Genomic DNA, 48,891 nt, shown 5'->3' on the forward strand with positions numbered 1-48,891 from the left:
TATTGTGGAACAGGCATCTTGCCTGTTGCTAAAAAAATTGAGTTATTGTGGAACAGGCATCTTGCCTGTTGCTAAAAGTGTAGAGTTATTGTGGAACAGGCATCTTGCCTGTTGCTAAAAATGTTGAGTTATTGTGGAACAGGCATCTTGCCTGTTGCTAAAAATCTTGTTAACAAAAGAAATAATTCAAATAAAAGCGATCCGAAATCACCAAAATATAGTAAAATAGTAGATTGTGATTAATCTAAGGATATCAACAGATTATGGCTAAGAAGAGCATGGTCGAGCGCGAGAAAAAGCGCCAGAGACTCGTAGACAAGTACGCCGACAAGCGGGAAGACCTGAAAGACCAGTTTGACCAAGCTAACAATCAGATGGACAAAATGGCGATTCACCGCCAACTACAACAGCTACCCCGCAGCAGTTCGCGGACTCGCTTGCGGAACCGCTGCTGGGCAACTGGACGGCCCAGAGGTTACTATCGTGACTTCGGACTGTCTCGCAACATGATGCGAGAAATGGCTCACGAAGGTCTTTTGCCCGGTGTTGTGAAGTCTAGCTGGTAGCACGAGAAAGAAGGAAGTTCGGCAACGGATTCTGTAACGGATGTAACGGATGTAACGGATGTAACGGATGTAACGGATGTAACGGATGTAACGGATGTAACGGATGTAACGGATGTCAGGAAGAAGGAAGAAGGAAGAAAAAAACTCACAATTAATCGGCAGGATTAGGTTTGGGGTTGATTTTTGTTTCAGACTTATGAGTTAAATTTTCCTCCTTCTTGCTTCACTGGCCACAGCATTTATCGATGCCGAGACTTTCGAGTAACAAGTCGCTGACGGCATTGGCGATCGCAAATTCGCCGTAGAAGCTTTTAGAAAAATCATAGGCCTGCATTTCGGTGACGATCGCAATTACGAGGCTGCCCACGTCATTTTCGCCTTCCATGCGCTGGCGGACATAGATTTGGGCAGCTCTTTTAGCTATTTGCTGGTTGGCTGCTTCTGGGATAAACTCGGAGTCTAGCCATGCCAGCAGCGTTTGTTGGAGCCATTGGCCTTCTTGTTCGGGGTTTTTGGCGGGCGGTAAGGTAATAGGTTCAATGGTTTCAGACATGATTATTCCTAATTGCTAATGTTGACTTTGAAAAGTTAACTGAGAAATGACAACTGATAAATATATGCAATATGATATACCGACAATTATACAAGGATATGCCCAAGGCTACTTCTTGATGGCAAATGACGGCGAGGAAAGTTTGGGGTGGTATTCCAGCCGGCAGCGGGCGCTGATTCCCCTGGATGAAAGATTTACCTATCCGAAATCCCTGCGTCGCCAAATCAATCAAAATCGATTTTCCGTGGCTGTGAACCGCGATTTTGGGGCGGTGGTTGAGGGTTGTGCCGATCGCGAAACGACTTGGATTTCTAAGGAGCTCAAGAAGATTTACTGGGGTTTGTATGAGGCCGGTTGGGCTTACAGCTTCGAGACTTGGTGCGGGGACGAGTTGGCGGGCGGTATTCTCGGATTGTCGATCGGCGGTGCGTTTATTGGGGAGTCGATGTTTTACCGAATTCCCGAGGGTTCTAAGGTGGCGATGGTGAAGTTGGTGGAGAGATTGCGCGATCGATCTTATCTGCTATTCGACGCTCAAATGAACAATCCGCACTTGGAAAGATTCGGAGCTTATACTGTTAAGGAAAAACTGTACAACACTCTTTTGCAAGCAGCTTTGAAGCGCCGCTGCTCGCTATTTTAACAAACACTAAAGTCCTGACTACAAACGGATTATTGAGATTGTTTGAATTAGCCAATTTTTGAACAACGAAACTGCCACAGTTCAAGAAATAGTATAATTAAGCTTAGATCCTTCTCGGAGACAACCACTATGCAAGTCACAACCGCAGAAATCATTTATCCTTCCAGCGACGGTCAACCAATGGCAGAAAGCACCATTCAATACGAATTAATTGTCAAAATTAAAGAAGGTTGCGAATCGCTGTTTAAGAATGACCCAAACGTTTTTGTAGCAGCCGATTTACTCTGGTATCCCGTTGAGGGCCGACCCGATATTTCTCAAGCACCTGATACGATGGTGGTATTTGGCAGACCAAAGGGCGATCGGCCTTCTTACATACAATATCGAGAGGAAAATATTGCTCCTCAAGTCGCCTTTGAAATTCGCTCCCACAACGACAGCCAAACTAAAATGAATAAAAAATTGGCATTTTACCAGCGTCATGGAGTTGAGGAATATTACCTTTACGATCCAGAAACAAATGAGTTGCAAGGTTGGCAAAGAATTGAGGGAAATCTAGAAGTAATTGAGCCGATGGAGGGATGGATCAGTCCGAGATTGGGTGTGCGGCTTGAGTTGGGAGAAGAAGGTTTAGAAATCTATCGACCTGATGGAGAAAAGTTTCTTTCCTATGGGGAATTAGAAGAACAGCGGGGATTATATCGCCAGCGTTTACAACAAGAATCTCAAAGAGCCGAACAAGAATCTCAAAGAGCCGAACGTTTAGCCGCCAAACTGCGGGAACTGAACATCGATCCAGATAGCATTTAAGCCGGAATAAATGCTAAGAAACCCGATTTCTCAAACAAATCGGGTTTCTGAGGATTGCGGTTATTTATTCTTTGAGTCCAGGACTAATCAAGACAAAAGAAACCGGGTTTTTTGCGGTTTTGCAGACGGTAACGCGTCTTCTCAGGTAAAAACCCGGTTTCTGACCACCCGTGCGTAAGTCTTATTCTTTTCAGGGCGAACCGGGATATTTGGTCGATCGCCCCCCAGCTAAAATTACATATACTACAATATATAATACAGAGATTAGAGCCAAAATCCTTGGAGCTCAGAAAAATCAGAATCGAAGCCCCTTGAATGTGTAAAAATACTGAAGCAAACATTACTAAACCCTGCACGGAGCAATTGTTGTGGATTCCAGATATAACCCCCAATCCATAGAAGAAAAATGGCAGCAGACATGGGCTGAGCAAAACTTAGACCAGATGCCAGAAGATACCCAAAAGCCTAAATTTTATGCCTTATCCATGTTCCCCTACCCGTCGGGAAACCTGCACATGGGCCACGTCCGCAACTACACAATCATCGATGTAATTGCCAGACTCAAGCGAATGCAAGGCTATCGGGTACTCAATCCGATGGGATGGGACGCTTTTGGTTTGCCCGCAGAAAATGCCGCCATCGAGCGCGGAATTCCCCCGGCAAAATGGACGTATGAAAATATTGCCCAAATGAAAGGCTTATTTCGCCGTCTCGGCATTTCCTTTGATTGGACAAAAGAAGTTACAACTTGTTCTCCTGATTATTATCGGTGGACTCAATGGATTTTCTTGCAATTTTTAGAAGCAGGATTAGCATATCAAAAAGAAGCGGCAGTTAATTGGGACCCGATCGACCAAACAGTCTTAGCAAACGAACAAGTAGATAACGAAGGTCGTTCCTGGCGTTCCGGTGCCAAAGTCGAGCGCAAATTATTGCGGCAGTGGTTCCTCAAAATTACCGATTACGCCGAACAGTTATTAAACGACTTAGACAAATTGCCAGATTGGCCAGAAAGAGTCAAATTAATGCAAGCCAACTGGATCGGCAAATCAGTCGGCGCTTACTTAGAATTTCCGATTGTCGGAATGGATGAAAAAATCGCCGTTTTCACCACTCGCCCCGACACAGTTTACGGCGTCAGTTACCTTGTTTTAGCGCCGGAACATCCACTAACTCAGCGCGTGACAACGGAAGACAGAAAAGCCGCCGTAGAAACCTTCATCAAAGAAGTCGCCGCCCAAAGCGAGATCGATCGTACAGCCGAAGACAAACCAAAGCGCGGCATCCCCACAGGCGGCAAAGCAATCAACCCTTTCAACGGCGAAGAAATTCCCATTTGGATTGCAGATTATGTGCTGTACGAATACGGCACCGGCGCAGTTATGGGAGTACCCGCCCACGACACGCGAGATTTCAAATTTGCCAATCAATATCAACTGCCAATTAAAGTAGTAATTGTCGATGATGATGAAGTTCCGCTGACGGAAGCTTACACCGAACCAGGAATTATGATTAATTCCGAAAGCTTCAACGGCATGGATTCAATTAAAGGCAAAGCAGCAATAATTAAATATGCCGAAGATGCAGGTTGCGGCAAAGCGCGAGTGCAATACCGCTTGAGAGATTGGTTGATTTCTAGACAGCGTTATTGGGGCGCTCCGATTCCCGTAATTCACTGTCCCACCTGCGGAACAGTTCCCGTACCCGCATCGGATTTGCCCGTATTGTTGCCGGAAAATGTACAATTTACTGGCAAAGGTTCGCCCTTGGCAAAGATGGAAGAATGGGTAAACGTTCCTTGTCCGAGTTGCGGCACTCCGGCGAAGCGAGAAACAGATACGATGGATACTTTTATCGATTCTTCGTGGTATTTCTTGCGCTATCCCGATGCTCAAAATCAAGAGCAAGTCTTCGATTCGGCGAAGACAAATGATTGGATGCCCGTAGACCAATATGTCGGCGGCATCGAACACGCAATCTTGCACTTGCTGTATTCGCGGTTCTTTACCAAGGTTTTGCGCGATCGGGGTTTGATCGATTGTGACGAACCATTTAAACGCCTGTTAACTCAGGGCATGGTGCAAGCAATGGCCTATAAAAACCCTGTTACTGGCAAATACGTTCCCCCAGCAGATATAGACCCCGCCAATCCCAAAGATCCTCAAACTGGCGAAGCTTTGGAAGTCTTCTACGAGAAGATGTCCAAATCAAAATACAATGGCGTTGACCCCTTGGAAGTTATGGGCAAATATGGGGTAGATACGGCGCGGATGTTTATTTTATTCAAAGCGCCGCCAGAGAAGGATTTGGAGTGGGACGATGCCGATGTGGAAGGGCAATTTCGCTTTTTAAATCGCGTTTGGCGCGTGGTGACAGAGTTTGGTTCACCCCCCCCTGCCCCCCCTTGCCAAGGGGGGGAGAAAGAGGTGTTAAGTAAACCTGAGAAGGATTTGCGGCGGGCGATTCACACTGCAATTAAGGAAGTTAGCGACGATTTGGAGGGTGATTATCAGTTCAATACTGCTGTTTCGGAAATGATGAAACTCAGCAATGCTTTGAATGATGCTAAATGTAAAGAGTCGCCAATTTATGCAGAAGGAATTAACACTTTGATTCGCTTGTTAGCGCCTTTTGCGCCACATATTGCTGATGAATTGTGGCACAATACTGGTAACAGTGAATCGGTGCATACGCAAACTTGGCCGAGTGTGGATGCTTCTGCCTTAATTACCGATGAAATTACGCTGGTAATTCAAGTTATGGGCAAGACTCGCGGCACAATTCAAGTGCCTTCTGGTGCGGATAAAGCTGCTTTGGAAAAGTTTGCTCGCGAGTCGGAATTAGCCAAGCGTCACCTGGAAGGTAAGGAGATTAAAAAGGTAATTGTGGTGCCTGGAAAGTTGGTTAATTTCGTGGTAGCTTGAGTGTAAAAGTCGCTACCTGTAGGCAACGTATCGTTTCTACACAAACACAACCTCATCCCCTTTAAACACTATCGGGCAACTATTATTTACTGTAAGAGTAGACAAGTTGCCCTTTTTTTACTAGCTTTAAGGGAATTTTAGGATTGTTTAGCGGCTCGTTTTTTAGCCTTACCTTTTCTTCCCATTCTTTAAATTTAGGTTCCAGCATTTCAGGTGTAAGTTTATAAATCTCTTTGAGAGTTATGCCTTCATACAGTCCAATATACCAAGCTTCTACTCTGCGATATTTGTCAAGTATAATTTCATTCAAATGATGGTGAGTATTGACCCCACCGCTTCTATTAAGAGCAATATTTATTGTTTTAAGTTCGTATTCTTTTCCTTCAGCATCAATAGCATCGTTTCCTTCACGTCCCGGTGATATCCGCAGCCCTAAAAGGATTAATAACTGTAAAGTCTTTCCCCCGTTATCTTGAAAAATATCCGCAATACCATATTCACTAGCCAGATTTTGCAATTCTTGGATGCTTTTCATAGCATTTTCTAGCCGTTTAGCATCTGAAATGCGTTCTGCTTCCGTGGTAACAGCCTCTTCAACAGGCTCTACAACTGACGGAGAAACTGGTTCAGCTATCAGGGTGTTAATGAGAGCTGTACTCTCGCCGCTTTGGCTAAAACTGATTAAATAAGTAGCGGGTACATCGAGCGCTTCAGCTAGAGCGAAAATAACTTCAAAGGATGGCGATCTTTCACCGCGTTCCAATAAGCTGATATAGTCAGTAGTCTTGTCTATGAGTTCTGCTAACTCGTCCTGTGTCATCCTTTTTTCTCTGCGTAACTGACTTACGTTGGCCGCAAATTGTTGTCTGGCTTCTTTGTAATTCATACCCCTCACAATTCATAAAAACGAACGGAAAGTTCGCTTTTTGAATGGTACGAAGAATTTATACACAAAACAACGTACTGAAAGTACGGATTTAGTAAGACTGACAGTACGGATTTTGATATAATGACAGTAGGCTGTGTCTGTTGTACCTTAAACTAATATAAATTAAGCATGAGTAACATTTTGCCGGCCCCAATTTACACCACCCAATACGGTCAATCTTATTTGGGAGATTCTCTTCATCTCCTGAATAGTCTTGCTAGCAATTCTGTAGATTTGGTGATTACATCCCCTCCTTTTGCATTGCAACGCCAAAAGAGTTATGGAAATGAAGATCAAGATTTATATGTTGATTGGCTGCTGGGCTTTGCTCCTGAAATTAAAAGAGTTCTTAAGGATACTGGAAGTTTTGTTATAGACCTTGGAGGTGCTTATCAAAAAGGCATACCTGTACGCTCGCTGTATAATTACCGCGTACTTATTAGATTATGTGACGAATATGAATTTAAACTGGCTCAAGAGTTTTTCTGGTTTAATCCTTCAAAACTTCCATCTCCTATAGAGTGGGTGAATAAAAAGAAAATCAGGGCTAAAGATTCTGTGAATACTGTTTGGTGGCTTTCCAAAACGAATCAGCCTCAAGCGAATATTACTAAAGTCAAAGTAGAGTATTCTGAGAGAATGAAAAAACTTTTAAAAAATGCTGATGAATTTTACACGCCCAAAGAACGTCCTTCCGGTCACAATATTAGCGATCGATTTGCCAAAGATAATGGAGGTGCTATTCCATCTAATTTGCTAGAGATTTCTAATTCTGAAAGTAATTCTCAATACTTGCGTTGGTGCAAAGAGTTTAATGTTAAGGCGCATCCGGCACGTTTCCCCCAAAAATTACCGTCATTTTTTATAAATTTTCTTACTGAACCGGGAGACTTGGTAGTAGATATTTTTTCGGGTTCTAATACTACGGGTTATGCAGCAGAACAATTATCAAGAAACTGGATAAGCTTTGAAAAAGAAAAACAATATGTTGCTGCATCAATATTTAGATTTTTGCCTCAAGATTTTTTTTGGCAAGCGGATACAATATACAACCAATTGTTAACTGAGGAAGCATCAGGATTGATTTTACCTCAAAATAGGCTACTTTTTGAAGTTAATAATTATTCGTTTTAATGGGGCTAAATAGTCGAATTTTTATTTGAGTTACCACAATGATAGAAATACAAAATAGATACAGACATTGTTTGAAGTTGCTATTTTCAATAGGGAAAATTTGGGCGATCGCCTACATTGCTTCCTGTATACTCTTGTTTTTTCTGCAAACTCGTTTCATCTTTCAGCCAACAGCTACAATCGCCAAAACACCGGATGCTTTTAACATCCCTTACCAAGAAGTTTGGTTGCCAGTTAAGGGTCGATCGCGCAAAATTGAAAAACTTCACGGTTGGTGGCTGCCCGCCGCCAATCGAAAATCATTAGGAACTTTATTGTACCTGCACGGCAGGGGTTTGAACATCGGTGCGAATATTACTCAATCTTACCGCTTTCGGCAATTGGGTTTTTCTGTATTGCTGATTGATTACCGGGGTTACGGCCGCAGTCAAGGCAGTTTTCCGAAGGAATCACAAGTATATGAAGATGCTGAAGTTGCTTATAATTATTTAGTTAAGCAGCGGCAATTGTTGCCTAGCCAAATTTTATTTTATGGTCATTCAATGGGAGGTGCTGTTGCTATTGAGTTAGCAATCAGGCATCCAGAAGCTGCTGGTTTGATTGTCCACAATTCGTTTACTTCTATGCTGGATATGGTGGAAAATAATGCTTATATGCGATTTTTTCCGGTGCGGTTGTTGCTGACGCAAAGGTTTGATTCTCTTGCTAAGGTTAAATCACTGCGAATGCCGATTTTGTTTGTTCACGGGATTGACGATCGTTTTGTTCCTGCTACTATGAGCAAAAAGTTATATGCTAGTTCTCCTGAATATAAAAAAATTTTGCTAGTTCCTAATGCTAGGCACAATAATGGAGATGCTTTTTTTAATAATCCCGAATATCGCCAAACTATTGTGGATTTTGCCGCAAAAGTAATCGATCGAAAAAAACTATGACTTACGCACTCCGCCTTCATAACCGGGTTTTTCACCGCATCTGCTGGTTACAACAAAGTTTTTTCGTAAAAAACCCGGTTTCTGAGCACCTATGGGTAAGTCCTATTTAATTGTTAGTTTCAAAAAGCAATTGCACGATCGCTCCGCATTCCAATTTTAATACAGATTGAGCGCTGCCGCCATTAACGGCAATTTCTACCCAACCGTCAGAACCAGTTATGGCAATTAAATCGCCCGGTTCGGTGTCGCTGTAGGTTTTACCGCTGGGGATGCGAATTGCATCAGAACTATTGCTAATTGTCAATGACCAATTGTTACCTATAATGCAATTATTGGGGATATTAGTAATTAGGTTGCCAAAGCGATCGACATATTGAACACAGCCTGCTGCACCTGTGGCTGTAACCGCACAATTTGGTATCTCTAACTGCACTAAACTTGCAGGGTCGATCGCCCGTCCCAACTCTTCCAATGCCACCCCGTTCGCCAAGTGAGCGCCCGCAGCAGCGAAAATATCGCGACCGTGAAAAGTGCTGCTGGGTTGAGGTGTGCGCCAGTATTTGGGGTTGGTGAGTTCGACAGATGCGATCGCACTTTCCCGACTCAACACCCCGTTAAACAACCCGTTATCCGGCCCGACAAGAAAGCAATTAGCACATTTAATCGCAACCGGGCGTCTCTTGCTTCCCACCCCCGGATCGACGACAGCAATATGTACGGTTTCCGGGGGAAAATAAGCAAAAGCAGTCATCAAACAAAACCTCGCGGCCGCAATATTTTGAGATGGTATTTGGTGAGTAATGTCAATGACTTTTAACTGCGGGTTAATTTGGGCGATCGCACCTTTCATCACTCCCACATAAACATCGCTTAATCCAAAATCCGTCAGCAGAGTTATAATTCTATTTTTAGACATATATCCACAGGTAAAAATATGGTATCACAATGGGAAAACTTTCTGCACAACTTGGGAGAATGGCACGGTTCCTTCACTCAGCTATCAACGCGAGGAGAGGTACTTCAAGATACTCCTAGCATTATTTCTCTCGAAGGCTTCAATGACAACAAAAATGTGCGATTGAAACTCCGTCGGTTTTCCCCAAATCCTAGCGGTGTCGGCGAACCGGAAGTGAGCGAACTTGTTCGAGAATATCAAAGTTTGGGACGAGATATCCTATTTTTTGAGAATGGAGCTTTTTGTCAGGGAACTATTCAACTAGCGCCTTATTCTGAGTGCGGTGCCGAGTTTGGTTTTATCTACAATTATCGCCGGTTGCGCTTCCCTCTGACATACAATACCGACGGCAATTTATCAAAACTTATCTTAATTCGGGAAAAGCAGCTTGATAAAAATGTCCCCGAACGTCCGCCTTTAACAGTTGACGATTTGCTGGGAGAGTGGGAGGGCGAGGCCGTGACAATGTATCCTGATTCGCGTTCTCCCGATACCTATTCTACCAATTTACAATTGCATTTGGAAAGTAGCGATCGCCTACAGCAGAAAATTACTTTTGGCAGTAATGCTAGTGTTATCACTTCTAGCGCCACCATAGACGGTTCAGTTCTGCACTTTAACGAAGGTACTTCGCCCGTGCAAGTTGTGCTGCTTCCTGACGGCGGTTCTTGCACTTTACCTGTCAAGATTGAATCCAGAAAACCTATATTTTTCGAGGCTGGTTGGTTGGTAGAACCTGACTTGCGGTTTCGGATGATTCGCAGTTACAACGATCGGGGTGAATGGGTAAGTTTGACTTTAATTAAAGAACGAAAAATTAGTCATTAGTAATTTAGTCATTAGTCATTAGTCATTAGTTAGTAGGGGCGGGTTTTACCCTAAATATTTATAGGTAACTCAGGAAATAGATAAACCCGCCCTTTGGATTTGATGCTCTTCCAGTCCACTTTACGGCGGAGGAAAGTTTATGTAGCAGCTAATTTTATTTGCGGGATTTTGTTTCCTGGGTTTGCGATTGAATCACCGCACTCCAATCATCATTGTTAACAGCCGCTTCCAAATCCTTAGCCTGTTCGCCAGCACTTTTGGCGGCTGTTTCTAACTCTTTGGTAAGAGTGGAATCTGCCATTGCTTTCCGCAATTTCAGCTTCTTTTCCTCATAAGCTTTTTGTTCTTCGGCAGACATTGCCGATCGCGCTGCTTGACCTACCGTAGCCGCCCACATTTCGCTTTCAGCACCGTTTCCAGGTGGAATGCTGCCAATTTCTGCTATCCAAGCATCCCGCAAACTTTCCATTTCTTCCCGCTTGGGGAATTTGAAAGTTTGCACCCGCAGGAAAGCGCAATTTTCGACGCCATTTTGGGCGATGTGACCGTTGATTGAAAGCAGGATATTTCGCGAATAACCGATAAACTGAGTATTGCGGGAAGTGTCCATTACAGCATACACGCCGGCGACTTTCGCGTTAGTTGCCAAATCGCGCCACGTATCGATCGACATTACTTGCGTGCCGTCATTTTCTAATTCAGAAATAGCAGCCGCTGCGCTGTGTTCTGAGTCGGAACTGTATAAAAAGTTGTGCAGTCCTTCATGGGCGACAGGTACGTTTTGATGTTCAATTGCTACGTCTCGATCGGCATTCACTTGATTAGCTTCCATTAAATTCAATTCCTCAAAAAATGTCAACTTTACTCATTAAATCCCGCTTTCAGGGGCGGGCAAGATGCCCAACCCCTACTCCCCACAATAAAGTTCTCGTGGAACAGGCATCTTGCCTGTTCTATTGTTTTTTTTGCCCTTATATAGCAATCCTAAATGAGATGTAGGGGTAGTGCTACCCCTACTCCCCGTGCCTACCCCAGCATCATGGGGGCAACCGGGCGTGGGTTTTGCCCCTACAAGAATTACACAAATGATGCGAGGATTGCTATATACTTAACTTACGGAAATTTGTTGCAATTCCTCGTCAGTCAATTTAACTTCGAGCGCCTGCACAGAGTCCTCAATACTCGATACTTTGCTCGCACCGGGAATCGGAACTACGCAGGGCGATTGAGCCATCAACCAAGCTAATACTATACAGTAAACTGAAACGTTTTTTTCTGCGGCTAATTTTGCGATCGCGGGCATCTCTTGCAAGCTGGTGACGCGGCGGCTTCCTCCCAAAGGACTCCAGGGAAAAAATGTCAGTTTTTCGGTTTCGCAATATTCCAGAACCCCGTCTGATTCCGGCTGTCTGTGCCACGGATTGTACTGATTCTGCACGGAGACAACTTCTACTGTATCGCGGGCACGTTTGATCTGCTCTACAGAAAAGTTGGACACTCCAATAAATCGAATCATTCCTGCTTCTACTGCTTCTTTTGCAGGTGCTAGGGCTGCTTCGATGGTATAAGCAGGATCGGGCGAGTGGTACTGCCAAAGGTCGATCGGTTCCTTGCCGCCCAATGCTTCAAAACTTTCGCGAATTGTCTGGCGCAAATGGTGGGGATTGCCGTTGCGCGTCCATGCACCTTGAGGCCGCATTAAGCCGCCTTTAGTGGCGACAGTAACGGCCCGAGTATCTCCGGTGTACTGTTCCAAAGCTTTGGCAATCAGGTGTTCATTGTGGTGTTTGTCGGATTCATCTTGGCAGTAGGAATCTGCGGTGTCAATTAGGGTGACACCCAAATCGAGGGCGCGGTGGATTACTGCAATTGATTGATCTTCGGGCGGCCGGCCGCTTAAGGACATTGGCATACCTCCAAGACCGATCGCGCTGATAGTAAAATTACTGTTACCCAGTTTTTTTCTTTTCATTGGTTTCCCTTCCTTTGCGTGGTTTATTTCCAGTTTACATTTCAAGGATAAGTTGAAATCTTACATTTATTTAACTATCTAAGTAAATAGACCAAAATATTTTTTAGATAAGCTGTTTTGCCTTGAAAATGTATATTTCACTTCCCTATTCCGCACCTGTCAAATCCTCTCCCTCTCAAACATAATAGACAATCTCGATCCGCAGCAGCCAACCCTACCTACTTAACTAGCTGGAAGCGCTGGTGTAAAAGCGGAGTGCAAATTGCCAGAAGTAGCGGGAGAAAAATAACAGCCCGATCGCCAATATTCCCGCCCCTGCGATCCAAACGATTTCACCTCTCCCCAGCATGGCTTCTGCAGGCACAGTCGTCAAGAAGGCAACGGGAACTACGAAAGTGAAGAAAAATCGATAAGCTGCAGGATAAGCGGCCATTGGAAATCTACCCGCTTCTAACAATCCTTTGAGGACTTCGGTAACATTGTAAATTTTGACAAACCAAATGCTGGTGGCCCCTAACATAAACCATATACTGTAAAGAGTAATAGTTCCGAATAACAGCGGTATTGCTGTTAAAAAATAGTTGCCGATTGCTACTCCCAATTTGTTGGCAGCATACAGCAGCAATACGGTGCCGAAGATTAAATCTGGGATTCCCCAAGGCGAAACTGTGTTTGCAGACAGCCAAAATTGGGAACTGATGGGTTTGAGGAGTACGAAATCGAGAGTACCTTGCTGGACTCGATCGACAATACGGCTGAGATTAGGTGCTAGAAACGTTGACGAAAACCCCTGCAAAATCGTGAAAATACCGAGTACAACTAAGGCCTCTTCCCATGAATAGCCCGAAAACGTGTAGCCGGTACGGTAGAACAAAAACAGCCCAAACAAGCTGCCCGTAAGATTTCCGAGGCTGCTGATGGCCGCCAGGACAAAGTTGATTCGGTATTCTAGTTCCGCTGCGATCGCCGCACCCCAGAACATTTTCAGTACGTGCAAATATCGTCCCATGTTTATAGCCATTTTTTGCCGTGTAAATACTTAAATTCCCCTATTGTAAAGCTTGTGTAAAGTTAACTGCTGTACTGGGTGTTCATTTCACTATAACAATAAATTATTGATACCGCTTACCTAAGTAGTTTTACTGTTAAATAGTATTAAGTTATTTAACAAAATTCAAATAAAAATTACAATTCTTAATTTAAGTCAATCTTAAGGCAATATATTTTGGCAAATATTAAGCATGGTTCATGTTTGGAGACAAAACTCCGCTTAATTGATTGAAAATACTAATATGTTACAAGTCTTAATATTATAAATATTTGACAAACATCTAGCCAAACCCAAACGGAACACTTAGGATGGGGCATACGTACTCAAAAGGAATACGTAATCAGAAATACGTATTCCTACGTACCAAATATGGCTCGAGAAATTGACTTAAGTAACAACACGTAAGGAAAAAAAGACATGGATGCTTTAACGTTATCGAGACTGGGCGTCAAGCACACCAAGAGTGCAGTAGCCGAATCGCTGCGGATCAATACAGGATACGACGTGACAAGCCCAGTCACTTTTTACGGGATTGTCAACGAGCACTGCAATGTTAAATGCCGCCAGTGCGAGTATTGGCGACTCAAAGAATATAAAGACGAAATGACGATCGAAGAATGGCAAAATGCCCTCTTGAGCGTCAAAGAATTTGTGGGCGAATTTTCAATCAACTTTAGCGGTGGCGAACCTTATATTAAAAAAGGTTTTCTCGACTTGCTGGCCTTTGCGAATAAAAATGGCATTCACGCCGGCGTCACCACCAACGGCTATTGCATGACCAGGGAAAACGCAGCCAAAACTGTAGCGGCGCGTCCTTTTAATGTGAATATGTCCGTTGACGGGCCGAATGCAGAACTGCACGATTATTTGCGGGGTCAACCGGGATTATTCGACAGACTTTCTAAAGGAATCGGTTATCTGCGCGAAGAACAAGAAAAACAGAACGTCTTGTTTCCGATCAACGTCAAACCGACAATTAACCGACTGAATTTCCGCCACCTCCCGGAAATAGTCACCTGGGCTCAGGGAATTGGGGCGACGACGGTCAACTTCCAACCAGTCAACCGCTGGACGCCAGAAACATACGAGGAATTGTGGATTGAAAAAGAAGACATGGAGGAATTTTCCCAAGTAATCGAGCGGCTAATTGAAATGAAGAAGAACGGTGCTCCGATTATGAACAGCGATGAAGTGTTGCGATTGATGATTCCTCACTTTGCCGAAGAAAAAGCTCCTGATTCAACTCGTCCTTGTCGCGTTGGACTCCGCAATTACTGGATTGATACGCGCGGCGATGTGAAATTGTGCGATGAGTTTCCGGTAATTGGTAATGTGAAAGACGCCAGCGCCCGCGAGATTTGGTACGGCCAAAAAGCTCAGGAAGTCCGCCGCGATACTTTGAATTGCGGCAAGCTTTGTCTGATTACTTGTGTTTCGCAAAAAACGATTTTGGACAAGGTGAAAATGGGGATGAAGTTATTAAAGAATTGAGGTTTGAGCCGTGTTAATATTGCTTGTGTTTATGGTGGCCGGGTTTTATCAGAAACCCGGTTTTTTGTTTAGTTGTCTTCGTTCTTGCTGTCGATTTCCATTTGTTCTCGATCGCGATCTTTGTGCTCTTTTTCCTTTTGTTTGTATAAGTCTATTTGTTCTCGATCGCGCTGACGTTCCCTCTGTTCCTGTTCCCGTTTCAATTCCACCTGTGCGATTGCCACCATCCCGCAAATTGTGGATGTTGTCTGCTGGAACAAATCTTGATTAGGAATCAGGTAGTTTAAGAATTTTTCAATATCCCTTTCCATGCCAAAAGAGCGATCGACCTTCCCAGACACAATAGCGAGCGCATTGCTTTTACTCAATCAGTATTGAAAACATCCTGCAAGTTACGATAACCACTAATAACGCGCAAAATCTCAATACCATCACCAACTATTTGATAAAAAATGATGTATCCATCACTGGCACACCACGTAAACTGGGAGAAAATTGTGAATACGATCGCCCCAAATATGGAAACTGTGCAATCTGCTGACATTTTTTACCAAATCCTTCCACAAAGCGCTCTCCTGCATCCACGCTTTGCGCCAAAAAGTAATCGGAAATTTCGGATAAATTTCGACTCGCTTCGAGCGTAATAAGCAAGCGATTCATGCTCTTAATTCTCTGGCTTTTTTCACTTTATCTCTAAGTTGAGCTAATACATCGTCTGGATTGAGCAACTCACCCCGTTGTGCTTGTTCTCGTGCTATATCGATTTTCTTCCCAGTTTCTTGTACCCACGCTAAATAGTTTGGGCTGTTGCCGTCATCGGATAAAGTAACATCATCGATTAATAACAGCAAGGCTGTGTTAATTGCTTCTTCAAGGGAGGGATATTGACCGTGCTTTACTAAAGCTTCAAGGACTTGGGTTTGCTCTTGGCTCAAGGTGATTTGCATTGTTACCTCGGATGGGGGCAAGGGTTGGACAATACTTCTACTGTATCGTATTTTATTACAAAAGTACGCGCGTGCGAAGCTATCCCGTAGGGAATCGCTCTTGACTGTGGCAGATAGAAAAAGGCGATCGCCTGCGCGTTGAGAAAAAGAGATAAAGTGCGATCGACCTTTCCATATCAAAAAGAGCGATCGACCTTTCCCTGCCAAAAAGGGAGCTCGCTCTAGTTGTCGAGTAGACATGGTTTGGGATAAACTAATATTGTCTCCTTGGCTGGGCTATAATAGTCCTCGTATCATTCTTTAAAGAACCTTTCTGCCAGCAGTTGCACGATTTTACGGAATAATCATCAAAATTTTCTTTGGGGCTCACCCACCTCCTCATTTTCACGCAGTTTACGGTGAGTAAAACGCTTTGATCGGTATTGAGTATGCGAGAAATTATAGAAGGAGATTTACCGAATCGGGCCCAAAAGCTGGTAATAGAATGGGCTACGTTGTACCAGAAAGAACTGCTGGATATGTGGAATAGCCAAGAATTTAGTAAACTTCCACCATTAAAATAACTCCGATATGTTTATGAAACCTCAACGCATTGTTTCTGCTAAAGCTATTGACGATCGCACATTGATGGTTAAGTTTACCAATCTAGAATTTAAAAAATACGACATCTCTAAGTTATTAGATAATCCGATGTTTACGACCTTAAGTAATCCTGTGTTTTTCCGAAATTTTACAGTTGAACCTGGTGGTTATGCACTGGATTGGAATGATGAGATAGATATCAGTGAATATGAACTTTGGCAGAATGGAATTAGTGGCACAGAGGAGGAAATTGAGCGATATATTGAATCTATTCATCATGTTGCTCGCTGAGAAAGAAGACCCGATTCTTCTGAGCGATCGACCTTCCTATCCCAAAAGAGCGATCGACAATTTTATTGTAGATTTTTATTGTGCGGCTTTACAGTTAGTAATTGAGATTGATGGGGAGAGTCATTTTACGGAACAAGGGAAACTATATGATGCAGAAAGAACCGGGATTTTACAGGGGTATGGATTGAAGGTTGTCACGTTTACGAATGTTGAGGTGTTGCAGAGTTTTGAGGGGGTTTGTGGGGAGTTGTTGGGTTTGATTGAGGGTGATTTTTGAGGCTAGATCCCCCCTAACCCCCCTTAAGAAGGGGGGGACATGAGGGGAGGGGAGTTGAATGGGTGGCTGGATGCGATCGAGGCTATCGGATAAAATATTAGGCAACATAATTTAATTGTACTATGGAAAAGTTGACTCAATATAGATCGCTCGCGCGATTCGTAAAAAAAGCGATCGACCTTTCCATGCCAAAAGAGCGATCGACCTTTCCATACCAAAAAGAGCGATCGGCCTTCCCATTCCACTCATAGCGATCGCCCTCCCCATCCCTAACATTTAAAATTACGCTATTTGATCGGGGTCAGATTTTTGTTGGTGTTCATCAATATATATTGGTTGTTCAGCAATATATATTGCTATCCCCATTAGCGTCGCATACGCTTGGATTTGTCCAAGAGCTACCCTCCCTAAAAGTTGTCCAACAACCATTACTCCACGCACCATAATCACACCAGCAAGTATCATCCAATATGGCAAATCTTCTGTTGTCTGAGGAGCTAGTATGGGTTCTTGAGCCGGGACTGGTTTATATATTGTATTCGGGATGCCAGCATAGCGACCTTCAATTTCGTAATATGGTGTACCCTCAATACTTATGGCATCATCAGAATAACTCAACGGTGTTTCTAGTGTCACAGAGAATTTACCAGATGTTGGAGATGTTATTTCAGTTGGTAATTTAAACTCAATTAAAGCACCCGAAGTGTCAGTTACAGTAAAAACACCAGTGATTTTATCAGAATGAATTTCTATCCCTGCTCCCCCAGCAGAAACAGAAGAGTACATTTTTTCAAACTCTAATCCTCTGCCAGCCCTCTCTGCTTTCTGAATATTCTCAGCGGCTAACTGAATATTTCCTTGATTTTCTATCTTAAGTTTAGCTTTAAAGGTAAACTTATCAAAAGAAAGAAGAAGATTTCCACCTAATGCTGGAATAATTTTGATTACCCCTAAAGGTGCCGGAGCTAGAGTTAAGAAGTCACTTTCTATTCTCAACGGCAATGGCATTTTGTCAGGCAGATTGTCTTCAGTGTTAATGGGGCCACGACTACCACCATCATAGGCCTGCTTAAATTTTCCCAGAACGGAAAGGGTGTAATTAGCAATACTGGGATATTGAACACCATTGGTATATTGTGGGCTTGTGTTATTGTAAAGATTGGGATTTCCTGAATACCAATCTGATGCCACACGACGCACTGCAATATCAACATTACCCCCACTAGCAGCTATAGCTTGCTGATAATATTGATTCAGCTTGTAAGCAACAATTTTTAGCTGAAGGTCTGGACTATTCAAGAATTGATTAGCAGTAATCGGATACCCTAGCGCTTCACGACTCCAAGAAGGAATATTTTCTGGCATCACTTGAGCAATTCCCAAAGCCCCAGAATCAGAGTTAACGGCTGCGTAGTTGTAGCCACTCTCTTGTCCAAAAATAGCTATCTGTAAAGCCTTAACAATTGAGCCTGTTTTTGCCATATTAGGTGATACAGGTGGTGGATACAAAGGAGAACCATCTGGTTTATAAGCATTAGTCGTACCATTTTTCCAAGTGATATAACCACCCGCAAAATCTTGCCGCTTTCCTCCATTCCAATCATATTCCATCCCTTTTGGCGAACCCAACTTGCCACTCAAACTACCATACTTGTTCAAGTAAGCATCTTTAATTCCCCACCAAACAGGGTAAGTTCCATAACTACTGCTGACAATCAAAGCATTTTGGAATGCCTGATAGTTAACTCCATTGGATTGATTAGTTACAGCAGAAGTAGGATTTCCAAGAGATTCTCGATACTTAGCAAAAACTTTATATAAATCCCCACTAACTTTGAATTCATTAATCGTTTCCTCTGAAACTGGGTTAATCACCAAATTGTAATTAGTCATCATCCCCGGAGTAGGAATGACAGTCAGATAATAAGACTTACCAGGTTGCAAATGAGCAGCCGCGTAATTTTCGCCACTATTTTTATTAGCATTCAAGAAAATCACATCTTTCCCAGACTCATCCTGAAGCCTCATGTTAGCCGCTAACATATTCGCTTCCCCATCACCCGCCGGCGGTTTCAGCGCCAGATGCACTAGCCCATAATCGCCCACTTGGAACTTATAAACATCACTACTATCCCCCTTATCAGCCCCCACAAAATCCGACAACTGATAATCACTTAATGGAGCAATATCCGTCAACATACCGAGGTCACGAGTTTGGCTCCAATCTTCACCAGCTTGGTCAAGATTCATCACCAAATCATACTTAGCCGCTTGAGTCGATGAATTTGGCAAATACACCCGCACTAAATAATTGCCCGGTTGTACATTGGCATAACCTTTGTACTCCGCTTCTGTCCCAGATTGATTGGAACCATCCACCGGAAAAATCAGGGTACTATTCACAATTCCACCGCCATTATCCCGCAGTAATTCCACATTCGCATCGGCACTCAAATTCTTCAGCGATAAGTGCAACTCCTCAGCAGGTGCGTCAATATTCAAGCGGTAGTAAGCTTCCCGATTTTTGCCGGCAATAATGCGGTCTTTATACTCGTGGCGACCCGTGTAAGTCCCTAACTCCTCTGCCATTTGCATAGTCAGAGTGTAGTTAGTATTAGTATTATTAGCAGGAATCACCCGCAGATAATAACTTCCCGGCTGGAGTTTTTTCGCTCCTACCTTGCCAGAAAGCGAATCGAGACTGACGACATTGCCGTTAGTATCTAATAACTCAACATTCGCATCAGCACCCGCCTCTAACTCAGATAAACTGAAATGCAACAGGCTCGGATGCTCCACAGAAAAGCTATAGTAATCCCCTAAACCATCGCCCTTATTCCCCACAAAATCGCGGAACTGGCGGCGACCTTTAATTGCTCCTAATGGTCGGGCGGTTCCTAAATTTTCCTGTGCTGAATCAAGGTTGAGCGTGAGCCCGTAATTGAGATTATCTTTAGCAGGTTTTACCCGCACATAATAAGTAGTGCCATTTAAGTGAGATAATCCCGGTTGACCGTTAGGTTGCCAAACTTGAGACAAAGGCACGCGCTTCATCTGATCATCTAAAATCTCAATTGTCGCATCCGTCAACGGAATATCAACCCCATTAGACCTAAGAGCAAACAGCAACTCATGGGGATAGGAATCGCCCAAATTTTCCAGGGTAAACTTATAGTAATCCTGGCGCTTGGAGAAACCAACATACTGACCGTATTCTTGGCGACCGTATTGCATCCCCAAATCGTGCAGCCGCACCTCCACAGGTGTCACATTAGTAGCAGATGAATTGCCAGACCCTGTTTTATAAGCAACTGCGTGGATACCATTCCAGACCACATAACCGCCATCAAAATACTGAATCGCGGCTACCCGACTATTTAATAAAGTATTCCAATCAATTTGAACACCATTGAGAGGATTACCCAACCAAGATTTATTCTGAATGTAAGCCAGAGTGATCGCTTGTCGAGCATTCTCTTCCGCCTCTAGTCTGCGGCGTTGTGCGGCTTCTGCGGCCGCTTTTGCTGATGCTTCGGCTGCCGCTTTTGCCGTTGCTTCGGCTGCCGCTTTTGCTGCCGCTTCTGCTTGCTGTTTTTTCAATAAGTCAGCTTTCGCCTGTTCTTCCGCAATCTTCTGCCAATCCACAGGTTGCGGTTCAACGGGAACGGTTACTTGCGGCCCACCAGGATTCGTAAATACTGGAGTAGGTCTAGGTAGCCAAATCCTATCATCCACTACAGAAGTATTGTTATCTTCGTTAAAATTCAATATCAGTTTATAGGGATCAATTTCATAGCGCGAACCCTTATCAACTTGCAAGTGATACTTACCAGGGTATAAAGTAACACTCCTGTAACTACTATTAAAATCTGGTTGATTTACAGCGATACGATTGCCATAATCATCCCACAAAGATACTTGAGCTTCTCGGAATTCATTATCAAAGAGATCCTTCAAGGATAACTGTACCAATTTTTTGCTCGTCACCGTGAAATCAAAACGATCCATTCGATTAGAATTATTCAGCCAACCGTAATAGTATCGCCGTCCCGAAGGATTCTGGACTTGATGCACCTGTACCGCCCGTTCTTCCGGCGTTACTTGTCCTTCCTTACTCCAAGTTGTGAGATTCAAGAAATCTTCAGGATTATAAACTTCCGGCGTTGTCTGCTTCGCCTTCTCCACCGCCGCCAACACATTCAACAACCCAAAACCCGTCTCATCATCCCACCCGGGCGCGCCCAAATCCTTCGCCGTCTTCTCCAAAATCTCAATCACTTGACGGTAACTCAAATCGGGATTTGCGGCCCACACCAACGAAGCCGCCCCCGTTACCTTCGCCGTCGCCACCGAAGTCCCCGCCATCGTCCCTACACCCTCTCCCACCGTTGACCATTCTGGGTTCTCAGGAGTCCCACCTTCCGCCAAAATATCCAAACCTCGGCCATAACTCGAATAAGCAGCCCGATTCTTCCCGTCAGCCGCCCCCACCGTCAAAATATTGTTAAATTCCTGCGAAGCTTGACCCAAAACCGACATCACACCGCCATCGTTACCCGCCGCCGTTACCAGCAAAACTCCATTTTGCCGCGCATATTCTAACGCCTTACGTTCTGCTGGAGTCAACTCATAGCGCGTCGTCACACTCCCGTCAGCATTCTTCTGAGTCAAATCCAAACTGAGATTGGCGATCGCATTTTTCTGTCCAGAAGCCTTCGCAGCATCCACAAACTCTACCAAAGAATCAGCCCATCTCCCAGAATCGATCGCCCTTCCCACCCATTTCGGCGCTGTCTTATTAATCGCATCAATAATCCCCAACATAAAAGTACCGTGCTCGCTACCTTCCCCAGGATTCAGCAACGGATTGTCATCCCCGCCCACATAATCGCGGCCCTTCTTAATATTCGCGTAATTCAAATAAGGACTATCGGCACTCACACCAGTATCAATCGACCCCAACAACGGCTGAGAAGCCAAAGGAAAATTTAGCAATTGACGGATTGCATTCGGATTGTTAGGATTCGGCGAATGCGGATCGACAGGAATTAAAGCAATCGGCAAAGTCTCAAACGCACCGCCCGGATTGTAAGGAGTTTGAGTGGCAATCCCATCATGGTACAGACCCAGCGGGTCAAAATCAATCAGCGGCGGTAAATTGTTAGTTGGAGCTCCAAAAGGGTCGATCGGGCAAACACCGCTATCAGCCAAGAAATTAGGTAAATCTAAATCAGACAGCGACAAAGAACCCAATAACTGATGCAAGTAGTCAAACTCGTGCAGCCAACCCCCAACCCCCACACTCGGAGTCACAATTGTTTCTAATCTAAAACTTTTCGGTCGTTTCCGACTCTTTGTTTTACTTGAATTCCCAAAATCTTGAGCCTCTTTGCGTTTTTTGCCACCAAAATTTAGCCAGCCCATAACTTTTGCACCCTGATTAATATGAATTCGATCGCAAGAACTTAATTAAATGCCTTCAGACATTCAACCAAAATCCTTTGTTGACAAGGATTTTTCAATAATCGTCAAAATTTTCTGTTTATTTGAGAATTTACGCAAACTTAACAAATTTTCTGTATAGGCGATCGCTTTACATCTGCCGCGCTTTGCTAACGGTCAGGCGGGCGATCGCGCCAATACTTTGTTAATGCGTAATTTATATGATTTTTTGCTTCTTCACACGGTTATCATACACCCAAGTTCTATGTGCGATCGTAAAGTTTGTGTAAACTTTTTTCTGGCAACTTAATTATGACTTACGCCTTGCAAAGGGATAGCAATTCCCGCCTCAACCAGAAACATCCGCTACACCCTCCTTTCCCACGCAATGACAGGTGGAAAATGCGTAATTCCTAAAATAGTTAGAATTTACACTTGCTTTTTTTCTGCTTTCTGATAATATGAACACAAAGGTGAAATTTGGATTAAAGTCTAAAGCCCAAACAAATATCACTAAAGCTTCTTCACAAAATACTTCAATACTTCCCTGCTTCCTTAAAACAGGGGCAAATTTCGCCTTGAAACTTTCCGTTTCCAGAAAAACTTAGGGCGGCTCGAAAATCTCAAAAACCCAGCGGAGAAAACATACAAACACAATTGGGCGATCGATTCTAAACAACTCAATAAAAACACCCACTTTAAGTTAAAACTCTTGTCCCCCCCTTCTTAAGGGGGGCTAGGGGGGATCGAGTTTCGGCCTAAAATGCGTAATTCCTAAATTAGTTAAAACTCTTGTCCCCCCCTTAAGAAGGGGGGCTAGGGGGGATCGAGTTTCGGCCTAAAACCCACTGTCTCTCTGCTTGATCCGAAAGTCTAGATCCCCCTAAATCCCCCTTAAGAAGGGGGACTTTGAGTTGATTCTCTTGTCCCCCCCTTATTAAGGGGGGCTAGGGGGGATCAGAATCTCCGCCTAAAAACGAGTAACTCCTATTCAATTAAATCGAAACTTTGTCAGCCAAAGTGACAATCTACCATGCAACTCAAATCAGCGGTGCAGTGGATACCTCATCCCGACGGTCATTGGATACTTCGCAATCCCGAAGACATTACCTGTATTCAAGTAGACGACTTGGACAAACAGGTAATTTTACAATTAAGCCAACAGCCAATAACTAATATTCTCGCTGAATACAACCTCGATTTAGAAGACGTGCAAAATCTCTTGAGAGACTTAGCACAAGCAGGAATGCTAGAAGGAACCAAGCCACCGAAAGCCAAATTTAACCTGCTATCCTTCACCATTCCCCTAGTCAATCCCGATATTTGGCTATCGCGGCACATCGACAAATTCCGCTGGATTTGGACGTGGGAATTTGGCTTTTTTCTGTGCGCTTTCATCTCTTCCTCTGTAGCAGTGTGGTTGGCTTCCTCTGCCGAAATCGCAGCCTCACATCAGCAGTTGTGGATAGCCGGAAAAAATGAGACTATTTTCCAATTTGTCTTGCTGACAATGCTGGTAATAGCTTTGCACGAACTAGGTCATGCTTTCACGCTCAAACACTACGGCGGCATAGTTAAAGAAATTGGATTCTTGTTTATGTGTTTCATCCCTGGATGTTACACAGATACAACCGACCAATACAGTTTAGTCCGGCGGAAACACCGGGTTTTAGTAGTAGCAGCCGGAGTATTAATCCAAGTAACAATTTGGGCATTTGCTGTTTGGATGTGGCTGTTTTCTCAGTCAAATTCGGTTTGGCATCAAATTAGTTATTTGTTGATGGTGGCAGCCTTGCTGACAGTTGCAATTAATTTGAATCCGTTGAATAGATTTGACGGTTATTATTTGTTAGTAGCTGGAACTGGCATTAACAACCTGCGACAAAGGTCGTTTGATTTTTATGTGGACTTGTTGCGGCGGGAGGAGATTGAGGAAGCAGCGGAAACGCAATGGGTTTTGGCGGCTTACGCGCCTTTGAGTATACTTTATACTGTTTGGGTTTTGAGTTATCTAGCGTCATTGCTGGGTAATTTGGTTTTGCGGCTTTGGAGTTTTTAACCGCAGATTAATCACAGGCGGGACGCCCGTGCCACGATTAACCTAACGGGCGAGACGCCCGTGCCACAAAATGCAACTTTATTATTGTAGGAGTTTATCGAAATGAATGTTTTTCAAAAGTTGGGAATTGTTAGCGGAAGTTTGAGTTTTGCAGTTGTCAGTCAATGTTTTTCTGCACAAGCGGCTACTCTTACTCAAACTTACACTGTGAATTTGGGTTCGCAGCCGTTAAATAGCAGCACGAATGTAGTTTTGCCCAAGTTTAATTCGCTTTTGGGAACGCTATTAAGGGCTTATGTTACGGTTAAGTCTACTGTTAATAATAATGTGAGCATTACTCCTTTGACGGGAGATTTTATGGGGACGGCGGCGACTAATGCAAGTATTGCTGTGAATATTCCGCTGTTGAAAGTTGACCCTAATTTGACTTTGAGTGTTTTGGCGAGTCCGCCGGAAACGAAGATTGCTAGTGGCGGTACGGGAAGTGTTAGCGGTTCGGCTTCTGGTACTGTGTCGAAGAGTTATGATTTGCCGCAGTTTTTAAGTGCTTTAACTGGCTGCGATGGTGATACTTTTACTGCTGGCGTGGCGACAACTGGTTTGACTCAAATTCTGGGGAGTCCGGCTAGAGGTAGTTTTGGGGGTAAGGTTGTGGCTAACACTACAGTTAGTGCAATTTATGAGTATGAACCTATTGCTGATGCTTCTGTACCGGAACCGATGACTGCTGTTGGTACATTTGTGGCTGCTGGAATGGGTTTGTGGTGGAAGAAAAGGGTTTCAAAAAGGGGGTAATATTTAGCTGGTTCCTAGGCAGAGCTCATTGCTGACAACTTAAGACTGAAACCTACATAATAAATGTCGCTTTTAGTTGAGGCTAGATCCCCCTAAATCCCCCTTAAAAAGGGTAGTAGGGGTTGACTTTGATAAGAATCTTGTCCCACCCCCTACTCCCCTTATTAAGGGGGGTTAGGGGGGATCGAGACTTCGCTACAACCAGAGAAACGGTCGGTTTAATGTTAAGTTGTTACCAATGAGCACAGCCTGGGAACGAGTAACTTTACGTTAAAGCGATCGATAAACGCGATAGTTAATTTCAGGGAAAATATTATCAATCTCCTCAACTTTCTCCAACCAACCCGAATCAACTTTCCCTTCTTTCACTTCATCGTAAAGCTTGTGAAAGCGCATTAAGTGCGATCGAGTCCGCCGCACTGCATAGGGTACCATCGTCCCTGTACGCATGATAAACGCCCAGTCAGATGATTGAGCTAGCAGCACTTCCCGCGCCGCCTGATTCAAAGCACGATATTGCAATTCATCTTCCGGTTCCATACTTCCCAACTCAATCATCCGTTCCGCAGCCTTGTGCAAATGCGGGTAAATCCAAGCATTCGTCTCATTCAACCAATATTCGTGGAAACCCCGGAAACCCCAGCTAGACTGAGACGGGCGGCACACTTGCTGAGTCCGATTTCCCCGCAAATAATCGGCTAAGTGGGTCATATCGTAGGTATTTTGGTCGTACCAACTCTTGCGGAACAGGTAATCTAAGAACCAAGGCCCTTCGTACCACCAGTGACCGAAAAGTTCGGCGTCGTAAGGCGAAACAATAATCGGCGGACGCTGCATAATGCCGTTGAGGTGTTCGACTTGGCGTTCGCGGTTAAAAGCAAAGTTGCTGGCGTGTTCGGCTGCTTTTTCCCTTGCCCAGTAAGGATCGTACAACTGTTTATCGCCTAAACCTAATCCGCGACCGGTGATTTTGTGATATTTAATCCCGGTATTTTTCCGCTGGCCGTTGGGCATGATGTAGGGCTTAATGTAATCGTAGTCAGCTTCCCAGCCCAAATCTTTGTAGAATTCCCGGTATTCGGCTGCCCCTGGATAGCCGACTTCGGAAGACCAAACCTGCTGCGAGGATTCGTGATCCCGGCCGAAGGCTGCTACTCCGCTTTCGGTGAAAATTGGGGCGTAGCTGCCGTAGCGGGGACGCGGGCGGGCGTAGAGGATGCCGTGACCGTCTGTGAGAAAGTAGCGGAGGCCGGCGTCGGCTAACATCCGCTCTAAGCCTTCATAGTAGGCGCATTCGGGCAGCCAAATGCCTTTTGGTCGGCGGCCGAAGTTTGCTTCGTAGTTGTCGCAAGCTACTTGAATTTGTGCCCAAACTGCTTCGGGGTACATTTTCATCAGCGGTAGGTAGCCGTGGGTGGCACCGCAGGTGATGATTTCGAGGTTGTTGGTATCTTGGTGTTCTTTGAAGGCTTTGACTAAATCTCGATCGTACTTTTCCCAAAAGTTGCGAACTTGAGAGAAATGGGCGGCGTAATGTTCTGCCAAATAGCGGAGGTGGCCGTTGCCGCTGTTGTGTTCGATTTCGAGATCGGCTAATTCTTCGAGTTTAGCCAAGTGGTCGTCGAAACGGTCTTGCAGCAAGGGGTCGCGCAGCATGGCAACCAAGGGCGGCGTCATGCTCATGGTAATTTTAAAGTCGATGCCGTCGCGCTTGAGCCCTTCAAAGACTTGCAGCAGGGGAATGTAGGTTTCCGCGATCGCCTCAAACAGCCATTCTTCTTCTAAAACGTAGTCGCTTTCCGGGTGGCGGACAAAAGGCAAGTGGGCGTGGAGAACGAGGGCGAGGTAGCCAATAGTCATAAAAAAAGTTCGGTAAGTGGGAAACGAGCGAGACTTTAGTCCTGAGAGGGAAACGACTCGGCGGTTTCAACCGCCTTGAATCCCCTTGCGGGGAGAGGGGTATGGTTGCCCCTCAAGGAGATATGGTTGTCTCCGACCTATTTCTAGGTAATGTTCGCTTTGCCAATGTTGTAAGGGCTTGTTAGGCTTGCAGCACTGTCGAGAGTGACTTTAAGACTGTTTAACTACAAGCGACATAGCAGAAAACTAGCGTCGCATTCAAGGAGTGTCGTGACCCTAACAACGTAGTCAGTGAAGACTTAGGCGGGTCAGTACAGCTTGTTTCGATTAATCTTACAAGCGAGCGTGGCTTTAGCCCGCTCGTTACTGACAGTGATTTGGATGCCGTAGTTATTAACTGACGCCATTTAGGGACAGCTTTAAAATATTTTAAGATTTTATGCTGAAACGGGACTCACAAAATGGCGTGTTTTTTTAATGGCCTTTCTCTAACAAACTAAATGTCAGCAAATTCTGATTTTCTGCTTGCTGTCGGATTAGGGCTGCTGCTGTTTGAGAGTCTACTGCCTTTGAGAAAAAGAATCCCTGGGCGTACTCGCATTTTAACCCTTTTAGTATAGATAGTTGCGAGGCTTCTTCGACTCCTTCGGCTACTACATCCATGCCTAAATTGTGGGACAAAGTAACAATCGACCGCACAATTTCTGTCGGGTCAATGCCTCCTTTACTGAAATCGAACTCACCTCCCATCCTGCTAACAAAAGAGCGGTCTATTTTTAAGGTATTGGTGGGGAAGCGGTGCAGGTAGGAGAGCGAGGAATAGCCGGTGCCGAAGTCGTCAATGCACAAGTGTATGTTTCTGGTTCTGAGCTGCACCAGCATTGCTGTTACTGATTCGGAATTTTCTATGAGTACGCTTTCGGTAATTTCTAGTTTTAAACTGCTGCCGTCGAGGTTAGTTTCTTCAAGAACTTGGTCGATGTATTCGATTAAATCTGGCTGAGAAAACTGTTTGACAGAAATGTTGACGCTAACGCTTAAGGGGGGGTTGCTGGGAAATAGCTGCTGCCACTGGCGGATTTGGTGGCAAGCTGTGCGGAGTACCCAGCGGCCGAGGGGTACGATCAAGCCGGTTTCTTCGGCAATGGTGATGAATTCACCGGGGGAAACTAAGCCGCGTTCTGGATGCTGCCAGCGCACTAGGGCCTCAAAACCGGTAATTGTGTTATTGGCGATCGACACGATCGGCTGGTAGTGAATAATAAACTGTGGCGCTGCGGATAAGGGAGGTAAGGCTGATTCGGGGAATGGGGGAAAGTCTTCTTCTCTGGCCGGCTCTCTAATTGATTCGATCGCCCGCCGCAGGTCGTTTTCGAGCTGCAACAGCCGCAAAGCGTGGGCGTGCATGGAACTGTTGAAAACTTCGTGTCGGGCTCTGCCGAGTTCTTTGGCGCGGTACATTGCTGTGTCGGCGTCGCGCAGCAGGGTTGTCGGTTCCACGTATTCGCCAGAACTCAAAGCTATGCCGATGCTGGCGGTGATAAATACTTCGTGTCCGTCTAGAAGGAGAGGGGAGGTGATTTTCTTTTGCAGGCGGTTGACAATGGTGGTAGCTTCATTGATGCCCTCGATGTCTTCTAGCAACAGCACAAACTCGTCTCCTCCGAGGCGGGCCACTGTATCTCCGGGCCTCAGACAAGCTTCCAGACGCCGCGCGATCGATACTAGCAGTTGATCGCCGATGGCGTGGCCGAGGGAATCGTTGACTACTTTAAATCTATCTAAATCGAGAAACAGCACGGCAAACGAGTAGTCTTTGCGCCGTTTTGCCAGCCTCAGAGCGTGTTCGAGCCGATCGGTAAATAGCGATCGGTTGGGCAATCCGGTGAGGGCGTCGTGAAAAGCATCGTGCAGCAGTTGTTCTTCGGCGAGTTTGCGCTGAGTGATGTCGTGACAGTTAATCACGATTCCCTTGACTGCCGGATCGTACAGCAAGTTGGTGGCTACAGCTTCTACATAACACCAGGAACCGTTGCGGTGTCGGACTCGGTACTCAACTGGGCACTGGCTTCTTTTGGGGTTTTCAATGGCTTTGTGGAGGGTTTCGGCGATCGTGGCGCAGTCGTCGGGGTGAACTATTTCTAAGGCGCTGCGGCCGATCGCCTGGTGGGGCGCGTATCCTAAAATTCGCTTGACGGAAGGGCTGATGTAGCGGAAGATTCCTTGGGCGTCGAGAATGATCGTGATGTCTGTGGCGTTTTCAATCAGCGAGCGAAATCGCTGTTCGCTTTGGCGCAGGGCTGATTCTGCTTGTTTGCGATCGCTGATGTCGAGGGCTACTCCGTCTATAATTACGTCGCCGTTTTCGTTTTTGGAAAATTTAGCGCTGTCTTGCACCCACTTGACTTCCCCCGATCTCAGAACGATGCGGTACTGGCGATCGCACGGCAAAAGAGTCGCTCTCGATGCTGCTACGCGTCTGTCACACGAGCTTTTGTCCTCTGGATGGATGATTTCGGTCAAGAGTTCCGGGTGCGAAATCACTTCTTCTGCCCCGAACCCAGTAACTTCGCGCACGCCCGGACTGATGTAGGGCATGGACATTGTGCCATCTGGATGCAGCACGGTGCGGTAGACTGAGCCGGGAATGTTGGCTGCCATTGTGGCTAGCTGCTGCTGGATGCCGCAGACTGCTGCTTCGGCGCGCTTGCGTTCTGCAAGTTCATTTTGGGCTTGTTGGTAGAGTTCGGCTTGGTGGATCGCGATCGCGCACTGATCGGCTATGGCTTTGACTAGCGATAGTTCTTCTGTAGTCCAAGAGCGGGCGCGATCGCACTGGTAGAGGCAAATTCCTCCCAAAAATGATTGCTGGTAGAGTAGCGGTGCGATCGCGATCGAGTGAAACCCTAAAAATTCCGCTGATGCTTGCAGTTCCGGGCCCAGAGTCGATAACTCGGCGAGGGCTATCGCTTCTCCGCGGGCGAGGGAGAAGCGATAGTGTTGGGCAAAGTCGCAATTTAGACCGATCGCCCGTTCTCTGCCGGCTGCCTTTAAGCTCATGTAGCGAATCCCGATCCTGCCTTCAGCATCTGGCTGCAATATCGCGCAGCCGCTGATTTCGAGAGCTTCGTGCAGTTGATCTGCGGTGGTTTGCAGCACTTCGTCGAGTACAAGGGTGAAGCGCATGGCTTGGAGGATGCGGTTGACGATCGCTTCACGAGTCGCTTGCCGCTGAATTTTGGCGATCGCTTCTTGTTGCTGGCGCCGCATTTTGTATTCTTGGAGCGAGCGTTCTAAGACTGTTGGCAACCTAAACAGCCGCCCTTTTAAGACGTAATCGGTCATTCCGGCTTTGATGCACTCAACTGCCGCTTCTTCTCCCAAACTTCCCGTTACTAAAATCAAGGGTATGTCTTGCCCTAATTCCTGCATTAATTTCAACACTTCTAAACCGTTGAATCCGGGGAGGCGGTAATCTGAGAGTACAGCATCGTACTTGCAATTCTCCAGCAGTTTTCTGCACTCTGCTGCTGTTTCTGCGGTGTCGCACTTAAAATTTACCCCTCCCGACTCTAAGGCGAGCACTATTAATTCCATATCTTCTGCCATGTCTTCGATAATCAACAATTTTAATGTTGATTCCGCAACCATTTTTAGTAGATAGTTAGTCTGATTTATATCTAACATAAGGTATTGGGGATGTTTTCAATTGGTTATTCGTGTTGTTGCTAGTAATTTTTTAGAGTGAGTTGGGTTGTTAATTTTATCTCGATATTTTTAGCAAAATCAATTATATACTCTACTCTCAAAACCTTTATTTAGCACCGACCGTCGAGGGCTGACCGAACCGATTGGGGATCATCCCAATTTTTAAAACAGCCTTTTTTAGGAGTACGAGCATCTGGCACAGCCAAGCCTAGATATTTCGCTTCCATCCCTGAGAGTGCACACTCCTGTCACACCAAAATTCTCATGTTCTCACGGATTGTGACTTATTTAAGTGTATAAGAGTTTTAAATTCTAAATTTAAAACTCTTATACACTTAACTTACGAATCTCTACTACCGTTTGAGATTGTTTGCCCTAGTTTAAAGTAAAAGGTGGCTCCTTGACTAGGTAGGCTTTCGGCCCAAACCGTGCCGCCGTGGCGGTGAATAATCCGCTGGACGATCGCCAAACCGATGCCGGTACCTTCAAATTCTCTCTGGGAGTGCAGCCTCTGAAAGGCTCCAAACAGGCGATCGGCATATTCCATCGGAAAACCCACCCCGTTATCCTTGACAAAAATCGTCCCATCCGGTAAACCCTCAATAACTATTGTAGCCGGAGTGCGTCCGCGGCTGAACTTGACGGCGTTGCTAATTAAGTTGCTGAACACCTGTTGCAGCAACGTTGGATCTCCCATTACTGTCGGCAAATCTCCGACGGCAAATTCAACGCTGTGGGGAGTTTGGGGCGGATCTGCGACAGTTGGTGGTTTAGTCAATTTAATCGCATTTTGTACCAAACGGCTCAGATCGATCGGAATTTGCCTCAACTCGGTGCGAGTCACCCGCGACAGGGCGAGCAAACCGTCAATCAACAGGCTCATCTTTTGGCTGCTGTCTTCAATTATTTCCATATAGTGAACTATTTTGGAATCGCTCAAAGCCTCAGTTAATTCTAGTCGCTGTTTCAACGCTTCTACAAAACCTGAAATGTGTCGCAAAGGTGCGCGCAAGTCGTGGGAAACTGAGTAAGAAAAAGATTCTAATTCTTGATTGGCAGCTTCTAATTGCTCTGTCCGTTCTGACAAAGCTTGTTTTGTCTCTACCAACTCAGTGATATCGCGAGAAGTGCCAATTAAAGCATAAACCTCGCCCTCGATATTTCTCAGGGGAATTTTAAAAGTATCGTAGTAAGTAGTGTCGCCCGATATCACAAATTTATCCTGCAAGTGCATAGTTTCCCCTGTTTCAAACACCTGGGAATTTTCCCTACAGAATTTGGCGGCTATTTCTGGGGAAAAACATTCAAAAATAGTTTTTCCCTGCATCTCCTTCCTGCTATTTAATCCAGCAGTGTGGGCCACAGATTGGTTGACAAAAGACAGGCACATCTTCTCGCGCTCTACCACAAAAATGTGATCGGGCAAAGCATCAAAAAAAGTTTCTAATTCTGCGGTACGCTGCGCGACTTGAGCTTCTAAAGTTTCGTTGAGTTCTTTAAGTTCAGCTTCTACTCGTTTGCGTTCGGTAATATCTTGACCAATGCTGATACACCTGCCGTCCGAAAGACGAACATTGGCCCAAGAAGTGTCGATAATTCGCCCGTCTCTAACTTTTGTTTTGAAGTCGCTCCAGTTCGGATTTGCTGCTTCAATTTCATCCCAAACATATTGACGGTCTTCTGGCTGCAGATAAAATTCGGCCAAGATATCCCGGTTTGTGATTTCTGCCAAACTCCAGCCTAGCACTTCTTCCCAGTGGCGGTTTACCCAGTTTATTTGACTGTTTTTGTCCAAGAATGCGAGCATGACTGGCACGTTGTCGAATATAGTTTGCAGCAGTTCTTTTTGCTGTTTTAATGATTCTTCGGCTTGTTTGCGATCGCTGATGTCGAGTACGGAACCGATAAATTGTAAAATTTGTCCGTCTGGGGTTCTTTTGAAAATTTTAGAGCGATCGTGCACCCAGCGCCATTCCCCATTTTTGTGTTTGATTCTGTAGTCTCTGTCATCGGTTTCATAGGGATTCCTGCTGTGTTTGAGTCGCTCCATACCTGTAATTAGCTTTAACATATCATCGGGATGAACTAAGTTGGCTAAAGCGTCTTTACCCAAATCTTGCAATTCTTGGGGAGTGTATCCCAGCATGGCTGTGACCGATTCATTTGCATAAATATTTTGGCTGTCTACTGCATCGTAAATGTATAGAAAGTTAGGTATTGTTGTAACAATACTCTCTAAAAGTTGCTGGTGCTTTTGCAGTTCCAATTCGGCCTGCTTGCGCTCGCTTAAGTCCAGCACAAAACTAACGCCTAACTGCTTCGTTCCTTCTAAAAATGTGCTGCCCAGCAGCACCGGAACGCGGCTACCATCGGAGCGTATAAATTCTTTTTCAAAGGGAAGAACCGTATTTCTAGCCTTCAGTTCGGCGACTTTTGCTGTATCTAAACGCACGTATTCGGGCGGTGTCATTTCTTGCCAGTTAACTCTTCCTGAAAGCAGATCGTCCCGCGTATAGTTTACGGTGTTTAAAAAAGCGGCGTTGGCATCTGTAATGCTGCCGTTAAGATCCCAAAAAATTAGGCCGAGCATGTTAGAATCAACTATGGCTTTAAATTTGGATTCGCTTTGGCGCAACTGATCTTCGACTTGTTTTAGTTCTGTGATGTCGCGGGAGATGGATAAAACTGTTTCTACTGAATTGTCTTCAGCAAATTCGGGAATGACTCGACAGTGGTAATGTTTTATGCCATCGGGAGTGGGAAACTCAAATTCTATGGTTTCTTGTTTGCCACTACCCAAAACTTTCATAAAAGCCTCATCCCACAGGTCGCACAAGTGGGGCGGCATTCCAGCTTCTTGGTTGGTTTTGCCAATCAATTTGGCGGCTGGTTTTCCAGTTGTTGATTCTACTGCTGGGTTGATGTAAAGGAGGCGTAGTTTGCGATCGAACCGGGCGATGATATCGGTAGCATTTTCCGCTAGGGCGCTGAAAGCTTGTTCGCGTCGGTGCAGTTCTTCTTGAGTGCGGTGGAAATCGGTTATGTCTCTGGCAAAAGATAGAATTGAAACTACTCTTCCCGATTCATCGATGAGTGCAGAATTGTACCATTCGCAGTAAATTACCGAGCCATCTTTGGTATAGTTGCGGTTGCGGCAAACGTTGCGGGTTTCTCTGCTGTGTAACAGTTGATTTGTGACGGCGCACACTTGCTCGAAGTCTTCTTGATGAACTATTGACCATTCGTGCCAGTATTTGCCGATTACTTGGGCTGCACTCCAGCCAAATATTTGTTCGGCCATTGGCGACCACCGCACTACCCGAAATTCTTTGTCCCACTCTACCACTGCCATTGGTGAGTTTTCTAGGTGAAATTCCCGGCGCGAGTGGGCTTTTTTTATTTGAGTTTGAAGTTGTTGGCGGAGTTGCTTCGCCTCGGTCAAGCGAGCGCTGAGTTCCTGTGCGTTTGCTGAGCCGGCTTTGGCAATGTGAGCAATGGTTTCTGCTGTTTGTTTTTCGAGTTCGTTCCAAGCGAGTTCGAGGGCTGATTCCGCCTGCTCTAGCTCAGTGATGCTGTTCTGAAACAGTGTGGCACTTTCAACTGGAATTTCAGGCATATTTTTGACACTTAGACAAGTGTTACTTTGAGAATTCAAAATTAAAGCTTAAAAATTAAAAATATGTAATTTCCTGTTAAATTATACATTTTTAATTTTTAGTCGGTGCGTGGAGCCGATCGTTGGAGGCGGGCGGCGTTATTAAAGACTGCCAGTAAAAGGATCTGGGGTGCAGATCGATCGGCAATTGTGGTGGATCGATCTAAAATTCTCCTGGGTAAGGGAAGGGTGCGGGCAGGAGCAGGCGCTAAGTATATTTTTGCACAGAGTTGTTGTTTGGGGGCGATCGAAAGGAGATTGGCGTGGCTGCGGGCGTGGGTCGATCGCCCATCTGTAGCAGGGCGTTGCGTATGCAGATCCCCATTTGTCTCAACTAAACACGCTTTCTCAAAGTCCGGCAGGGGTTTAAATCTGCCGAACTAAGGGTTTGACGCGCTTGTTGACACCAATGAAACCCCCCCTACCTACCAATAATCTCCCATCAGTTTGGTCAATAAAAAGCTAAAATAAAATCTAAAGTTATTAAGTCTTTTAGGTCGCTTATGACTGCTGCTGCACCCTCTTCGATAAAAAACCAAACTCAGTACGAAGCCATTATCGGTCTCGAAACTCATTGTCAATTGAGTACGAATACTAAAATTTTCTCCAGTTCTTCTACAGAATTTGGCAATGCCCCAAATACTAACATTGACCCAATTTGTATGGGAATGCCTGGAGTATTGCCAGTATTAAATCAAAAAGTGCTGGAGTATGCGGTGAAAGCAGGGCTGGCTCTCAACTGCTCCATCGCACCTTACAGTAAGTTTGACCGCAAGCAATATTTCTATCCCGATTTGCCGAAAAATTATCAAATTTCTCAGTTCGATTTGCCGATCGCTACTAACGGTTGGCTAGAAATTGAACTCGTGGATGAGACTGGAAATTCTACTAGAAAAAAAATCGGGATCACTCGCTTGCACATGGAGGAAGATGCCGGAAAATTGGTTCACGGCGGCAGCGATCGGCTCAGCGGTTCAACTTATTCAATGGTAGATTACAACCGCGCCGGTGTGCCTCTAATCGAAATTGTTTCGGAACCGGATTTGCGATCGGGCGCGGAAGCTGCCGAATACGGTCAAGAATTGCGCCGGATCGTGCGCTACATCGGTGTTGGCGACGGGAATATGCAGGAAGGTTCGCTGCGGTGCGACGTGAATATTTCGGTGCGCCCCGTTGGCCAAAAAGAGTTCGGCACGAAGGTGGAAATTAAAAATATGAACTCTTTTAATGCGATCGAACGGGCGATCGATTACGAGATCGAGCGGCAAATTCAAGCTGTGGAAAATGGCGAAACCATCGTCCAAGAAACCCGGCTGTGGGATGAAAACAAGCAGTGTACTTTCAGTATGCGGATTAAGGAAGGTGCAAGCGATTACCGGTATTTCCCGGAACCGGATTTGCCTCCGATCAAAGTTTCGGCCGAGCAATTACAGGATTGGCAAGCTCAACTGCCGGAATTGCCGGCAATGAAGCGCAATCGCTACGAAACTGAGCTCGGTCTTTCTCCCTACGACGCGCGGGTGCTGACTGACGACAAAGCGGTGGCGGAGTATTTTGAAAAATCGATCGCCGCCGGTGCTGTGGCTAAACAAGCTGCGAATTGGGTGATGGGCGATATTACTGCTTATCTGAAAAATGAAAAACTGGCGATCGCAGAAATTCCTTTCCAACCGCAGGATTTAGCCGAACTGCTGGGGTTAATTGAGGCCGGCACGATCAGCGGCAAAATTGCTAAGGATATTTTGCCGGAATTGCTGGCAAACGGTGGTTCGCCTCAGAAGTTCGTTGAGAGCAAGGGTTTGATTCAAATTTCGGATACTGGGGCGATCGATCAAGCGATCGATGCCGTGTTGGCCGCCAATCCCAAGGAGCTCGAACAGTACCGAGCCGGTAAAACTAAGCTGCTGGGCTTTTTTGTCGGCAAGGTGATGAAGGAAACCGGCGGCCGAGCCGATCCCAAACTGACCAATGAGCTGCTGGCGGCGAAGCTTAACGCCCCAGGCTAAGCAAGTCGTTAAGGGGGTCGTGTAGCGGATACAGCGGCGGGCGATCGGTTTTCCCCGATCCCGCCGCCCTCTGGCCAAGAATTTCTGGATGGTACCCGCCACGTAATTTATCCGTGGGGTCAATCCAAAATCCAAAATCTCAAATCTAAAATCGAATGACCCTTCTCCCTGGCTCGTAACTTTATAATTAATATACATTTCTTTACAACATCTTCACGTTTGGGGGTAACACCCCTCATCCCGGTTGTGTTATATTGTGTTATGTAGATGCACCCTGATGGCAGAGAGAGTTACTTAGGTAGCTCTCTCTTTTTTTGTCTTTTTTTTTTGCACGGACGTGAAAATACGGATGGGGGAGAGGGGGATGGGCTATACCGATTCCCGATTACCGATTACCGATTTGCAATTACCGCTTTGAGTCGATTAATACTGAAATGCTGCACCATTCTCAATAAGCTTTTATGAACAGGCAAGATGCCTGTTCCACAAAGAATGAATTTTCTTGTGGAACAGGCATCTTGCCTGTTAAGCGAGAATGGTGCAATATCTCAGTTAATATCAGCTTGAGTTATTACCTAATTTTGACAGTATGAGCGAACAAGCTAGCGAGCTAATCAAGCAGGGGATTTCGCAATATCAGGCGCGTCAATTTGAGGCGGCGCTGGGTTCTTGGCAGGAAGCGCTGGGGCTGTATCGCTCAATGGACGATAAGCGCCGATCGGGTGCGGCGCTGGGTAATATGGGCGTAGCTTACGAAGCGCTGGGAAATTATGCTCAGGCGATCGACTGCTACCAGCAGCATTTGGTGTTAGCGCGGGAAATTGGCGATCGCCGGGGTGAGGCAAATGCTTTGGGAAATCTGGGCAATGCTTGCTGTGCTCTTGAGGATTTTTCTAGTGCTATTGATTACCAGCAGCAGCGTTTGGCGATCGCGCGGGATACTGGCGACGGGCGCTCTGAGTTGGAAACTTTGGGTAATTTGGCGCTAGCTTACGATGCTAATGGAGATTTGCCTGGTGCGATCGAATGCTATCACGAGCAGTTGTCGATCGCGCGCGCCAGCAAGGACGATCGCATTGAGCGCAATGCTCTCAAGTATTTGAAGCTCGGTTACAAGTATTTAGCAGATTACGAGAAAGCCGACGAGTACCGACAGGAGCAATTGGCGATCGTCCGGGAACTGTTTTTAACTGATAAAAATAATAGTTTTGTACAACTTGCCGAAACCGTTGGTTTGAATCCGATTGAGGACTTTGCTGGGGCTAATTTAAGCGGTTTTGACTTGCACTACGCTGATTTTAACGGTGCGGATTTGCGCGAAACCAACCTCCGAGGCGCCGATTTGACTTTGGCGGATCTCAGCGGTGCTTTGCTGAGCGCTGCTATTTTAATTGATGCTAATTTGTGCAATGCTAATTTGCGGGATGCTGAACTCAGCAGCGCCAATTTGAGCGGTGCAGATTTGCGAACCAAGCTGCCGAGGGCAAATTTAACCGGTGCAAATTTAACCGACGCCAACTTGAGCAGTGCTTATTTACCGAATGCGATTTTGGTAAATGCAAATTTGACAAATACTGATTTCAAAAATGCTGATTTAAGCGGTGTTAATTTGAGTGGTGCGATTTTAAACGGTGCTGATTTGACCCGCGCTGATTTGAAAAATACGGTGGTGCAAAATACGAAGTTTGCTGGTTGTGTGGGAATTTCGGAAGCCCTGAAGGTTGAATTGAGGACACGGGGCGGGATTTTTGAGTAGAATGGGGAATGTTAGTAATTGTAGAGGGTAACAAAAGCTATGACTGCCGTAACTGCAAAACGATTCTCGATCGCCGAATATCACCGTTTGGAAGAACTGGGTTTTTTTGAGTCCGATAACCGATTTGAATTGATTCGCGGAGAAATTATCAAAATGGCTGCCAAAGGTAGGTTTCACTCGGATTGCAATACTCTTTTAGTTGAGGAGTTAATCATTTTACTGGCAAGACGCGCTCGCCTGCGTGTACAGGAACCGATTATTTTGTCTGATGAGAGCGAACCCGAACCCGATCTAGTTATTGCCCGCCGTTCTGACAATTATTTATCTCCTCACCCTCTAGCCGCTGATATTTTGTTGGTAATTGAGGTTGCCGATTCTACTTTGAAATACGACAGGAGAACCAAGTTATCTCTCTATGCTGAATCGGGAATTTCTGATTATTGGATATTTAATTTGGTAGATATTCAACTGGAAATGCACAGCGAACCTTATCAAAAACAAAGAGGTGGTTTCGATTATCGAGTCAAACGAGTGGTTTTGCCGAATGAGGTTGTGGTAATTCCAGGTTTCCCAGATTTGTCTCTCGATTTATCTGCGGTATTTCCGGCGCAGATGGGTGAGTGAAGGTGAGAAGTGCGTAGGCCGGGGCCGGGGCGTAGCCATCGCCCGGATTGATGATATAATGCAAAAGTGCGATTGAACTCTTCACCAAAGTAGCACTATGACGGCTAAAACTCTCGCCCCACCCGAACAAATTGTCCAGCTATCGGGTATCAGTTGGCAAACCTACGAAAATTTGCTTGCCGAAATCGGCGATCGGCAAATTCGACTGACCTATAATCGCGGCAATTTGAAAATTATGGTACCTTCTCCAGAACACGAACTTTACAAAAAAGTAATGGGTCGATTTGTTGAAACCCTAGCAGAAGAATTGGAACTCAACATTGCCCCCCGGGGTTCCACAACTTTCAAGCGCCCTGAACTTAGCGGTGTAGAACCTGATGAATGTTTTTACATCCAAAATGTTAGTGCAGTTAAAGGCAAAAAAAGAATCGACATGAATCAAGATCCGCCACCGGATTTAGTGGTAGAAATTGATATTACCAGTCGTTCCGAAAATAGTTTGCAGATTTATGCGGATCTGGGAGTGCCGGAAGTTTGGATTTATAATGGAGTGCGATTCAGAATCAACAGATTAGAAAATGGAGAATACGTTGAGTGCGAGATCAGTTTAGCATTTCCTAGCTTACCGATATTAGAGATTGTCAGATTTGTGGAACAAGCAGAAACAATGGACTATTTGGAATTAGTGAAAGCATTTCGGAATTGGGTAAAAAGCCAAATTCAGCAAAACCAATGAAGGACGGAGAAAATTAAACAAAATTTACAATGTTAGCTCACGAAAAAAAGCTTTGTTGTGATGAACTAGAGATGATAAACTAATTTAAATATCAATTACAGGCTGGTAGTGCCAGCAATTCTACCCGATATGCGATCGCTAGAGTCTCACAACAAATACCCAGATTGCTTGTGGATGCAATTAGAAGCAATTCCCGTTCCATCGGTTGCACCCCAAACCCAGCAGCTTGACATTCACTTGAGCCTGAATTTTAACGAGCATTGGGAACCCCTGCTAGGTGGTCGCGTTAAGTTTGGTCTGCAAGGCGGGACGCTAAAACTCTATCTAGAAAAATGCGAAATACCCGTAGCATCACGTCAGTTAGTCGGTTCTTTCAAGCTTTTGCCAATAGAAGAAACCCTACCGATTCAAAGCAGTGCAGAAATTTTAGTAACCGAAAGTCAGCGGGGAGTTCCGGGCGGGGAGAAGGCTGAAAAAACTAAGGAAACAGAGAGCATATTGTGTCACGTTTCCACAATCAGCGATGATACAACGCCAGCTTGGATTTTTGCAGTAGAACAAGGCAAATCAGTATTAAAAGGTTTGCTAAAAAGTGCTAAGCTGGGAGAATTAACGGCGAAAGAATTTCGGATGGCAGCGGCTTTTGAAGTTGCTAAAGAAGATATTAATCTCACAGATGCGGAGGGTTTGTGGCCGCACGAGATCACGCCAAATCAACATTCGGTTTTAGAAAGAATCCTGACTATATACCTGCAAGCAAATAAACTCCAACCTGCCCTCAGTTGGGCGCTATTGTCCTACAATTTGCCTCCGGTTGAACCGCGCGAAGTGGCAATTGTCCCGGAAGCTGAATCGGAATTGCAGGAAATGGTCGATCGCATTATCTCCGCTGAAACCGACAACTTTGTAGAGTTGGCCCAAATCGCCAATCTCAACCCAGCACTAGATTTCGCGGGTAGCAGCTTGCGCGGAACGACTTTAAGTGCAGTGGATTTTAGCAGCGCAAATCTCGATCGGGCAAATTTCCGGGGTGCAACCTTAAACGATGCCGATTTCAGCGACGCCAACCTGCAAAATGCCAAATTCGGCGGTGCAGATTTGAGTGGGGCTTTCTTAGGAAATGCTGATTTAAGCGGCGCAGATTTGCACAAAGCAAGTCTGGCTTTAGCTAACCTCAGCGGTGCCAATTTGAGCGGCGCAAATCTGCTGGAAGTGAACTTAACAAATACTAATTTCAGCGGTGCGAATGTCGAGTCAGCCAGATTCGGGAATAATTCAGGAATGGATGAGGAGATGCAGGTGAATCTACAGCAGCGAGGCGCAATTTTTGAGGAGGTTTAGTCGCTAAGTGCGAGATATCTTTTATTCGTCCGCCTCCATTGTGGCACGGGCATCACGCCTGTGCGATGGAATTTCACCTTGAAACTATCGCATTTCAAGAAAGTTGCTTCTTAATCCTTAAGTCTGTAACTAAATTTATAGAGGGCGATGAACCGTAGCTGTTAAGAGGGTAAACAGGCATTTCTTGCCAACACTGACGGCAAAACCAGTATACTTGACTGTGGCGAAGGTGACGCAGCATTTGATTCGTGCAGCAAGGACAGCTTGTCATAAAAACCTCTTTTTTATCGACGAAAGTGTATTTTTCTCTTGTTGCCCAGTGCTGTAAGCTGGGTTGAAGCAGCAACTCTATGAATGTAGAGGTAAATTATTAAGAATCCTGCCTCTGCCCTACCGGGGAGTGTCAATCGATTTTAGATTTTAGATTTTAGATTAAAGAATTGAAGCATTGACTTGCGCGAGATAAATTCGGGGGCTCCTTTATCGGATACAGGTTTTTTATTTCACCGGTCCTGAGTCTGCTTTCGGAATGAATCACGTGGCGGGTATCCTGGATGCTTGATTGTCAATCATCCCATCCCAAAATCTCTGCCACTTTTCCCGGCAGGCTGGTGGCTTCAAATGGTTTGGGAATTACCCCAGCAACACCCATTTTGGCAAAGTTGGCCATATCACTTGACAAAACTCTTGCTGTCAGCAGAATCACTGGAATCGATCGAGTTATGGGATCGGATTGGAGACGATCGTACACAGCAAACCCATCCATTCCCGGCATTGATACATCCAGCAAAATAGCGTTAGGTCGTTCTGTTTGTAGGATTTGTAAACATTCTTGTCCTGATTCGGCCACCAGGGTATTCCATCCCGCGAGGTCTTCCAGGCACATCTGTATCAGTTCGCGGAGGTGTTCTTGATCATCAACGATGAGAATTTGTTTCCCTATCATCTTGCTTTCGGGCAGGAGACTGCCCTCATAATTAGCTAGTTGCAAAGTGTTCATTTTATTTGGGTTGATTAGAAATCAATTTTTTGGTTGCTAATTGGGTCTCAAATACACATCTTTAAGCAATCGCTCAAATGTGCAGGTGAGACTTGAATCCGAACTTGGGATGGCGGAATTCTCAACTCTTTAGCAAGCTGAATTGTTAAACCATCCGAGTGTATTTCAGCCCCATAGATTTCAGGGTGTACGCGGTGGGGCAACGGGATGAGACTTTGAAATCCATTAGGAAGGAAATAACTTTCTACTCCAGCCGCTTCGGTAGGTTGACCTTGAATTAAAACAGTTTCTGGAGTGATTTGGAGATTCAATTTGACAAGATGAATGTCAGAAATATGAACTTTAAGGATAAGTGTCACATCCTTTTCTTGAATTTTAATAGCTGCGATCGGTGTTTCCTCTGTACGAGCAATCCAAAGTGTGGATTGCTGACAACCAGTGGGCCAACCGGAAAATGAACCTGCGAGGTCCTGATTTACATCATTAAAATCCTGAAAAGCATTCATCGAATCTCCTGCTAATGCAAAGAACTGTTAGCTGCATAACAGGAGACTAAATAGCAACGGTAAGGAATTGGTAAAGATTCCGTTATTGTTACAAAAATTGACAAAAATGGTGAAAGTCAATCGATTTTGGATTTTCGATTTTGGATTTTCGATTTTCGATTGAAGCATTCACCCCACGGATAAATACGTTCGGCAAGTTTCATCGGATACAGGTTTTTTATTTCACCGGTCCTGAGTCTGCTTTCGGAATGAATCACGTGGCGGGTATCCTGGATGCTTGATTGTCAATCATCCCATCCCAAAATCTCTGCTACTTCTTCCGTCAAGGTGATGGGTTGGATCGGTTTGGCAATTACCCCAGCTACCGCCATCTTGGCAAATTTAGCCCGATCGCTGGGCAAAACTTTGGCTGTCACCAGAATCACTGGAATCGATCGGGTAATCGGATCGGACTGGAGGAGCTCGTACAGGGCAAACCCATCCATTCCCGGCATAGATACATCTAGCAAAATAGCGTTGGGTTGTTCTATTTGCAGTATTTGTAAACATTCCTCTCCCGATCCGGCCCCCACTGTTTCCCATCCGCCTAAATCTTCTAAGCAGGCTTGCACAAGTTCCCGAAGGTGTTCTTCATCGTCAACAACTAGAATTTGTCTGTCTGTCATGGGATTTTGGATTGGAGATTTTGGATTGTGGATTGATGCTACAGATTAATCTAAGCGTTATTCAATGGTGCGTAAGGGTAGGGTAAAGCAAAATGTGCTGCCTTCACCTAAGATACTTTCCGCCCAGATTTTGCCGCCATGCCGCTCCACTATACTGCGACAGATTGCTAAACCTAAACCGGTGCCTCCTCTTTCACGGGAGTCGGAGGCATCGACTTGCTGAAATCGCCCAAAAATGAGTTCTAGTTTATCGGCAGGAATGCCTCGCCCGCGATCGCTAACTTGGAACAGCACAAAGTCTGTCTGGTTTTCGGCACTCAGATGAATTGTGGAATCGGCAGGTGAGAATTTAATCGCATTACTGAGCAAATTTGTTAAGGTTTGGACGATCGCATCTCCTGTTGCCCAGACTTCGGCATCCGTGGGGGTAACGATTAATGATATCTGCTGTTGAGTAGCGATCGCCTGAATGCTATCTACTGCTTGCTGCATCAAATCGGCAGCTTTGCAAAGGGTTTTCTCCACAATTGCCCGCCCGGAGTCTAGGCGCTCCAAATCTAAAATATCATTAACCAGGTTCACTAAACGATTGGTATCGAGGAGGGCTATTTCAATCATGCGTCTAGATTTTTCGGGTTTTTTATCATAAACCCCACTTTTTATTAGCCCCAATGACATTTGAATTCCTGTCAAAGGAGTGCGAAGTTCATGGCTGACAATGCCAATGAACTCATCTTTAATGTGTTCGATCCTTTGTCGTTCGGTAATATCTTCCCCAATGCTGATAGTTCCAATGATGTTTCCCTCTGAATCTTGCAAAACGGTATTGTTCCAAGCAATGAACCGTTCTTCACCCGATTTGGTCAAGATGGGATTTTGATAATAGGGACCATATTGCTGGGCTAAAACTTCCGAAAAAACAACTGGAAGCGATTGTTGAATAGAACGGGGTAATAATTTTTTAAACCAATTTTTTCCGATCACTTCTGGCTGAGTATATCCTGTGAGTTGTAAGAAGAAAGGATTAACGTAATTGACATTTCCCCTTATATCAAGTCCGACAACAATCAACTGCACGTTATCCAAAAGCGATCGCCAGCGTCGTTCGGCTTCTCGGATCGTGGCTTCGGCTTGCTTGCGTTCTTGCAGTTCTAGGTGAAGTTGTTGGTAGAGTTTGGATTGCTGAATGGCGATCGACAATTGGCTGGCAATCTGTTCAAGTAATTCTATTTCCCAAGATTGCCATTGACGAGGTGCAGTATTTTGGTATATAGCTAACAAACCCCAGAGATTGTCTCTCAAAAATATCGGGAAAACTGCATAACTTTTTGCTTGAAATTGTTCCACTAGCTCGATATGACAGGGTTGAAGTTCAGCGCTGTAAATATTATTAATAACAAAATTTTCATGATTGCGGAATCGACCGCCGTGAGTTTCTTGCAGATAGGTATCTGCACAAGTTTTTTGAAGTTCGCTTCCTATCAGTTTTACCCAATCCTCACCAACTGACTCCACGACAAAATCACCACTCCAATCAGGATTAAAGCGGTAAATGGCAGTGCGATCCGTTTGTAATGTCTGCCTGATTTCAGTAACAGCAGTATTTAGAACGGCATTCAGATCCAAAGATTGGCGAATCCCTTGAGTAATCCTCCAGAGCAAATTTTCCTTTCGGGATTTCTGTAGTAAGGCTGCTGCCGCCTCTTGTCGAAGTTCTTCGAGGTGCTTCGCTACTGTGATATCTTGATGAACTGCCACCAGAACATCGCCATAGTCGGAATGATTGAATACAGAGCAAGTTGCACTGCACCAAAATGGAGTCCCATCTTTCTTGACATTCTGAACTTCATAGCTAAATTCACCCGTTTGTAAAACGGCAGACCGAATAGCTTTATTTACATCTTCAGGACTGACCGATGCGCTGCCATAGTTGAGAATTGAAACGTGGTGACCGTTGAGTTCGCCCAAGTCATAGCCAAACATCTGCTCAAATTTAGGATTGGCATAGACAATAAGTGCATTATCTGTTCTTACTAAACAAATGCCTTCGGCCATGTTGCGGGTAATGACAGCCTGAAGCTCCAGCATTTGTTCGGCTTGTTTAAGCTTAGTCAGATCGCGAACAATAACGATTATCCCTACAATATTTTCGCCTGCATCACGTAAAGGTGTATAAGTAACGCTCAAAAATTGCCTGACTGAATTTGGAGAATCAAACCAGTTTTCATACTGAATCTTTTCGCCCGTCAAACATCTGTCTAACCGAGGTTTTATCATGTTATCGAACACGTCGGGATTCAGAATATTTCTAACACAATTTCCGATAACTTCGCTTTCAGATTTGTTGCACCAATTCAAATAAGCTTGATTGACTATTTGATAAATATAGTTGCAATCCATCAACACAATCCCATCTGTTGTATTGAATACGATGCGTTCATATTGGCGGAATGCTTCTTCTGTACGTTTGCGATCGGTGATATCAAATACGCTAGAACGACTCATCATGAAGTTACCTGCTTCATCATAAATTGCTGTAGCATTTAGGTTAATCCAAAGGGGTTTTCCATTTTTAGTCAATAGCTGAAACTCTAAATTCTCGATCCAGCCTTGTTTTTTAAATAAGGGAAAGTTTTGATAATAATTTTTTTTACTTTCCATCGTGATTAAATCAACAAATTTCTTTTTGTGCACAATTTCCTCGCGGGAATAGCCTAACCACTTCAGTTCCGTATCATTAATCATAATTATTGTTCCTGCAGCATCTACAGAATGATAGCCACAGGGAGCCTTATTATAGAGGTCTTCAACTTGAGTGATAGAGTGTTGCAAGCTATCGTTGACTTCACTGAGTTCTGGTGTTTGTTCTATGCCTGGTTGTTCGAGTTCAGTATGGAGTTGCTGTAGGGAAATTCCTGCTTGTTGGCGCTCGCTCACTTCCGTTTGTACTTGAGGAAATAAATCAGCTTGCTGAATGGCAATTCCAGCTTTAGTTGCTAGCTGTCGCATGAGTTCAATTTCTGATGGTTGCCATTCGCGAGGTGCTGCACAGTGATGGGCAATCAATAATCCCCAAAGTTCTTCTCCCTTAAGGATAGGAATAACCAGGTTAGCTCTAACTTGAAAAGTGGTCAGGAAGGCCCGGTGACAAGGATCAATTTCGGCAGTATAAATATCAGATTTAGAGGTGAATAAGCCTTGTTTGAATGGTGCGATATAGCTTTCACCCACGCAAGGATCGTGTATCTGAGTGGATAAGATGGCTGTCCATTCTGAACCAACTGACTCTACCAACACCTTTCCGCTCCAGTCGGGAGCAAATTGGAAGATAATTACGCGATCGCATTGCAGAATGTTTCTGAGTTCCGTTACCGTAGTGTTGAAAATATCTTCTAGATTGACGGATTCGGAGAGAGAAAGTGCTGTTTTAGCAAGGATTTGTTGTTGCTGTTGTTGCAATTCCCCATTATTCTCATCAGTATGTTCTATCATTAATCTACTTAATTAATTACATTTTTTAGATTGAGGCAGAAACCAGGTTTTTAGCCCTTGTGCGTAATACCAATTTAATGTGAAGTTGCACATATCTCGATCCCCCTAAATCCCCCTTCTTAAGGGGGACGAAAGATCGGAATCTTGTCCCACCCTTATTAAGGGGGGCTAGGGGGGATCGGATTCTACGGGGCCTCATAAAAAATTGGTATAAGTTTTATTTAAGTATTCCCACCCTGAAGTAAAGGACGACTGCGCCTGATTCGGCTGAGTACCCGCGTGACTAATTCAGGCCCTAGTACCGGCTTGGTAATAAAATCATCGGCTCCCGCTGCAAAGGCTTGTTGGAGAGATTCTGGATCGGTATGGGCTGTCACCACCAAAATCGGTAAATTTTCCCATTGGATATCTTGTCGCACCACCTGACACAATTCTAACCCGCTAACGATCGGCATTTCTAGATCAAGCACTACTAAATCGGGTTCAGTGCTAATTAACACCTCCCAAAATTGCTGTGGTTCTTTGAGAATTGTCACCTCAATTCCCCAAGGAGTGAGTAAGGCTGATAATTTAACCAGCATCACAGGGTCATCATCTACGATTAAGACTTTCGCTTCTGAAGTTTTGGGACTGGGTAAAACACGGGCGATGGCTCGAAAAATTTGCTCGGTGGTTGCAGGTTTGTGGAGAAATTGCTTAGCACCTAAGCGCGATACTGCCAAGCGATCGGCAAGACTATCTCGTCCGGTAAAGACAATTATAGGCAGGTTAGGCGATCGCTCGGCGAGCTCTCGCAGTAGCGTCAATCCATCTTCCTCTGTCTCTGCAAAGCTTAAATCTAGTAACATCACATCGGGCATTGACAGTGCAAGACGCGATCGGGCATCAGTAATATTCGGCGCAATTTTCATCCGCAATCCCCAAGCTTCGGATTCTACTTTCAATCGCTCCGTTAATGCAGCATCATCATCAACTACCAAAACCCGATAGTTGAAAGTTGAAATAGTAGAAACTGGTACAGCCGTTGATGTAATCGGTGTTTTGGCTAATTCCTGCTGTAATCCTGTCACCAATTCCGAGAAGCGGGTAATTTCCTCAGCAGTCAAAGAGCCATATTTTATTAGCAAATGCTCTGCCGAGCGTGCCAATTTCCAGCCTTCGGGATAACCAAAAGATCCCAGAGATCCCGCCAATTTATGAGCTTCATGTTTTGCCGCTTGCTGTAATTCTGTTTCTAAATTTCCTGCTAATAGAGCCGTTTTTGCCTCTTCCAATACAGCAATTTGTTGGTTGAAGCATCCCCGAAATCGCTCTAAAACTTTGTCGGTCTCGGACTTATCTACCGCGCGAGATTGATGTTTTTGGGTGCGTTCAATCCCAGGATTATTTGAACTAGACGACGCAGATTGGGGGTACGGTTTCAGTCGATAGCCCATGCCATAAACTGTTTCGATGATTTCTTCAGTTAACCCACCTGCCTTCAGTTTCTTTCTGACATCCTTAATATGAGTGATAATGGCGCGATCGCTGGGTGCGTCATCAAATCCCCACAGACGATCCAAAATAGCACTGCGACTAAAGATGCGATCGGGATTTCGCAGTAATAATTCCAGCAGATTATATTCTGTCGGTGTCAGTGAAATTATTTGTTCGCAAAATGTCACTCTACCAGACTCTAAATCTAAACAAAGCTCTCCCCAAGTCAATGTATTAGCCGCTGACTTCTGAGTAGAACATCCTGGGGAAAGTGCTTTACTGCGTCGCAATAAAGTTCGGATTCTTGCCAGTAATACTTCCGTAGCAAAAGGCTTGCTGATGTAATCATCGGCTCCCGCATCGAAAAGAGCCACCACCTCCGCATCTGAATCCTTTGCCGTCATTAACAAGATCGGTTTGTGGTAGCCTTGCGATCGCAATTGCCGACATAGACTAATTCCATCGAGTTTGGGAACCTGCACGTCTAACACAATTAGATCGTACTCAATTGCTGCTGCCAAGTCTAGGCCCACTTGTCCATCATTTGCCCGATCCAACCCGTAATGATTTGCTTCCAACACATTTGCCAGTGTTGCTCTCAGCCCTCCATCGTCCTCTACGAGCAGAATTTTTATTTGAGACTTCTTCATTTTGGCTGTGTGGTTTAATTTCCATGCGATCGACGCGCTTTAATGTCAGGCCGAAGCGTGGCTTTTAACTAAATCACTGCTACTCATTACTACTGCTTTTATCTTATCATTTTTGCAGTCCCATAACCTAAAAATTGCTGTCACTTCCGCAGTTTAGATAGGGAGCATCTCAGTTTTGTAAAAAGCATTTTTTTATTGTAGTGCGAGCGTCCCCGCTCGCGTATTGTACAATA

Annotated in this window: 36 protein-coding genes; 18 read left to right on the top strand and 18 right to left on the bottom strand. The window is 45.0% G+C overall.

Annotated features, from left to right (window positions below; all coding sequences use genetic code 11):
- The first annotated feature begins 263 nt into the window (after positions 1 to 263).
- The gene (gene rpsN / locus QUB16_RS18620; RefSeq protein ID WP_006633844.1) at positions 264 to 566 is read left to right on the top strand and encodes a 30S ribosomal protein S14; all 303 of its coding nucleotides are present in this window, start codon (positions 264 to 266) and stop codon (positions 564 to 566) included.
- A 223-nt stretch (positions 567 to 789) separates the two neighbouring features.
- Here the strand turns inward: rpsN and QUB16_RS18625 are convergent, their stop codons facing one another.
- Positions 790 to 1,119, bottom strand: coding sequence for a hypothetical protein (locus QUB16_RS18625; RefSeq protein WP_190740107.1), 330 nt, complete (start codon positions 1,117 to 1,119; stop codon positions 790 to 792).
- A gap of 46 nt (positions 1,120 to 1,165) precedes the next feature.
- Between QUB16_RS18625 and aat the strand changes: the two genes are divergently transcribed.
- The 3 genes from aat (at position 1,166) to leuS (ending at position 5,496) form a co-directional block, all read left to right on the top strand.
- Positions 1,166 to 1,762: a leucyl/phenylalanyl-tRNA--protein transferase gene (gene aat / locus QUB16_RS18630; protein ID WP_445242358.1), complete on the top strand. Its 597-nt coding sequence runs from the start codon at positions 1,166 to 1,168 to the stop codon at positions 1,760 to 1,762.
- 129 nt (positions 1,763 to 1,891) lie between these two features.
- Positions 1,892 to 2,572: a Uma2 family endonuclease gene (locus tag QUB16_RS18635; protein WP_333318289.1), complete on the top strand. Its 681-nt coding sequence runs from the start codon at positions 1,892 to 1,894 to the stop codon at positions 2,570 to 2,572.
- Positions 2,573 to 2,940: 368 nt separating this feature from the next.
- A complete protein-coding gene (gene leuS, locus QUB16_RS18640) occupies positions 2,941 to 5,496 on the top strand; it encodes a leucine--tRNA ligase (RefSeq protein ID WP_333318290.1) in 2,556 nt (851 codons plus the stop codon).
- Between the two features lie 82 nt (positions 5,497 to 5,578).
- Here leuS and QUB16_RS18645 read toward each other — a convergent pair whose 3' ends face one another.
- Positions 5,579 to 6,382 (bottom strand): helix-turn-helix domain-containing protein, encoded by an 804-nt coding sequence (locus QUB16_RS18645; protein ID WP_333318292.1) that lies wholly within the window; start codon positions 6,380 to 6,382, stop codon positions 5,579 to 5,581.
- A gap of 171 nt (positions 6,383 to 6,553) precedes the next feature.
- Between QUB16_RS18645 and QUB16_RS18650 the strand changes: the two genes are divergently transcribed.
- Positions 6,554 to 7,558 (top strand): site-specific DNA-methyltransferase, encoded by a 1,005-nt coding sequence (locus QUB16_RS18650; RefSeq protein WP_333318294.1) that lies wholly within the window; start codon positions 6,554 to 6,556, stop codon positions 7,556 to 7,558.
- 38 nt (positions 7,559 to 7,596) lie between these two features.
- Entirely contained in the window at positions 7,597 to 8,493 is an 897-nt protein-coding gene (locus QUB16_RS18655; RefSeq protein WP_333318296.1) for an alpha/beta hydrolase, read from the top strand.
- A gap of 106 nt (positions 8,494 to 8,599) precedes the next feature.
- Here QUB16_RS18655 and QUB16_RS18660 read toward each other — a convergent pair whose 3' ends face one another.
- Positions 8,600 to 9,409, bottom strand: a complete 810-nt coding sequence (locus tag QUB16_RS18660) for an SAM-dependent chlorinase/fluorinase (RefSeq protein ID WP_333318298.1) — start codon at positions 9,407 to 9,409, stop codon at positions 8,600 to 8,602.
- Positions 9,410 to 9,427: 18 nt separating this feature from the next.
- Here QUB16_RS18660 and QUB16_RS18665 point away from each other — a divergent pair, with 18 nt between their 5' ends.
- Positions 9,428 to 10,276: a DUF3598 family protein gene (locus tag QUB16_RS18665; RefSeq protein ID WP_333318300.1), complete on the top strand. Its 849-nt coding sequence runs from the start codon at positions 9,428 to 9,430 to the stop codon at positions 10,274 to 10,276.
- Positions 10,277 to 10,430: 154 nt separating this feature from the next.
- Here the strand turns inward: QUB16_RS18665 and QUB16_RS18670 are convergent, their stop codons facing one another.
- The 3 genes from QUB16_RS18670 to QUB16_RS18680 all read right to left on the bottom strand — a co-directional run bounded on the left by QUB16_RS18670 (position 10,431) and on the right by QUB16_RS18680 (position 13,269).
- Entirely contained in the window at positions 10,431 to 11,108 is a 678-nt protein-coding gene (locus tag QUB16_RS18670) for a GIY-YIG nuclease family protein (protein ID WP_333318302.1), read from the bottom strand.
- A gap of 276 nt (positions 11,109 to 11,384) precedes the next feature.
- Positions 11,385 to 12,248, bottom strand: coding sequence for an aldo/keto reductase (locus QUB16_RS18675; protein ID WP_333318304.1), 864 nt, complete (start codon positions 12,246 to 12,248; stop codon positions 11,385 to 11,387).
- Between the two features lie 226 nt (positions 12,249 to 12,474).
- Entirely contained in the window at positions 12,475 to 13,269 is a 795-nt protein-coding gene (locus tag QUB16_RS18680; RefSeq protein WP_333318306.1) for an ABC transporter permease, read from the bottom strand.
- A 447-nt stretch (positions 13,270 to 13,716) separates the two neighbouring features.
- Between QUB16_RS18680 and QUB16_RS18685 the strand changes: the two genes are divergently transcribed.
- Positions 13,717 to 14,790 (top strand): radical SAM protein, encoded by a 1,074-nt coding sequence (locus QUB16_RS18685; protein WP_333318308.1) that lies wholly within the window; start codon positions 13,717 to 13,719, stop codon positions 14,788 to 14,790.
- 68 nt (positions 14,791 to 14,858) lie between these two features.
- Here the strand turns inward: QUB16_RS18685 and QUB16_RS18690 are convergent, their stop codons facing one another.
- From QUB16_RS18690 to QUB16_RS18700, 3 genes are all read right to left on the bottom strand, one after another.
- Positions 14,859 to 15,158, bottom strand: a complete 300-nt coding sequence (locus QUB16_RS18690; RefSeq protein WP_333318310.1) for a hypothetical protein — start codon at positions 15,156 to 15,158, stop codon at positions 14,859 to 14,861.
- A 70-nt stretch (positions 15,159 to 15,228) separates the two neighbouring features.
- Positions 15,229 to 15,450, bottom strand: a complete 222-nt coding sequence (locus tag QUB16_RS18695) for a type II toxin-antitoxin system RelE/ParE family toxin (protein ID WP_333318312.1) — start codon at positions 15,448 to 15,450, stop codon at positions 15,229 to 15,231.
- On the bottom strand, positions 15,447 to 15,977 hold the full coding sequence (locus QUB16_RS18700; protein WP_333318314.1) for a hypothetical protein: 531 nt from the start codon (positions 15,975 to 15,977) through the stop codon (positions 15,447 to 15,449). The genes QUB16_RS18695 and QUB16_RS18700 overlap by 4 nt, the downstream gene beginning before the upstream one ends.
- A gap of 188 nt (positions 15,978 to 16,165) precedes the next feature.
- Between QUB16_RS18700 and QUB16_RS18705 the strand changes: the two genes are divergently transcribed.
- The 3 genes from QUB16_RS18705 to QUB16_RS18715 are packed head-to-tail and all read left to right on the top strand — an operon-like array spanning position 16,166 to position 16,887.
- Positions 16,166 to 16,300: a DUF4160 domain-containing protein gene (locus tag QUB16_RS18705; protein ID WP_333291193.1), complete on the top strand. Its 135-nt coding sequence runs from the start codon at positions 16,166 to 16,168 to the stop codon at positions 16,298 to 16,300.
- Positions 16,301 to 16,313: 13 nt separating this feature from the next.
- The gene (locus QUB16_RS18710) at positions 16,314 to 16,610 is read left to right on the top strand and encodes a DUF2442 domain-containing protein (RefSeq protein WP_333318316.1); all 297 of its coding nucleotides are present in this window, start codon (positions 16,314 to 16,316) and stop codon (positions 16,608 to 16,610) included.
- Complete coding sequence (locus tag QUB16_RS18715; RefSeq protein ID WP_333318318.1) at positions 16,597 to 16,887, top strand: endonuclease domain-containing protein; 291 nt, start codon at positions 16,597 to 16,599, stop codon at positions 16,885 to 16,887. Before QUB16_RS18710 ends, QUB16_RS18715 begins: the two co-directional genes overlap by 14 nt.
- A gap of 282 nt (positions 16,888 to 17,169) precedes the next feature.
- Here the strand turns inward: QUB16_RS18715 and QUB16_RS18720 are convergent, their stop codons facing one another.
- Entirely contained in the window at positions 17,170 to 22,311 is a 5,142-nt protein-coding gene (locus QUB16_RS18720; protein ID WP_333318320.1) for a S8 family serine peptidase, read from the bottom strand.
- Positions 22,312 to 23,362: 1,051 nt separating this feature from the next.
- Between QUB16_RS18720 and QUB16_RS18725 the strand changes: the two genes are divergently transcribed.
- Both QUB16_RS18725 and QUB16_RS18730 read left to right on the top strand, forming a co-directional pair.
- Positions 23,363 to 24,388, top strand: a complete 1,026-nt coding sequence (locus QUB16_RS18725; RefSeq protein ID WP_333318322.1) for a hypothetical protein — start codon at positions 23,363 to 23,365, stop codon at positions 24,386 to 24,388.
- Between the two features lie 102 nt (positions 24,389 to 24,490).
- Positions 24,491 to 25,183: a PEP-CTERM sorting domain-containing protein gene (locus tag QUB16_RS18730; protein WP_333318324.1), complete on the top strand. Its 693-nt coding sequence runs from the start codon at positions 24,491 to 24,493 to the stop codon at positions 25,181 to 25,183.
- A gap of 270 nt (positions 25,184 to 25,453) precedes the next feature.
- On the opposite strand, the gene QUB16_RS18735 is transcribed toward QUB16_RS18730, so the two are convergent.
- From QUB16_RS18735 to QUB16_RS18745, 3 genes are all read right to left on the bottom strand, one after another.
- Positions 25,454 to 27,043 (bottom strand): glycoside hydrolase family 57 protein, encoded by a 1,590-nt coding sequence (locus tag QUB16_RS18735; RefSeq protein WP_333318326.1) that lies wholly within the window; start codon positions 27,041 to 27,043, stop codon positions 25,454 to 25,456.
- Positions 27,044 to 27,517: 474 nt separating this feature from the next.
- Positions 27,518 to 30,730, bottom strand: a complete 3,213-nt coding sequence (locus QUB16_RS18740) for an EAL domain-containing protein (RefSeq protein WP_333318328.1) — start codon at positions 30,728 to 30,730, stop codon at positions 27,518 to 27,520.
- 361 nt (positions 30,731 to 31,091) lie between these two features.
- Entirely contained in the window at positions 31,092 to 34,367 is a 3,276-nt protein-coding gene (locus QUB16_RS18745; RefSeq protein ID WP_333318330.1) for a PAS domain S-box protein, read from the bottom strand.
- A 542-nt stretch (positions 34,368 to 34,909) separates the two neighbouring features.
- Between QUB16_RS18745 and gatB the strand changes: the two genes are divergently transcribed.
- The 5 genes from gatB (at position 34,910) to QUB16_RS18770 (ending at position 40,869) form a co-directional block, all read left to right on the top strand.
- Positions 34,910 to 36,412 (top strand): Asp-tRNA(Asn)/Glu-tRNA(Gln) amidotransferase subunit GatB, encoded by a 1,503-nt coding sequence (gatB, locus tag QUB16_RS18750; protein ID WP_333318332.1) that lies wholly within the window; start codon positions 34,910 to 34,912, stop codon positions 36,410 to 36,412.
- Positions 36,413 to 37,001: 589 nt separating this feature from the next.
- A complete protein-coding gene (locus tag QUB16_RS18755; protein ID WP_333318333.1) occupies positions 37,002 to 38,168 on the top strand; it encodes a pentapeptide repeat-containing protein in 1,167 nt (388 codons plus the stop codon).
- Positions 38,169 to 38,207: 39 nt separating this feature from the next.
- Positions 38,208 to 38,792 carry a Uma2 family endonuclease gene (locus tag QUB16_RS18760; RefSeq protein WP_333318335.1) on the top strand — a complete coding sequence of 195 codons (585 nt, stop codon included), beginning with the start codon at positions 38,208 to 38,210 and terminating at the stop codon, positions 38,790 to 38,792.
- Positions 38,793 to 38,889: 97 nt separating this feature from the next.
- Positions 38,890 to 39,528 carry a Uma2 family endonuclease gene (locus tag QUB16_RS18765; RefSeq protein ID WP_333318337.1) on the top strand — a complete coding sequence of 213 codons (639 nt, stop codon included), beginning with the start codon at positions 38,890 to 38,892 and terminating at the stop codon, positions 39,526 to 39,528.
- A gap of 108 nt (positions 39,529 to 39,636) precedes the next feature.
- Positions 39,637 to 40,869, top strand: coding sequence for a pentapeptide repeat-containing protein (locus QUB16_RS18770; RefSeq protein WP_333318339.1), 1,233 nt, complete (start codon positions 39,637 to 39,639; stop codon positions 40,867 to 40,869).
- Positions 40,870 to 41,434: 565 nt separating this feature from the next.
- Here the strand turns inward: QUB16_RS18770 and QUB16_RS18775 are convergent.
- The 5 genes from QUB16_RS18775 to QUB16_RS18795 form a co-directional block, all read right to left on the bottom strand.
- Complete coding sequence (locus QUB16_RS18775) at positions 41,435 to 41,815, bottom strand: response regulator (protein WP_333318350.1); 381 nt, start codon at positions 41,813 to 41,815, stop codon at positions 41,435 to 41,437.
- A gap of 101 nt (positions 41,816 to 41,916) precedes the next feature.
- Positions 41,917 to 42,375 carry a hypothetical protein gene (locus QUB16_RS18780; protein ID WP_333318341.1) on the bottom strand — a complete coding sequence of 153 codons (459 nt, stop codon included), beginning with the start codon at positions 42,373 to 42,375 and terminating at the stop codon, positions 41,917 to 41,919.
- Positions 42,376 to 42,659: 284 nt separating this feature from the next.
- Positions 42,660 to 43,040: a response regulator gene (locus QUB16_RS18785; RefSeq protein WP_333318343.1), complete on the bottom strand. Its 381-nt coding sequence runs from the start codon at positions 43,038 to 43,040 to the stop codon at positions 42,660 to 42,662.
- 57 nt (positions 43,041 to 43,097) lie between these two features.
- Complete coding sequence (locus QUB16_RS18790) at positions 43,098 to 46,532, bottom strand: PAS domain S-box protein (protein WP_333318345.1); 3,435 nt, start codon at positions 46,530 to 46,532, stop codon at positions 43,098 to 43,100.
- 221 nt (positions 46,533 to 46,753) lie between these two features.
- Complete coding sequence (locus QUB16_RS18795) at positions 46,754 to 48,658, bottom strand: response regulator (protein WP_333318347.1); 1,905 nt, start codon at positions 48,656 to 48,658, stop codon at positions 46,754 to 46,756.
- Positions 48,659 to 48,891: the final 233 nt, after the last annotated feature.

The organism is Microcoleus sp. D3_18a_C4 (genome assembly GCF_036702415.1).
Taxonomy (GTDB): Bacteria; Cyanobacteriota; Cyanobacteriia; order Cyanobacteriales; family Microcoleaceae; genus Microcoleus.

What these genes read in the sequence shown, in the direction of transcription:
- QUB16_RS18765 (WP_333318337.1), top strand. Translation starts at nt 38,890, where the DNA reads ATGACGGCTAAAACTCTCGCCCCACCCGAACAAATTGTCCAGCTATCG.
- aat (WP_445242358.1), top strand. Translation starts at nt 1,166, where the DNA reads ATGACAACTGATAAATATATGCAATATGATATACCGACAATTATACAA.
- QUB16_RS18675 (WP_333318304.1), bottom strand. Translation starts at nt 12,248, where the DNA reads ATGAAAAGAAAAAAACTGGGTAACAGTAATTTTACTATCAGCGCGATC.
- QUB16_RS18755 (WP_333318333.1), top strand. Translation starts at nt 37,002, where the DNA reads ATGAGCGAACAAGCTAGCGAGCTAATCAAGCAGGGGATTTCGCAATAT.
- QUB16_RS18760 (WP_333318335.1), top strand. Translation starts at nt 38,208, where the DNA reads ATGACTGCCGTAACTGCAAAACGATTCTCGATCGCCGAATATCACCGT.
- QUB16_RS18670 (WP_333318302.1), bottom strand. Translation starts at nt 11,108, where the DNA reads ATGGAAGCTAATCAAGTGAATGCCGATCGAGACGTAGCAATTGAACAT.
- QUB16_RS18625 (WP_190740107.1), bottom strand. Translation starts at nt 1,119, where the DNA reads ATGTCTGAAACCATTGAACCTATTACCTTACCGCCCGCCAAAAACCCC.
- QUB16_RS18645 (WP_333318292.1), bottom strand. Translation starts at nt 6,382, where the DNA reads ATGAATTACAAAGAAGCCAGACAACAATTTGCGGCCAACGTAAGTCAG.
- QUB16_RS18720 (WP_333318320.1), bottom strand. Translation starts at nt 22,311, where the DNA reads ATGGGCTGGCTAAATTTTGGTGGCAAAAAACGCAAAGAGGCTCAAGAT.
- QUB16_RS18725 (WP_333318322.1), top strand. Translation starts at nt 23,363, where the DNA reads ATGCAACTCAAATCAGCGGTGCAGTGGATACCTCATCCCGACGGTCAT.
- QUB16_RS18680 (WP_333318306.1), bottom strand. Translation starts at nt 13,269, where the DNA reads ATGGCTATAAACATGGGACGATATTTGCACGTACTGAAAATGTTCTGG.
- QUB16_RS18795 (WP_333318347.1), bottom strand. Translation starts at nt 48,658, where the DNA reads ATGAAGAAGTCTCAAATAAAAATTCTGCTCGTAGAGGACGATGGAGGG.
- gatB (WP_333318332.1), top strand. Translation starts at nt 34,910, where the DNA reads ATGACTGCTGCTGCACCCTCTTCGATAAAAAACCAAACTCAGTACGAA.
- QUB16_RS18685 (WP_333318308.1), top strand. Translation starts at nt 13,717, where the DNA reads ATGGATGCTTTAACGTTATCGAGACTGGGCGTCAAGCACACCAAGAGT.
- QUB16_RS18665 (WP_333318300.1), top strand. Translation starts at nt 9,428, where the DNA reads ATGGTATCACAATGGGAAAACTTTCTGCACAACTTGGGAGAATGGCAC.
- QUB16_RS18710 (WP_333318316.1), top strand. Translation starts at nt 16,314, where the DNA reads ATGAAACCTCAACGCATTGTTTCTGCTAAAGCTATTGACGATCGCACA.
- QUB16_RS18705 (WP_333291193.1), top strand. Translation starts at nt 16,166, where the DNA reads ATGCGAGAAATTATAGAAGGAGATTTACCGAATCGGGCCCAAAAGCTG.
- QUB16_RS18655 (WP_333318296.1), top strand. Translation starts at nt 7,597, where the DNA reads ATGATAGAAATACAAAATAGATACAGACATTGTTTGAAGTTGCTATTT.
- QUB16_RS18650 (WP_333318294.1), top strand. Translation starts at nt 6,554, where the DNA reads ATGAGTAACATTTTGCCGGCCCCAATTTACACCACCCAATACGGTCAA.
- QUB16_RS18745 (WP_333318330.1), bottom strand. Translation starts at nt 34,367, where the DNA reads ATGCCTGAAATTCCAGTTGAAAGTGCCACACTGTTTCAGAACAGCATC.
- QUB16_RS18695 (WP_333318312.1), bottom strand. Translation starts at nt 15,450, where the DNA reads ATGAATCGCTTGCTTATTACGCTCGAAGCGAGTCGAAATTTATCCGAA.
- QUB16_RS18740 (WP_333318328.1), bottom strand. Translation starts at nt 30,730, where the DNA reads ATGTTAGATATAAATCAGACTAACTATCTACTAAAAATGGTTGCGGAA.
- QUB16_RS18635 (WP_333318289.1), top strand. Translation starts at nt 1,892, where the DNA reads ATGCAAGTCACAACCGCAGAAATCATTTATCCTTCCAGCGACGGTCAA.
- QUB16_RS18700 (WP_333318314.1), bottom strand. Translation starts at nt 15,977, where the DNA reads ATGTCTACTCGACAACTAGAGCGAGCTCCCTTTTTGGCAGGGAAAGGT.
- QUB16_RS18790 (WP_333318345.1), bottom strand. Translation starts at nt 46,532, where the DNA reads ATGATAGAACATACTGATGAGAATAATGGGGAATTGCAACAACAGCAA.
- QUB16_RS18735 (WP_333318326.1), bottom strand. Translation starts at nt 27,043, where the DNA reads ATGACTATTGGCTACCTCGCCCTCGTTCTCCACGCCCACTTGCCTTTT.
- QUB16_RS18780 (WP_333318341.1), bottom strand. Translation starts at nt 42,375, where the DNA reads ATGAATGCTTTTCAGGATTTTAATGATGTAAATCAGGACCTCGCAGGT.
- rpsN (WP_006633844.1), top strand. Translation starts at nt 264, where the DNA reads ATGGCTAAGAAGAGCATGGTCGAGCGCGAGAAAAAGCGCCAGAGACTC.
- QUB16_RS18785 (WP_333318343.1), bottom strand. Translation starts at nt 43,040, where the DNA reads ATGACAGACAGACAAATTCTAGTTGTTGACGATGAAGAACACCTTCGG.
- QUB16_RS18660 (WP_333318298.1), bottom strand. Translation starts at nt 9,409, where the DNA reads ATGTCTAAAAATAGAATTATAACTCTGCTGACGGATTTTGGATTAAGC.
- QUB16_RS18730 (WP_333318324.1), top strand. Translation starts at nt 24,491, where the DNA reads ATGAATGTTTTTCAAAAGTTGGGAATTGTTAGCGGAAGTTTGAGTTTT.
- QUB16_RS18715 (WP_333318318.1), top strand. Translation starts at nt 16,597, where the DNA reads ATGTTGCTCGCTGAGAAAGAAGACCCGATTCTTCTGAGCGATCGACCT.
- QUB16_RS18775 (WP_333318350.1), bottom strand. Translation starts at nt 41,815, where the DNA reads ATGATAGGGAAACAAATTCTCATCGTTGATGATCAAGAACACCTCCGC.